At 70.1% G+C, this 41,383-nt stretch carries 38 protein-coding genes and 1 pseudogene; 19 read left to right on the top strand and 20 right to left on the bottom strand.

Annotated elements, in window-relative coordinates:
- Positions 1-394 precede the first annotated feature (394 nt).
- From AB0B82_RS26195 to AB0B82_RS26180, 4 genes are all read right to left on the bottom strand, one after another.
- A complete protein-coding gene (locus tag AB0B82_RS26195) occupies positions 395-3,298 on the bottom strand; it encodes a LuxR C-terminal-related transcriptional regulator (RefSeq protein ID WP_360173779.1) in 2,904 nt (967 codons plus the stop codon).
- Positions 3,299-3,520: 222 nt separating this feature from the next.
- A complete protein-coding gene (locus tag AB0B82_RS26190) occupies positions 3,521-6,106 on the bottom strand; it encodes a cation-transporting P-type ATPase (RefSeq protein ID WP_360173776.1) in 2,586 nt (861 codons plus the stop codon).
- Positions 6,107-6,142: 36 nt separating this feature from the next.
- Positions 6,143-6,925: a universal stress protein gene (locus AB0B82_RS26185; RefSeq protein ID WP_360173773.1), complete on the bottom strand. Its 783-nt coding sequence runs from the start codon at positions 6,923-6,925 to the stop codon at positions 6,143-6,145.
- On the bottom strand, positions 6,922-7,683 hold the full coding sequence (locus AB0B82_RS26180) for a 2-oxo acid dehydrogenase subunit E2 (protein ID WP_360173770.1): 762 nt from the start codon (positions 7,681-7,683) through the stop codon (positions 6,922-6,924). The genes AB0B82_RS26185 and AB0B82_RS26180 overlap by 4 nt, the downstream gene beginning before the upstream one ends.
- A 401-nt stretch (positions 7,684-8,084) precedes the next feature.
- On the opposite strand from AB0B82_RS26180, the gene AB0B82_RS26175 reads away from it, so the two are divergent.
- The 3 genes from AB0B82_RS26175 to AB0B82_RS26165 all read left to right on the top strand — a co-directional run bounded on the left by AB0B82_RS26175 (position 8,085) and on the right by AB0B82_RS26165 (position 11,367).
- Positions 8,085-8,690 carry a hypothetical protein gene (locus AB0B82_RS26175; RefSeq protein WP_360173767.1) on the top strand — a complete coding sequence of 202 codons (606 nt, stop codon included), beginning with the start codon at positions 8,085-8,087 and terminating at the stop codon, positions 8,688-8,690.
- A 139-nt stretch (positions 8,691-8,829) separates the two neighbouring features.
- Positions 8,830-10,374 carry a DUF4389 domain-containing protein gene (locus AB0B82_RS26170; protein WP_360173764.1) on the top strand — a complete coding sequence of 515 codons (1,545 nt, stop codon included), beginning with the start codon at positions 8,830-8,832 and terminating at the stop codon, positions 10,372-10,374.
- Positions 10,375-10,410: 36 nt separating this feature from the next.
- Entirely contained in the window at positions 10,411-11,367 is a 957-nt protein-coding gene (locus tag AB0B82_RS26165) for a PEP/pyruvate-binding domain-containing protein (RefSeq protein WP_360173761.1), read from the top strand.
- Here AB0B82_RS26165 and AB0B82_RS26160 read toward each other — a convergent pair.
- On the bottom strand, positions 11,360-12,148 hold the full coding sequence (locus AB0B82_RS26160) for a sigma 54 modulation/S30EA ribosomal C-terminal domain-containing protein (protein WP_360173758.1): 789 nt from the start codon (positions 12,146-12,148) through the stop codon (positions 11,360-11,362). The two genes, AB0B82_RS26165 and AB0B82_RS26160, sit on opposite strands and share 8 nt — an antisense overlap.
- A 222-nt stretch (positions 12,149-12,370) precedes the next feature.
- Between AB0B82_RS26160 and AB0B82_RS26155 the strand changes: the two genes are divergently transcribed.
- Positions 12,371-13,213 (top strand): universal stress protein, encoded by an 843-nt coding sequence (locus AB0B82_RS26155; protein ID WP_360173755.1) that lies wholly within the window; start codon positions 12,371-12,373, stop codon positions 13,211-13,213.
- Positions 13,214-13,232: 19 nt separating this feature from the next.
- Positions 13,233-14,081 carry a universal stress protein gene (locus tag AB0B82_RS26150; protein WP_360173752.1) on the top strand — a complete coding sequence of 283 codons (849 nt, stop codon included), beginning with the start codon at positions 13,233-13,235 and terminating at the stop codon, positions 14,079-14,081.
- Here the strand turns inward: AB0B82_RS26150 and AB0B82_RS26145 are convergent.
- Both AB0B82_RS26145 and AB0B82_RS26140 read right to left on the bottom strand, forming a co-directional pair.
- Entirely contained in the window at positions 14,076-14,414 is a 339-nt protein-coding gene (locus tag AB0B82_RS26145) for a hypothetical protein (protein WP_360173749.1), read from the bottom strand. The genes AB0B82_RS26150 and AB0B82_RS26145 overlap by 6 nt on opposite strands.
- 2 nt (positions 14,415-14,416) lie before the next feature.
- A complete protein-coding gene (locus AB0B82_RS26140; protein WP_360173746.1) occupies positions 14,417-15,265 on the bottom strand; it encodes a universal stress protein in 849 nt (282 codons plus the stop codon).
- 188 nt (positions 15,266-15,453) lie between these two features.
- Here AB0B82_RS26140 and AB0B82_RS26135 point away from each other — a divergent pair, with 188 nt between their 5' ends.
- Positions 15,454-16,503 (top strand): zinc-dependent alcohol dehydrogenase family protein, encoded by a 1,050-nt coding sequence (locus AB0B82_RS26135; protein WP_360173743.1) that lies wholly within the window; start codon positions 15,454-15,456, stop codon positions 16,501-16,503.
- A gap of 46 nt (positions 16,504-16,549) precedes the next feature.
- Here the strand turns inward: AB0B82_RS26135 and AB0B82_RS26130 are convergent, their stop codons facing one another.
- On the bottom strand, positions 16,550-17,425 hold the full coding sequence (locus tag AB0B82_RS26130) for a universal stress protein (protein ID WP_360173740.1): 876 nt from the start codon (positions 17,423-17,425) through the stop codon (positions 16,550-16,552).
- Positions 17,426-17,441: 16 nt separating this feature from the next.
- Positions 17,442-18,350, bottom strand: coding sequence for a nitroreductase family protein (locus tag AB0B82_RS26125; RefSeq protein ID WP_360173737.1), 909 nt, complete (start codon positions 18,348-18,350; stop codon positions 17,442-17,444).
- Positions 18,351-18,564: 214 nt separating this feature from the next.
- On the opposite strand from AB0B82_RS26125, the gene AB0B82_RS26120 reads away from it, so the two are divergent.
- From AB0B82_RS26120 to AB0B82_RS26105, 4 genes are read left to right on the top strand one after another with little or no spacing between them, the layout of a single operon-like run.
- A complete protein-coding gene (locus AB0B82_RS26120) occupies positions 18,565-19,125 on the top strand; it encodes a hypothetical protein (protein ID WP_360173734.1) in 561 nt (186 codons plus the stop codon).
- Positions 19,126-19,130: 5 nt separating this feature from the next.
- A complete protein-coding gene (locus AB0B82_RS26115) occupies positions 19,131-20,036 on the top strand; it encodes a universal stress protein (protein ID WP_360173731.1) in 906 nt (301 codons plus the stop codon).
- Positions 20,033-20,953 (top strand): universal stress protein, encoded by a 921-nt coding sequence (locus tag AB0B82_RS26110; RefSeq protein ID WP_360173728.1) that lies wholly within the window; start codon positions 20,033-20,035, stop codon positions 20,951-20,953. Before AB0B82_RS26115 ends, AB0B82_RS26110 begins: the two co-directional genes overlap by 4 nt.
- Positions 20,954-20,962: 9 nt before the next feature.
- Positions 20,963-21,595, top strand: coding sequence for a hypothetical protein (locus AB0B82_RS26105; protein ID WP_360173725.1), 633 nt, complete (start codon positions 20,963-20,965; stop codon positions 21,593-21,595).
- 736 nt (positions 21,596-22,331) lie between these two features.
- Here the strand turns inward: AB0B82_RS26105 and AB0B82_RS26100 are convergent.
- Positions 22,332-22,964, bottom strand: coding sequence for a pyridoxamine 5'-phosphate oxidase family protein (locus AB0B82_RS26100; protein ID WP_360173722.1), 633 nt, complete (start codon positions 22,962-22,964; stop codon positions 22,332-22,334).
- 218 nt (positions 22,965-23,182) lie between these two features.
- Here AB0B82_RS26100 and AB0B82_RS26095 point away from each other — a divergent pair, with 218 nt between their 5' ends.
- Positions 23,183-23,836 carry a response regulator transcription factor gene (locus tag AB0B82_RS26095; protein ID WP_360173719.1) on the top strand — a complete coding sequence of 218 codons (654 nt, stop codon included), beginning with the start codon at positions 23,183-23,185 and terminating at the stop codon, positions 23,834-23,836.
- A gap of 107 nt (positions 23,837-23,943) precedes the next feature.
- On the opposite strand, the gene AB0B82_RS26090 is transcribed toward AB0B82_RS26095, so the two are convergent.
- From AB0B82_RS26090 to AB0B82_RS26075, 4 genes are all read right to left on the bottom strand, one after another.
- Complete coding sequence (locus AB0B82_RS26090; protein WP_360173716.1) at positions 23,944-24,753, bottom strand: universal stress protein; 810 nt, start codon at positions 24,751-24,753, stop codon at positions 23,944-23,946.
- A 31-nt stretch (positions 24,754-24,784) separates the two neighbouring features.
- Positions 24,785-25,765, bottom strand: a complete 981-nt coding sequence (locus AB0B82_RS26085; protein ID WP_360173713.1) for a hypothetical protein — start codon at positions 25,763-25,765, stop codon at positions 24,785-24,787.
- A gap of 88 nt (positions 25,766-25,853) precedes the next feature.
- Positions 25,854-27,599 (bottom strand): GAF domain-containing protein, encoded by a 1,746-nt coding sequence (locus tag AB0B82_RS26080; protein WP_360173710.1) that lies wholly within the window; start codon positions 27,597-27,599, stop codon positions 25,854-25,856.
- A 107-nt stretch (positions 27,600-27,706) separates the two neighbouring features.
- A complete protein-coding gene (locus tag AB0B82_RS26075; RefSeq protein WP_360173707.1) occupies positions 27,707-28,213 on the bottom strand; it encodes a pyridoxamine 5'-phosphate oxidase family protein in 507 nt (168 codons plus the stop codon).
- Between the two features lie 163 nt (positions 28,214-28,376).
- Here AB0B82_RS26075 and AB0B82_RS26070 point away from each other — a divergent pair, with 163 nt between their 5' ends.
- Positions 28,377-28,952 (top strand): hypothetical protein, encoded by a 576-nt coding sequence (locus tag AB0B82_RS26070; protein WP_360173704.1) that lies wholly within the window; start codon positions 28,377-28,379, stop codon positions 28,950-28,952.
- On the opposite strand, the gene AB0B82_RS26065 is transcribed toward AB0B82_RS26070, so the two are convergent.
- Positions 28,941-29,231, bottom strand: coding sequence for a hypothetical protein (locus tag AB0B82_RS26065; RefSeq protein WP_360173701.1), 291 nt, complete (start codon positions 29,229-29,231; stop codon positions 28,941-28,943). The two genes, AB0B82_RS26070 and AB0B82_RS26065, sit on opposite strands and share 12 nt — an antisense overlap.
- 300 nt (positions 29,232-29,531) lie before the next feature.
- Here AB0B82_RS26065 and AB0B82_RS26060 point away from each other — a divergent pair, with 300 nt between their 5' ends.
- A complete protein-coding gene (locus AB0B82_RS26060; protein WP_360173698.1) occupies positions 29,532-29,750 on the top strand; it encodes a hypothetical protein in 219 nt (72 codons plus the stop codon).
- A gap of 448 nt (positions 29,751-30,198) precedes the next feature.
- Here AB0B82_RS26060 and AB0B82_RS26055 read toward each other — a convergent pair whose 3' ends face one another.
- From AB0B82_RS26055 to AB0B82_RS26045, 3 genes are all read right to left on the bottom strand, one after another.
- Positions 30,199-31,608 carry an MBL fold metallo-hydrolase gene (locus AB0B82_RS26055; RefSeq protein WP_360173695.1) on the bottom strand — a complete coding sequence of 470 codons (1,410 nt, stop codon included), beginning with the start codon at positions 31,606-31,608 and terminating at the stop codon, positions 30,199-30,201.
- Positions 31,609-31,717: 109 nt separating this feature from the next.
- Positions 31,718-32,281, bottom strand: a complete 564-nt coding sequence (locus tag AB0B82_RS26050; protein ID WP_360173692.1) for a sigma-70 family RNA polymerase sigma factor — start codon at positions 32,279-32,281, stop codon at positions 31,718-31,720.
- Between the two features lie 123 nt (positions 32,282-32,404).
- Positions 32,405-32,977, bottom strand: a complete 573-nt coding sequence (locus AB0B82_RS26045; protein WP_360173689.1) for a hypothetical protein — start codon at positions 32,975-32,977, stop codon at positions 32,405-32,407.
- A 117-nt stretch (positions 32,978-33,094) separates the two neighbouring features.
- Between AB0B82_RS26045 and AB0B82_RS26040 the strand changes: the two genes are divergently transcribed.
- The 4 genes from AB0B82_RS26040 (at position 33,095) to AB0B82_RS26025 (ending at position 37,789) form a co-directional block, all read left to right on the top strand.
- On the top strand, positions 33,095-34,501 hold the full coding sequence (locus AB0B82_RS26040; protein ID WP_360173686.1) for a PepSY domain-containing protein: 1,407 nt from the start codon (positions 33,095-33,097) through the stop codon (positions 34,499-34,501).
- 151 nt (positions 34,502-34,652) lie between these two features.
- Entirely contained in the window at positions 34,653-35,849 is a 1,197-nt protein-coding gene (gene lhgO, locus AB0B82_RS26035) for an L-2-hydroxyglutarate oxidase (protein ID WP_360173683.1), read from the top strand.
- Between the two features lie 102 nt (positions 35,850-35,951).
- The gene (locus AB0B82_RS26030) at positions 35,952-36,506 is read left to right on the top strand and encodes a CBS domain-containing protein (protein WP_360173680.1); all 555 of its coding nucleotides are present in this window, start codon (positions 35,952-35,954) and stop codon (positions 36,504-36,506) included.
- 2 nt (positions 36,507-36,508) lie between these two features.
- On the top strand, positions 36,509-37,789 hold the full coding sequence (locus tag AB0B82_RS26025) for an ArsB/NhaD family transporter (protein ID WP_360173678.1): 1,281 nt from the start codon (positions 36,509-36,511) through the stop codon (positions 37,787-37,789).
- On the opposite strand, the gene AB0B82_RS26020 is transcribed toward AB0B82_RS26025, so the two are convergent.
- Positions 37,777-38,298: an SPFH domain-containing protein gene (locus tag AB0B82_RS26020; protein ID WP_360173675.1), complete on the bottom strand. Its 522-nt coding sequence runs from the start codon at positions 38,296-38,298 to the stop codon at positions 37,777-37,779. The two genes, AB0B82_RS26025 and AB0B82_RS26020, sit on opposite strands and share 13 nt — an antisense overlap.
- Before the next feature lie 123 nt (positions 38,299-38,421).
- Here AB0B82_RS26020 and AB0B82_RS26015 point away from each other — a divergent pair, with 123 nt between their 5' ends.
- Both AB0B82_RS26015 and AB0B82_RS26010 read left to right on the top strand, forming a co-directional pair.
- Positions 38,422-39,381, top strand: a complete 960-nt coding sequence (locus tag AB0B82_RS26015) for a histidine kinase (protein WP_360173672.1) — start codon at positions 38,422-38,424, stop codon at positions 39,379-39,381.
- A complete protein-coding gene (locus tag AB0B82_RS26010; protein ID WP_360173669.1) occupies positions 39,378-40,022 on the top strand; it encodes a response regulator transcription factor in 645 nt (214 codons plus the stop codon). The genes AB0B82_RS26015 and AB0B82_RS26010 overlap by 4 nt, the downstream gene beginning before the upstream one ends.
- A gap of 839 nt (positions 40,023-40,861) precedes the next feature.
- Here the strand turns inward: AB0B82_RS26010 and AB0B82_RS26005 are convergent.
- Positions 40,862-41,383: pseudogene (locus AB0B82_RS26005) on the bottom strand (hypothetical protein); the annotation flags it as partial.

The raw sequence follows: 41,383 nt of genomic DNA, 5'->3' as shown, positions 1-41,383 counted from the left end.
AGGACAAGCGCTTCCTACCGGGAGTCCCGCTGCTTCACGTTCACCGACACACCGCTTGACACCAAACCGTACCCACTAACTAAGCGGCATTGGGGGCAACCCTCCAGTTGAGGGGGCAAGCTGCCCGCCCGTCCGGCGGCGGTCAGTTATCGGCGCACGGGACAGGAACTGGGGGCGTTGAACAGGGTATTTCGGGTTGGCTCGCCCCGGTAGCTGTTCACGCCCACCACGGCACAGGCCGTGGGGGGTGGGTGGTGCGGAGGCGGCGTCAGTTGGTGGGGGAGTGGACTGGTGCTGGGGGCGTTGAACAGGTTATTTCGGGTTGGCTCGGCCCGGTACCTGTTCACGCCCACCACGGCACAGGCCGTGGGGGGTGGGCTCGTGGGGCGGTGGGTTAGAGGAGGCCGATGGTGCGGGCGGTGCGTAGGGCGGCCGAGCGGCGGTCTACGCCTAGTTTGCGGTAGAGCGACATCAGGTGGGTTTTGACCGTGTTCTCGGTGATGTACAGCGTCTGCGCGATCTCGGCGTACGAGCTGCCGAGGGCCAGTTCGTCGAGGACCTGCGTTTCGCGGGCGGTGAAGCGAATCGTTGCCCCGTTGACGACGGCGTCCAGCGACCGGGCGGATGGCGTGTCGGGCGTACTGGGGCCGGAGTTGGGGTCGGGCGTACTGGGGCCGGAGTTGGGGCCGGAGTTGGGGATGGCTGGTACGTAGCCGGCCGGTATGCGGCAGCGGGCGTGGTAGCGGGTGAGTTTGTCGAGGGCGAACGAGGCGAACGGGTGCGCGTCGGGCGTACCGGCGTACCGGGTCATCAGGTCCATGAAGGCCGGGTCGGGGCCCGCTGCCGCCAGCGGATGCAGCAGTTGCTGAGGGGCGATGTCGTTGACGAGGTCGGCGAGCGCCTTCTCGGCTGCTGCGCGGTCGTCGATGCGCAGCAGGAGGAGTGTCCGGAACGCTTTGACCGAGGCAACGAGCGCCGGATGTCCGCCCGGCTGCGTCAACGATTCGTCGACGGCGCCGAGGGTGCGGTGTACGTCGCCGGCCACGATCGAGTCGACCGCCTTCGCGAGGGCGGCGTCGGCGGTGGATCCGGACGATTCGAGGACGCTGATCTGTTCGGCGACCGAGCCGCGGTCACCCACCAGTCCGGCGACCCACAGCCGGAGCAAGGCCAGGTCGCGGACCATGAACGACGGCATCGGACCGGAACTCGGCGGATCCGAGGCCAGCTCCAACCGGGCGTCGTCGAGCTGACCGTCCTCGATCACGGTGACCGTACGCAACGTCTCCCGGAGTGCGGCCACCACGAGGTCGGCATCCGCCGTGTCGGCGCCGGTGACGTCGATGCCGTTCGGGTCGATGCCGTTCGAGTCGAGGCCGGCGGCGAGGTCGTGCCAGCGCCGGGCCTCGTCCAGGTCGAGCTGGTTGAAGGCTGCGAGACCTAACACGAGCTGCGCCCGGACGACGTACTCGTCCGGCAGACCGTGCTCGTGGGCGGCGTCGAGGGCCGAGTGGGCGGAGCGTTCGGCGCTGCGAATTTGGGCGCGCGTCAGCTCGAGTACGGCCCGGTCGGCTAGCCCGGCTGCGACCAGTTGTGGATGGCGGGCCATGCGGGCGGTGACCAGTACGTCGTCGAGATGGCCGAGGGCTTCGTCGGAGTCGCCGACCAGGATCTCGGCTTCGGCGAGTTCCAGCAGGAGCCAGGCGAGCCGCTCGAGGCCGATGACCGCGCGGTCGTGGTTCGGGTGGGAGGCTCGCTCGCGCAGGGCTCTGGTCGCGTGGATGGCGTCGGCGATGTCGTACCAGCCGAAGCGGGATTGCCACAGACGCAGCAGCAGGACATCGGCTTCGAGGGCACTTTCCTCCGGGCACGGCGCGTCGGCGGTCAGCGCGGCGCCGGCCCGGCCCGCGTCCATGACAGCGCCGGTGAGATCACCGGTCAGGCGGCGAAGGAGGCCACGGACGCCGAGGAGACGCGGGTGTGTCTCCACATAGTCGTCGGGCAGTGCGTCGAACGCGGCTGTCACGAGGTCGACATCGCCGCCCATCAGGATCGCCGGGCCGTGCGCCAGGAGGATCCGGGCGACCGGCTCGGGTTCAGCGGCGGCCAGTGCGTGTTTGAGGGCCTGCGGCGGGTCGCCGTGGTGTTCGAAGTACACGGCCGCGCGGCGGTGGGCCTGTACGACGCGGTCGGCGTTGTCGGAGTTCATGGCGACGAGTCGCCTGAGCAACTCGACCAGGAGCGGGTGGTAGCGGTACGTCGTCGCGGGATCGGGCTCGTCACCGTACGCGGTGACGAGCAGTCCGCCCGCGGCCAGATCGGCGAGCAGTGCGCCGGCGTCCTTGTCACCGCTCAGCACGGTAGCGAGGCGGGACGTGACGTCGGGCTCGCCGAAGGTGCAGAGCAGGACCGTCTTCGTGCGCGGGTCGAGGGTGTCGAAGCTGTCGCCGAGGAGCAGGTCGAGCACCGGGCGTTCGGTCAGGATCGGGCCATCCCTGGATGTGGCGATCGCGTGCGCGCCGAGGACGAGCGCGGCGGCCCATCCGGCTGCCTTCTGCTGCAGCAGTTCGATGTCGGCTTCGGTCGCCCCGGCGGCGTGAGCCCGTACGAGCGCCGCTGCCTCGTCGTGGGTGAACTGCAGGTCGCGCGCCCGCAGCGTCGATCCCTGACTCCGCAACTCGAGCTCGACGATGGGCAGCGGCAGATCGTACCGGCTCGCGATCATCAACCGGACGTCCCGGGCACCGTCCGTCAGCAGCGCCGACAGCCGCTCAAAAGAACTCCGCGGCAGCAGGTGCGCATCGTCGATCACCACCAACTCCGGCTCAACAGCCGCCTCCACAGCTCGCTCAGCCGCCGCCACAGCCGCAGCCACAACCGCCGCCTCGGCCGCTGTTCTGCTGGTCGTGCCAACGGTCACGACGTCGGCACTCTCACCGGCCGGCTGATCAAGAGCTGCCGCGGTCGGTCGACCGGCCGGCTCGCGGGTCGGGCCAATGGCTTGGTCGAGTCTTGGTGGGGTGGGCTGGAAGAGCTGGTCGAGGATGTCGGCGTCACTCGTTGCGGTGATCCAGCGGACCGGAGTAGGTTGGCGGGTCGCCCAGTCCGCGAGCAGAACGGTCTTTCCGGTGCCGGCGGGGGCAACGACCATTGTCAATGGCAACCGAGAGCCGCGATCGAGCGCTTCAAGCAGCCGATCCCGGGGCACCAGCGCACGCGGGGGACGGGGGACTCGGCCTGCGGTGGCGCGTACCGATCGTCGGACCGACCGGTGCGCTGCCTCCCCCGGTTGCGGCATTGCCGTCCGCCTCTCGTGAGTCAGCGGCCACGGGCGATGGCTCTTTTGGTGCCTCCCATCCCTCGAACGAGACTAACGGTTCCTGATCGATTGCGGGAGGTATTGGGCCCGCCCGGCGGGTGCCGACCTGCCTGCAAACGCTTGCCAGGCGGGGCCGATGCGCTCGTTCGTTGCCATGGCGACTCGTTCGTAGTCGGTTCACCGCGAGACGGTGGGTCGCCGTCACTCACCAACCACTTGCCTGCTGCGTGCTACGCGCTCAGCCGGAGGCCCTGTGCGCCGGTGGCCGCCGCGGTCTCGTGTCACGGCGGTGAGTAGGGCTGGCACAGCGGCTAGGGCCAGTGCGTACGTCGCGTCGGTGGCGGTGATGGTTTCAAGGCCCAGAAGATCGCCCAACGGGGACAGCAGCAGGGGGAGGACCAGGGCTGCCAGCGCGCCTGCAACGGCGATGTCCAGGAAGCGGAGGCGGTGCGTGCGCTTCGGGCTGGGGCGGCGTAGCGCCAGGGCGAGGCCTAGTTGCGACAGGCCCAGGACCAGGTAGGTCATAGTCTGCCAGGGGGCACCGGTGGCGCGGGACCAGAGAGCCGCGGCGAGGGTGGCGGCGGCGATCAGGGTGCCGGTCCAGGCGATGCGTTGCCAGAGGCCCGCGCCGAGGATCTGCTCCTGCGGTGAACGCGGCGGTTGCCGCATCGCCTCCGGGTCGGCCGGTTCGGCGCCGATCGCCACGCCGGGGAGGCCGTGGGTGAGCATGTTGATCCACAGGATCTGCCCGGGCAGCAGCGGTACGGCGAGGCCGAACAGCGGGCCGATGAGCATCACGAGGATCTCGGCGAGACCGCCGCTCAGGGCGTACCGCAGGAAGGTGCGGATGTTGGTGTAGATCCGCCGGCCTTCCTCGATCGCGGCCCGGACGGTGCCGAGGTTGTCGTCGGTGAGAACGAGGTCGGCCGCCTGCCGCGCGACCTCGGTCCCGCCCTGGCCCATCGCGACGCCGATGTCTGCGCGGCGCAGGGCCGGTGCGTCGTTGACGCCGTCGCCGGTCATCGCGACGACGTGCCCCTTGGCCTGCCAGGCGCGCACGATGTCGAGCTTCTGCTCGGGGCGGATGCGCACGAAGACGTGCGCCGTTGTCGGGTCCTTGCCCTCGTCGATGTCGGCGCCGGTCACCGCGGTCCCGTCGTGGACGCCGATCCGGTCCGCGACCGCGAGCGCCGTACCGGGGGCGTCGCCGGTGATCATCAGCAGGTCCACCCCGGCCTGCCCGAACGACGCGACCACGTCGGCGGCGTTGTGCCGGACGGGATCGGTGATCGCGATCAGGCCCGCGAGCCGGAGGCCGTTCTCGGTACGGGGCGCGGTGGCCGGGCGGACGTCGTCGGCGACCGCGAGGACGCGGTACCCGGCCTGCGCCAGCTCGATGGCAACGACCTTCGCGCGATCGATGTCGCCGTACGGCGTCACGTCGGGGGTGAGCATGATCTCGGGCGCACCCTTGCCGATGACAACGATGTCGTCGCGGCCGGGTTGTTCGTGGAAGGTGGTCATGCGTTTCCGGGAGCTGTCGAACGGCACCTCGTGCACCCGCGGGTACGCGATCCGCACCTCGTCGGCATCCAGCCCTCCGCGGCGCGCCAGCGTCAGCAGCGCGGCCTCGGTCGGATCCCCGATCGGCTGCCACACACCACTTGGGTCACCGTTCCCGGCGCCGTCGCCGGCTGCTCCAGGCGGGCGGAGGGCCGCGTCGTTGCAGAGCGCAATATCGCGGAGGAGGCGCTGGACGGTGGTGTCGGGTGGCGGTTCGAGCTGGCCGGCGGGGTCGTAGCCGGAACCCGTTGCCGTTCCGGCGGACGACTCGGTCCAGACACGCTCCGCCTGCATGATGCCTTCGGTGAGGGTGCCGGTCTTGTCGGTGGCGACCACGGTGACCGCGCCGAGGGTCTCGACGGCCGGGAGCTTGCGGACCACGGCCGCGCGCTTCGCCATCCGGTGGGCGCCGATCGCGAGTGCCAGTGTGACGACCGCGGGCAGCGACTCGGGTACGGCGGCCACGGTGAGGCTGACCGCGGTCACGACCATGCTCGGCAGCGGCAACCCGCGCAGCAGCCCGGCCAGCGCGACGATCGCGGACAGCGCCACGACCACGATGCTGAGCGTCCTGCTCAGCCCGGCCAGCCGCTGTTGCAGCGGTGTCGGCCGGGGGCGCTGGTTCGACAGGAGTGCGGCGATCTGACCCAGCGCGCTGCTGAGGCCGGTCCGAGTGACGGTGCCGGCACCGCGACCACGTGTCACGACCGTGCCGGCGAACAATTCGTCGCCGACGCACTTCTCGACCGGGACGGACTCACCGGTCAGCGTGGACTCGTCGACCTGCACCCGGACGGCATCGGACAGCACGAGGTCGGCCGGTACGACGTCGCCCGCCTGGAGCAACGCCACGTCGTCAGGCACCACCTCGGCGGCGGGCACGACGGTCGGCCGCCCGCTCCGCCGTACCGTTGCGTGCGGCGCGGCCAGTTGACGCAACGCGGCCAGCGCGTGTTCGGCGCGGATCTCCTGGATGACGCCGACGGTCGTGTTCAGGACGACCACGATCATGATGATCGCCAGGTCGGTGAAATCGCGCAGGGTCGCGGTGAGAACGGCGGCCGCCAGCAGCAGCAGGATCATCGGATCGCGCAGCTGCATCAGCACGCGGCGCCAGGTGGACGGTGGTCGCGGCGCCGGGATCGTGTTCGGACCGTGCTCGTGAAGCCTCCGCTCGGCCTGTTCAGCGGTGAGACCGCGAGCCGACAGCTGCTGCAGTGTCATCAGTGGATTTCACGACCTTTCACACGGGGCGTCATGTCAGCCTCCGATCGCGGCGGCGGGGATGATCGCCACCGGGCAGTCGGCGTGGTGGAGGACGGTCTGGCTCACGGAGCCGATGAGCATGCCCGCGAAGCCACCCCGGCCACGCGCGCCGAGCACGATGAGCGCAGCGTCGGACGCGAGCCGCAGCAAGTGCTCGGCGGGATGCCCGGTGATGTACACGAGCTCGGCGTCCTGGCCGTCGCGCGAGTGCACGGCCTCCCGGAGTTCGTCCTCGGTGATCTGGTGCAGGCTGGTCCCGCTGGGATGCGCGGCGACGACGCGAACGGCCAGGTCGTGGCGGCGCGCATAGTCCAGCCCGAAGTCCAGCGCGGTGTCGCTCGCCGGTGATCCGTCGTACCCGATGACGACACGGACGCCGGTCGTGGAGCCGAGATCGGGGCGTACGACGACCACGGGGCAGCGCGCGTTGGCGGCCAGGTCGAGGCCGGTGGAGCCGACCAGCGCGCCGATCATCACCCCGAGGCCGCGACTGCCGATCACCACCTCTCCGGCGGTGCCGGACGCCTTCACCAGCGCAGCCGACGGCGAGCCGCTCTCGATGTGCGTGTCGATGGGCGTCCCCGGCGCCACCGAACGCGCCTGGGCGACGGCCTTGTAGACGATCTCGCCGGCCTGCGACGGTGCACTTCCGCGCTCGACGGCGTGCACGAGGTGCAGGGGGCTCCGCAGTGAGGCTGCTTCCTGCGCGCCCCACATGATCGCGACGTCCGCTGCGGGCGAGCCGTCGATGCCGACGACGACAGGCGGGTGTTTCATGCTGGTCTCCTGGTGGACGTCGGCGACGCGATACCATCGCCGCTCTCGAGCAGTTCACGGAACCGGCCGACGAACCGCGCGGCCGGTGCGCCGTCGACCACGTCGTGATCGACGCTGACGGTCAGCTGCAGGAACTCGCGCTCGACCTGAACGCCTTGGAAGAGAATCGGCCGCTTGGCGAGCCCGCCGATCACGACGCTGAGCGTGTGCAGCTGGAAGCCGATGCCCCAGCCCGGGCCGGCGCCGAACATGCCGACGGCGGTCACGCCGACAGTCCCTGCCAGTGCCTGCTGCCACCGGGGAAACCGGTGCAGCGACCCGAGCAGCGCGCCGCGCGCGACTCCCGGCAGCAAGAGGTAGACATGCACCCACGGCGCTTTGCGCGCCGACGGACTCAGCTGCGGATCCTCCTTGACCGCGTGGATCTCCTGATGCAGGTCCTCGACCGTACGGCGGCCCGCGTTGCGGAGCACGTGCGTGAACGCGAACGGCTGCCCGTCGACCTCGATCTCGATCGGCAGGCCGACGTCCACCTCGTCGAAGACGACCTCACGCCCGCGCAGGTCCCGGTACGCCTGAACCTCGGGATGCGCCGCGACGGCCGCAGCGACGCAGTGGATCACGAAAGCGGTGAACCACTGCGGCTGCTGAGCCCTGCGCAGCGCACCACGGGCCGAAGTCACGTCGGTCTCGAAGAGGCCGTGGATCAGGTGCCGTCGGTGCGCTGCGCGCCCACTGTCGATGACCAACTGCCGCACCCACGGCACCGCTCTGGCCTGTGCGCCCACGGCCCACCTCCCGACGACTCGTCCTCGATTCGAGCTTGGCGCGGCCGGCGGCCGTGGACATCAGCCGATTGGTCCCTCCGAAATAGCCGTTCGGCCCTAAAAGCCGACCGATCGTCCAGTAACTGTGGACGACACGCCCACGGACACAACGCCGGGTGACCTGGGTCCGGGCAGATCGGGACCTTGGGCCCTGCCCGCGGGTTGGCAGACGAGCAATTCTGATCGTGCAGGGGAGGTAACCGGCTCACCGGAACCGGATGGCATGAGGTGGCCACAGCGGCCACGAGACCCGCCGTCGTCAAGACGGTGAGGGTCCGGTGGGCCGATTCCCGCGCGACACGAGGACGCGAAGGAGCGGCAAGGAGGTCGTTATGGGCGCCGGAAAGCAACGGTCTGGGGAGTTGTGGGCGCTCATGCAGTTGCGTCGGCTGGGAATCGGCCCCAACGCGCTGCGCCGCCGGTCGGACCGGATCGAAGCCACAGTGCTCTGGTGCGCGCTGGTCGTTGCGCTGCTCATGATTCCGATCGGGGCGGCCACCGGCAACGCCGTACAGAACTCGCTCGAGGCGTCGTCGGCGCGACAGCGGGCCGAACTGCACCAGGTCCAGGCGCGAACCCTCGAAGGTGCGGAGCACGAAGTCCCGAGTGTGCCCGGCGACGTGCTGACAGTGCTCAAGGTCGAGTACGTCGATCCGCAAGGTGCGCTGCGGCAGGGGTATGCGAGCTTCGTACACGGTACCAAGGCCGGTGCCGAGCTCACCATCTGGCTCGATCGCAGCGGCGCCATCGTCCCGGCTCCGCGCTCCGACAATGCCGCGTACGGCGCGGCGGCGGGCATCTCCACCGTGCTGGGCTCGTGGCTGCTGCTCTGGGGCCTGGCCCGCCTGGCCCGCGTCCCACTCGACCGCGGCCGGTTCCGCGCCTGGGACGCCGAGTGGTGCCGGATCGCGCCCCGTCGGCACCCCGACCAGAAATAGCGCTCCGACGCACCGGAGCCGGTACCGGGCGTCGCGTCAGCGGAGCAAGTGGTGCCTTGCGGGGGACCTTCGGCCCTGCTCAGCCCGCCGGTCGGCGCTCAACGCTGGGGGAGGGAGGACGAACGACGGGAGGGGTCCGATGAGTACGACGACGTACCCGGTCCGGGTGGACGGGGCACTCGACGACCGGCTGAATCGCTGGTTGTGGCTGGTGAAATGGGTGCTGGTCATTCCGCACCTGTTCGTGCTCGCGGTGTTGTGGATCGCGTTCGGGGTGCTGAGTTTGGTGGCGTTCTTCGCGATCCTGTTCACGCGGCGGTATCCGCGGGCGATCTTCGACTTCAACGTCGGTGTGCTGCGCTGGACGTGGCGCGTCGAGTTCTATGCGTACGGCGCTTTGGGCACGGACAGGTATCCGCCGTTCACGCTCCAGGACGTACCGAGTTACCCGGCGCACTTCGACGTGGAGTACCCGCAGCACCTGTCCCGCGGGCTGGTGCTGGTGAAGTGGTGGTTGCTGGCGATCCCGCACTACATCGTGGTCGGCATCTTCCTCGGAACCGGGACCTGGTTCGCGTCGACGGCCGATGATCGCGCGTGGATCTGGGCCGGCGGCCTGGTCGGTCTGCTGGTGCTCGTGGCGGCGGTCGTGCTGCTGTTCACCGGACGGTATCCGCGGTCGGTGTTCGACCTCATCCTGGGCATGCAGCGATGGGCGTTGCGCGTGGCGGCGTACGCGGGCCTGATGGTCGACCAGTACCCGCCGTTCCGGCTCGACATGGGTGGTGACGACCCGAGTACGACGCGATTGCACCAGTCACCGCCGACGGGCCCACCGGTCGGCGGCCCACCGCCGTCACCTATCGACGGACCGCGCCAGGACCCCGGTAACCCGGGCACGCCACCGCGCAACCCAGGCAACCCGCCCCCGCCCAGCGCCTATGGCCAACAGCCCAACTCAGGAGGATCCGCCCCGCGGATGACCGGCGGCCGGATCGTGGCGCTGATCGTCGGTGTACTCGTCACGCTGGCGTCGCTGGCCGGCTTGGCTGTCGGCGGAACGTTGCTGTGGCTCGACCAGGGCCGCCGGGACTCGTCCGGTTTCATCACCTCGGGCGAGGTTCGGATGAGTACCACGAGCTACGCGCTGACGAGTGAGAACTTCACGATCGACATCGGCGCCGCGACCTTGCCGCGGGACTGGGTCGGTGACATCCGCCTGCAGGTGGCCTCCACGAACGACGTCCCGGTGTTCGTCGGTCTGGGTCCGTCCGCGGACGTGCAGAACTACCTGGACGGCGTCGCGTACGCGACGGTCGATTCGCTCGGTGCGGACCGGACGACGTACGTCGACCACTCGGGCGGCGCGCCGTCGACGCCGCCGGGCGAGCTCGATTTCTGGCGGGTGCAGGCGTCCGGGCCGGGTGCGCAGACGATCGTCTGGCCGATCGAGGACGGCGACTGGACGCTGGTCGTGATGGCCGCGGACGGCAGCGCGGACATCGCGGTCCGCGGCGATGTCGGTGCGACCGCGCCGGCGTTGGACTGGGCCTGGATCGTGGTGCTGGCGAGTGCGGGTCTGATGTTCGTGCTGGGACTGGTGCTGGTGGTGCTGGCGGTCGTCCGGCGACCCCAGCCGGGACCTTCGACTCTGCAGCCACCACCGCTGTCCCGGGTGGAATGAAAGGGAAGGAACCAACACCTCGGTGGTGGAGGAAAGATGAACAGCGAGTACGTCGTTCGGCTCGACGACTGCGGCGCGCACCCGGCCGACCTGGTCGGCCGGAAGGCATCGCGTCTCAGCGGTCTGATCGGTGCGGGTGTGCCGGTGCCGGAGGGGTTCGTGGTCACGGCCGCGGCGTACCGTCTGTTCGTTCAGGAGAACCGGCTCGGCCCGGTGATCGCGCAGGCGATCCGCCGCTTCCGGGCCGGGCGTGACCTCGGTGTGGCGACGGCGGAGATCCGGACGGCGTTCCGCGACGCACCGGTACCGCCGGCGCTCACCGAGGCGATCCTGACCGCGTACGACGAGCTCGGCGGCGAAGGTACCGATGTCGCGGTGCGGTGCAGCCCGGTGGAGTCGGCGGACGGCGAGGTGTTCCTCAACCTGCGGACGGGTGCCGACGTGGTCGCTGCCTGCCGGCGGTGCTTCGCGTCCCTGTTCAGTGCCGTTGCCGTAGGCAACCGAGAGGCGTTGGGCGAGGATCACCTCAAGGCCGTGATGCCGGTGATCGTGCAGCCGATGGTGCGTGCGGACGTCGGTGCGTCCGGCACCGCGCGCGGTGAGAGCACGTTCGTGCGCGTCCACGCCGGTTGGGGCCTGGGGGAGCAGCCCGCCGGCGCCGACCAGTACTCGGTGCACCCCGGCCACCGGCCGCTGATCGTGCGCCACCACGGCACGAAACCGGCCAAGGTCGTGTACGCCGGCCCACGCGGAACGCGCACCGTCCCGACCACACCCGAGGAACAGGCCGCCGACGTCCTCACCGACGAGGATCTGCGGCAACTCGCCAACTGGTCCGCAACGGCCGATGAACTGTTCCAGCGCCCGATGACCCTGCACTGGTCGAAGGACGGGGTCACCAGCCACCTGTACATTCTGGAAAGCCGGCCGGTCCAAACACCCCTGCGTACCACCCTCACGCACCAGACCAGCGTCGTACCGCAATTCACCTGAGCGGGTGCGAAGTCTCGGCGCCGAGGAGGGTGTAGTGGCCGTCGTAGCGGGCGTAGAGGGCGTGCAGATGGCCGGAGAACTTCTCGGTGAAGATGTCGACCGGGGCGCCGGTGAGATCGAGGCGGGCGACGGCCTGGGCGACGGTACGGCGTTCTGCTTCGGCCAGGATGATCGGTGGTGAGGAGACCTCGAGGCCGATCGGGTTCGGGCGCGGCTGGAGGATCCGGTAGCGTCCGGCGCCGAGCCGGGTGACGATGCTTTCCTGGCGGCTGAACTTCTCGCGGAACAGGTGGAAGCGGTAGTCCATCGCCTCCAGCACCATGATCGCCTCGGACGCTGTCATCGCCACCGGGTGGCAGCGTTTGCGGCGGCTGACCCGGCGCCGGGACGGCGGCAGCAGCTCGGGCGGCGACGGCGGCAGGATCGTCGCGGCCCGTTGCCGGAGGCAATCGGCGAGCGCGGCCGGGTAGAGCCGAAGCTGCTCGATCGTGCGCGTGGTCAGCAGCCCGACCAGATCGGACATCGTGGCGGCGGCGACCTGGGCCCGGATCCGGCGGCCGGCGGTCAGCTGGACGTCCACCTGTGCGACCAGCGGCCGTTGCAGGCCGGGCTCCGGTAGGCGGGTCAGCCGGACCCGGCTGTGGGCCGCCCAGGGCCCGAGGATCGGTGCGAGGTGCTCGCGGATCACCGCGGCGGCATCGGTCGGCACGATCCCCGACGTACGGACCGGAATGGCGGTGATCCCGTGCAGCGGCACCGCGCCGTGACTCTCTGTGCTCATCGTCCCCCCAGACGTGCGCGTCAGCTCAACTGGTCGCTCTGCACCACCAGCCGGTTACCTACTGTTGTTTCATGCACTGTCCCTTACCTTCGGTCCCTCCACAGTCGCACAAGAAGCGCAGGACAGGGAGGTCCGTTGGGCCCCCAAACAGGGTCGTTGGTCCCTGGCCGCGCGCGGACGGTGACCGAAAGGATCGTGGCTCCGGAGGCGAGAGGAGCACGGGTGGACGGGGGCAGCAGGGTACGGCGGCCGGTCGCGCGGCCGATCGTGGTGGGGTACGACGGATCGAGGGCGAGCAACGCGGCCGCGCGCTGGGCTGCGCGTACGGCGCAACGCCTCGGGCGGATGGTCCGCGTGCTGCACGTCGTCCCCTGGCCCGCGATCAGCGGCGGTGGTAGCTCGGCCATCGAACTCGGCACCGACACCCTCGGACGGACGGCCGAGCGGCTGCTGGACAGGTCCTGCGAGGACGTTCGGCGGGACCATCCCGACGTGGCGATCGACGCCGAGGTCGTGATCGGCCACCCGGTGCCGGTGCTGCTGCGCGAGGCGGCCGGCGGCTCGCTCGTGGTGCTCGGCGCCAACGAACGGCGTGAGCTTCCGCCGGGATCGCTGCTCGAGCATCTCGCCACGCATTCGTCCATACCGGTGGTCGCCGTACCCGCGGGCTGGCGGTCGAACCGTGGTGACCAGGTCGTCGTCGGTGTGGACGGATCCGCGGAGAGCGGCAACGCACTCGCGTTCGGCTTGGAGTTCGCCGAGCAGACCGACGCGGAGGTGACCGCGGTGCTCGCGTACCGGGATCCGAGGCTGCTCGTCGGCGAGGACGCGTCGGTGCTGCTGCGCGACGCGACTGCGGCCGAGGCCGGCGGGCACCCCGAGGTGGAACTGACCGAGAAGCTGGTGCAGGGCAATCCGTCGAACGTCCTGGCCGAGGAGTCCCGGGACGCTGCGCTGCTGGTGGTCGGATCGCGCGGCCGGAGCCGGATCCGCGGTTCGCTGCTCGGCGGAGTCAGTCGCGCCGTCCTACGCCGCCCGCCTTGTCCAGTCGCAGTAGTCCGCTGACCTGAAAGGAATCCCGGACATGACCAAGCACATCCTCGTCGGTGTGGATGATTCGCCCGAGGCGCAGGTCGCGCTGCACTGGGCTGTGGAAGCGGCCGAGGAGCGCGGCCTTCCGGTCCGGGTGGTCCGCGCGTACCTGGACGAGGCGACCCGATGGCCCACGTACGGCCTCGAGGGCTACGTCCCGCCTCCGATGCCGCTCGACCGGTTCCAGCAGGAGCTCGACGCGGCCGTGCAGTACGCCCGGGACCGGCTCGGCTACGACGGGGGCTCCGGGTGGCTGGCGAACGCCGACGCCGCCAGCGCGCTGCTGACCGAAGCAGACCGAGCGGAGATGCTCGTCATCGGGACGCGCGCGCGGAGCAAGCTGTCCGCCGCGGTGCTGGGGTCGGTCGCCACGTCGGTCGCGGCGAAGGCTCCGTGCCCGGTCGTCGTCGTACGCGGCGAACGCCGTACCGGACCGGTGGTCGTTGGGAACGACGGTTCGCCCGACTCCGAGCTGGCCGTGGCGTTCGCCTTCGATGAGGCGGCCCGTACCGGCGAAGCGCTCGAGGTCATTTACTGCTGGCAGCCACCGGCGGAGCACGCCGCACCGATCGAGAGCACCGGGGCGCTGCTGAAGAACTGGCTCGCCGAGAGCCTCGAGCCGTACCGGGCCAAGTACCCGTCGGTGAGCGCCCGCGCCCTGGTCGTGGAGGGCCGCGCCCGGACCCGGCTGATCGAGAAGTCGGAGGCGGCGTCGCTGGTCGTCGTCGGCTCGCGTGGGCGGGGCGGCGTCACGGGCCTGCTGCTGGGGTCGGTCAGCCAGAGCCTGCTGACCAACGCGGCCTCACCGGTCGCGGTCGTCCGGCAGCGCAAGGGGTCATGATGCGGGCTCGGGCGTCCGGAACGTGAGGTGCCCGGTCAGGTTGACCGCCCAGAGCACGAGGACGCTGCCGATCGAGATCGTCGAGAGCAGCGTCGACGGATGCGAGATCGCGATCGTGCCGGTGGTCGCGGACACGGCGCCCAGACCGGCGGTCAGCCAGCCGCCGAGGTCGGGACCCTGAACGCCGGCCAGCACCACCAGCACGCCGCCGATCGCCAGCAAGGACAGACAGGCCATCGCACGGTTGCCCAGCGCAACGAACGGCAGCTGGATCGCGAGCAGTACGCCGACCAGCAGTGAAGCGACCACGTCCCGGCGCAGGAACTTCGGCACGGTCAGTACTCCTGGTGGTGGACGACCGCGACCGGGCACTGCGAGTGGAACAGCAACCCGCGCGCCACCGACCCGAGCCGGAGCTCGGAGAAGGCCGTCTGGCCGACGCCGCCGACCACCATCAGGTCCGCGTCCGCGGACTCGCGGGCGAGCACCGGAACGGCATGGTCGATCACGGTACGGGTTTCGACCGGCACGTCGGGGTACTTCGCGGCCCAGCCCGCGAGCGCCTGCGTCACCAGATCGTCGCAGGTGTTGTTCGGTGGTGCCTGGGTGTGGTCGTCGTCCCGAAAGCCGCACGCGTGGACGCCCAGGATGCCCGAGTGCGTCGCGGCGGCGAGTTCGAACGCGAACTGCAGCGCGTCCTGCCCGTCGATCGATCCGTCGATGCCGACCACGATGCGTCCGTGCGCCGGCGCGGACGGGTCCCACGTGTCCGGTACGACGATCAACGGGACGTCGGTGCTCAGCGCCGTACACACCTGTGAGGTGGAGCCGAGGACGAGCTCGGCGAAGCCGCCCATGCCGCGCCGCCCGACGACCAGCGCGGCGGATCGTTCGGCCAGGTCGAGGAGCACCTGTGCCGGCCGGCCGTGGTGCACGTCGAGCGTCGCGTCCGGGAAGCCGATCCGGTCCAGCTCCTGGGCGGTCCGGTCGAGCACCTCGGCGCCATCATCAGGGCGGCTGTCATGGCCGCTCTCGGACGCACCCGGGCCCGGCTCGTCGTCGTCGATGACGTAGACGGCGTGCAGCGGGGCGTCCTGCAGAGTGGCGTACGACGCGGCCCAGGTGAGGGCGATCTCCCCGTCGCGGGTGCCGTCGATACCGACCAGGACAGGCGCGTGAGTCATCAGGTCTCCTTCCGGGCGGGCGTACTTCACCACTTCCAGTGAACCGTCGGGCGGCGTGCCGGGGGAGGGCGGAAGGTCCTGTTCGGCGGGCATCGAAGGTCCCGCCGGAGTGGAGTTGTTCGGCCGCTGCCCGGATCGGGCGGCGGGGCCAGAGTCGGGGGTGAGAAGTCTCGTTCAGGGAGGTTGTGATGAAGGCGTTGGTGTACAACGGTCCGGGGCAGCGGAGCTGGCACGAGGTGCCGGACCCGGTGATCTCCGATCCCGAGGACGCGATCGTCCGCGTGGACGCGGTGACCATCTGCGGTACCGATCTGCACATTCTGAAGGGTGACGTGCCGACCGTGGAGCCCGGGCGGATCCTCGGTCACGAGGCCGTCGGCACGATCACCGCGACCGGTGCCGGGGTTCGCGGGGTGGCGGTCGGGGACCGGGTGCTGATCTCGTGCATCACGGCGTGCGGGCGGTGCGAGTACTGCCGGCAAGGTCACTACGGGCAGTGCCTGGGCGGTGGCGGCTGGATTCTCGGCCACCTGATCGACGGTACGCAGGCCGAGCAGGTCCGGGTCCCGTTCGCCGACCGTTCGGTGTACAAGCTGCCGGACAACGTCGGCAACGAGGAGGCCGTACTGCTCGCCGACATCCTGCCGACGTCGTACGAGGTCGGCGTACTGAACGGCCAGGTCGCGCCCGGCGACACTGTTGTCATCGTCGGTGCGGGCCCGATCGGACTGGCGGCGATCGCGACCAGCAAGTTGTTCACCCCGTCGCGCGTGGTGGTGGTGGACGCGGCCGACTCGCGCCGCAAGGCCGCACTCGACCGCGGCGCCGACCTGGCGCTGGGGCCGGACGAGGACGTCGAGGCGAAGATCCGCGACCTGACCGGTGGGCTCGGCGCGGACGTGGTGATCGAGGCGGTCGGCGTACCGGCGACGTTCGAGTTGTGCGCACGGCTGGTCCGGCCGGGCGGCACGGTCGCGAACGTCGGCGTACACGGTGCGCCCGTGACGCTGCACCTGGAAGACCTGTGGATCAAGAACGTGACCATCACGACCGGTCTGGTCGATACGTACTCGACACCGCGGCTGCTGTCGATGCTCGCCGCGGGCCGGCTGCAGCTGCCCGGGCTGATCACGCACCGGTTCGGGCTCGACGAAATGCAGGACGCGTACGACGTGTTCGGCACGCCGGCCACGTCGGGCGCGCTCAAGGTCGCACTGTTCGGCGAGAAGGGATTCTGAGCGACGCACGAGGGCCCGCGACTGCAGGTCGCGGGCCTAGCATCGCTCAATGTACGACGGCGATCGGGCAGTGCGCATGGTGAAGAACGGACTGACCGACGGATCCGAGCAGCAGACCGGTGAACCCACCGCGTCCGCGCGAACCGACGACGACGAGGTCCGCGGACTCGGTCCGCTGCAGCAGTGCGCGCGCCGCCGAACCGGACGCCAGTTCGGTCGTCCAGCGAACGTCCGGATGGTCGGCCGCCGCGCCCGCCACGGACTCGGCGACGAGCAGCCGCGCCTCGTCCTTGATCTTCTGCTCGTCGAACTGCAGCATCGACGCGCCGTCGGCGTACGTCAGGTACGGACTCGTCCACGCGTGCACCGCGACGACCTCGGCGTGCAATGCCTCGGCCTGGTCGAAGGCGAAGTCGATCGCCCGCGCGGACGCCTTGGAGCCGTCGACACCGACGACGACCGTCGGAGTCGGCCGGGCGGCGCGGCGGTAGTCGTGCGGGACGACGACGACCGGGCACTGGGCGTGCGTGGTCACCTGGACGGCGACCGAGCCGACCAGCAGACCGCTCCACCCGCCGAGGCCGCGGGACCCCAGGACGATCATCCGGGCGTCCTCCGCCGCCTCGAGCAGCGCCCGCGCCGCGGGCCCGCCGACCAGCTTCGTCTCGACGGTGAGCTCGGGATGGTGCAGGCGCACACTCTCGGCCACGGCGTTCAGGCCGTTCTGACGTGCCATCCGGAGTGCCTCGAGCGGTACGACGTGGCCGGGCGTGGGGCGCGTGGTGATGACGAGTTCGAACGCCTCGACGATCAGCAACGGTGCCATCGCCCGAACCGCGGCCGCGGTCGCCCACTGCAGGGCGTCCTGGCTGCCGGTCGAGCCGTCGTACCCGGCGATGATCGGGGCGGGCCGTGTGGTCATGGGAAAGTCTCCTTGTCTAGAACCACCGGTCGACGGGTTCGTGCCAGTCCCGGCGACCGGTGTGGCCGTTGGACTGCGCGGGGTAGCCGATCCGCAGCACCATCTGCGGCCAGTGGCCGGCGACGAGCCGGCGGACCTGAGCGCGGGTCTCGGTGCGCTCGGTCAGTTGGTCGAGGTACGTCGCCGCGAGGCCGTGCGACGTGGCGACGAGCAGGACGCGCTGCAGCGCCATCCCGGCCCGGATCCAGGCGTCCTCGTCCTCGTCGCGGGTGATCAGGACGGCAACCGCGGCGCCGGTCAGGTCCTCTGTCGTCCGATCGAGCAGGTCGCCGGTGCGGTACGGATAGCCGTAGCCCGCGAACGCCCTGCGCTGCGGTCCTCGCGTGCTGAAGGAGTGGAAACCGCCTGCGTCAGCATCCGTGGTCTGGCGCAGCAACGCGTCCAGGCGGGACCTCGCCGGCGTCTCGAGCCAGTGGAGTTTCGCCTCCTCGGCCCGGGCGGCTCGGTCCAGTACACGCCGGATCCGCGGTTGGATCGGGCGGTCGACGAGCTGCTCGCGGATCAGGTGCCGTCGGGTGGTCTCGCCGTACAGGTGGCTGAGCTCCGCGACCGGGCTGCCGCGGCCGGCCAGGAAGATTCGCGCCTTGATCTCGGGCCGGGCGGGATCGGGCAGCGTCGCGAAGTGGGTCTGGTGACCGAGCATCGCGGCCGCCACCCGGAGGTTGAGGACCGCGGCGCCGACGCCGAGGTGGGTCGCGCGAACGGACGACCCGGCGAGCGTCTCGTCGGGTACCGGATCGACCAGTGCGTCGATCACCGGTCCGTGGACCTCGAAGCGGCAGGGGCGGGCGTTGTGCATCGCCGGTACGTGGGCGGCCGTACTGAGCAGGATGCCGATCTCGTCGTCGGTCAGTTCGATGATCATGATCCGTTCCGTTCCGACCCGCTCACCCAAGCGGATCTGCTCTTCCAGCCTCAGGCCCCGGCCGCGCGGCGGGCAGCGGCATACGTCCCGGGTCGAAAGGGCCCTTCGGCACCGACGACTGAGGTGAGAAGGGCTCTGAAGATCGCGTCCGCCGCAGCGCACGATCGAGGTGTCGAGATCGATCGACCGAAGGACCGAGTGAAAGGACGAGATCATGACCACCACGCCGGATCGTCGGCACTTCCCAGCTCCCACCATGGAGCCTGACGGTGATCGCCACCCGATCATCACCACAGCCGCCGGTCGTGCTCTCGCGGTACTGCGGATCGCGTTCGGTCTGACCTTCCTCTGGGCGTTCGTCGACAAGCTGTTCGGCCTCGGCTACGCCACTCCGGCCGGCAAGGGCTGGATCGACGGCGGCGACCCGACCGCCGGATTCCTCGGCAAGGGAACCTCCGGCCCGTTCGCGGACTTCTACCAGTCGCTGGTCGGTGACTGGTGGGTCACCCCGCTGTTCATGGTCGGTCTGGCCGGCATCGGTCTGGCGCTGACCCTCGGGATCGGAATGCGGATCGCGGCCGTGGCCGGGTCGCTGCTCTACGTGCTGATGTGGTCCGCGAACCTGCCGCCGGAGAACAACCCGGTGCTGGACGACCACATCATCGGCGCCATCACCCTCGTCGTCCTCGCCCTCGTTGCCGCTGGCAACTTCTGGGGCCTGGGGAAGTGGTGGAGCAGCCTGGACATGGTGCAGAAGAACCCGTGGCTGCGGTGACCGGAATGACAGCCGAACCGGTCATCTACGTGGGAGTCGACGGCTCCTGGCGTGACACCGGTGCACTGGAGTGGGCCCTGCAGGAGTCGATGCTCCGGCAGGAGCCCCTTCAGGCGGTGCACGTGATCGACGAAGACGTCCGGCACGCGCCCGGGTGGGAGCCTGCCGCGGTCGACGACGCGTCGATGGAGCTGATCAACGACGTCCAGAAGTACCTGGACGAGAGCCCGGGCGACCTCGACCACGAGGTCGACCTGATGGTCGGGCCGCCCGCCCGGAAACTGATCGACGCGGCGGCGGGCAGCCGGATGCTCGTCGTCGGGCGGCGCGGACTGGGCACGTTCAAGCGCTTGCTGATCGGCTCCACCTCGGAGGCGGCCGTCAGCTACGCGGCGGACGCGCTGGTGCCCGTCGTGGTCGTGCCGTCGCACTGGCGGCCGTCCGATCATGCCGGCCCGGTGGTTGCCGCAGTCGACGAGACCGACGACAACACCGACGTGATCGAGTTCGCGATCGCCGAGGCCGCCGTACACGGGCTTCCGGTGCGGCTGCTGCACGTCTGGGATCTGCCGTCGATGTACAGCTGGGACGCGATGAACGTCGCCGGTCTCAGCGAGCAGTGGTTCGACAGCGTCCGGCAGGAGGTCGAGAACATCGCGGCCGAGTGGCAGAACAAGTACCCGGACACTCCGATCGAGGTCGACGTACGGCGCGGTCACGAGGTGGACGGCGTGGTCACCGGGGCCGAGGAGAGCGATGCGCAGCTGCTCGTTGTCGGCAGCAAACAACGTCCACGGCTGATGTCGATGCTGCTCGGGTCGGTGACCCGCGGCGCGTTGCACCACGCGACCTGCCCGCTGGCCGTCGTACCCGTTCGTGTGCCCGTTGGTGTGCGAGGTGAGAAGAAGTGACAGCCTGGAACCGGAAGGGTCCGGTCGTGGTCTGCGTCGACGGTACGGCGGAGAACCTGCGAATCGTGGACTACGCCGCCACCGAGGCGCTGCGCAGCGGCGCAGAGCTCGTCCTCGTAGCGCCGTACCCGGCCCACGGATCGGCGAACCCGATGACCGGCTACACGTCGAAGCCGCCGGCCGAGGTCGCCGATGCGACGTTGCGTACCGCGGTGGCGCATGTGCGGCATCGCCACGGGTACGGGCTCGAGTTGGCAGCAGTCGCGGGGGAGGGGGCGCGGTCGCGCGTGCTCGCGCATGCGGCCCGCGCGGCGCGGATGCTGGTGGTCGCCCGGTCGAGAAGCCGGGGGCCGCAGCGTCTCGTACACACCCAGGCGAACCTGGTGCTGGCCGGGCGGGCCGGTTGCCCCGTGGTCGTCGTACCGCTGTCCTGGCGGCCGTCGCTGCTCGACCGTCGGGTTGCCGTCGGCATCGACGGTACGGCGTTGTCGTCCGAGGCACTGGAGTTCGCCTTCGGTGAGGCCGCGGCGCGGGAAGGCGAGCTGGTGGTCGTCCACGCCGGCCTGCCGGCGGAGCGTCCCTTTGCCGACGAGGACCCTGAGGCGTCATGGATCAGCCGGGCGGAGCAGGTGCTGTCGGAGACGCTCCGACCGTGGACGCGCCGCTTCCCGAGCGTCAAGGTGACGCGCTTCCTGAGCAGCCGCCCACCGGCCGCCGCACTCGTCCACGAAAGCGCCGAGGTCGGCCTGGTCGTCGTCGGCGCCCACAGCGGCTCGCTGCCGGTCGATCCGGTGGCCCGCCGCTCCACAGCCGCCATGACCTGCCCGGTCGCGATCGTCCCGCATCAGCCGGCCGAAACGGAGCGGGAGCGGGCACCGGAGGTACGGCGTGGTGGCGCCGCGGTAACCACCTCTTGAGGGGGAGTCATGTCCGCTCGAGCACTCGTCGTCTACGAGTCGATGTTCGGAAACACCGAACGGGTCGCGCTGGCGATCCGCGACGGTCTGAGGGTTCACGTACCGGCCGAGGCGGTCGCGGTGAACGAGGCACCGACTGTTGTGCCTGACGATGTCGCTCTGGTGGTTGTCGGCGGACCGACCCACGCGTTCTCGATGAGCCGTCCGTCGACACGCGCGGACGCCTCGAAGCAGAGCGAGCTGGTGATGCCGACCGAGCTCGGCATCCGCGAATGGCTGGACGCGCTCGGGCGTGCTGCAGCTGGTGGTGCTGGTGGTGCTGGTGGTGCTGGTGGTGGTGCTGGTGGTGGTGCTGGTGGTGCTGGTGGTGCTGGTGGTGCTGCTGGTGGTGCTGCTGGGCGTACTACGCGGGCGGCGACGTTCGACACCCGGGTGACGAAAGTACGGCACCTGCCCGGCTCCGCAGCGCGCGCAGCCGAACGCCACTTGCGCAAGCTCGGCTACAAGATCCTCAGCCCTGCCGAAAGCTTCTACGTCGACGACCTCACCGGCCCACTCCACCAAGCCGAACAAACCCGAGCCGAACAGTGGGGACAACACCTCGCCCAACTCCTGACCACCATCCGCTCGGCCACCCGCTGACCCCATCTCCTGCTCCGTGGGCCAGTTGTGGGTGGTGTGAACAGGTTGCGGTGGGCGTGGACCGGTTATTGCCTGTTCACACCCCCTGGAAGGCGTCGCACGTCCCGGCAAGGTGTCTCATCTCCCGGCGAGGTGTCGTATCTCCCGGCGAGGTGTCGTCCTGCTCGTCGGCCGGCTGCTGGCCCCAGCCCACCGGTCCGCTCCTGGGATCGGCCCGCGGGGCAGTTGTGGGTGGTGTGAACAGGTTGCGGTGGGCGTGGACCGGTTATTGCCTGTTCACACCCCCTGGAAGGCGTCGCACGTCCCGGCGAGGTGTCTTATCTCCCGGTGAGGTGTCTCATCTCCCGGTGAGGTGTCGTCCCGCTCGTCGGCTGGCTGCTGGCCCCGGCCCACCGGTCCGCTCCTGGGATCGGCCCGCGGGGCAGTTGTGGGTGGTGTGAACAGGTTGCGGTGGGCGTGGACCGGTTATTGCCTGTTCACACCCCCGGGAAGGTGTCGCACCTCCCGGCATTGGTGTCGTACCCCCCCGCGAGGTGTCGTACCCCCGCGAGGTGTCGTAGCGCTCGTCAGCCGGCTGCTCGCCCAGCCCACCGGTCCGCTCCGGGTCGGCCCGCGGGGTAGTTGTGGGTGGTGTGGACAGGTTGCGGTGGGCGGGCACTGGTTATTGCCTGTTCACACCCCCTGCAAGGTGTCGCACCTCCCGCTAGGTGTCGCGCGCTGGGCAACGGGCGCCGGGTTACCACGTTTGGATTCGGCGGCCGGTGATTTGGTGGGGCTCTATGGTCATGTGGGTGTCGCGGGTGCCGCCTGCCCAGGGGGTTACTTGGGCGGCGGTGGCTTCTTCGGGGGTGGCGGGGCGGAGGGTGCCGTTGACGAGGACGCTCCAGCCTTCCTGCATGCCTTCGTCGATGTGGTCGAGTTCGAAGGCTACGGGTTCCAGGTCGTACTGCGCGACGGTGCTGTCGGCCGCCGTACGGAACACGATCAGGTCGTTGTGGTAGCGGTAGTTGACGGGGAACACGACGATCTCGTCCACTCCGTTGAACGCGATCCGGCCGACCGTGCCGGCGCTGAGGAGGACGACGCACTCCTCGCGGCGCATCGGTTCGAGGCTGGGGGCGAGGGGCGGTTGGTGGGGTACGACGCGGCGCGGGCCGGTGAGGTCTTCGACGGTGGCGTCGAGGGCGTTCGCCAGGCGGAGCAGCTCGGCGCCGGTGAGCGCGAACGGGCGGGTCTCGATGTGTTCGACGCGGTCGGCCGTCAGTCCGGCGCGGTCGGCGATCTCGGCGGTGGTGAGGCCGAGCGCCCGCCGGCGGTGCCGGATCCGGGTGCCGAGGTTGCTCGAGTCGCCTGCGATCTGTGCGTCCATCACCCTCTGCCTTCCTGTCGGTTGCTTCCACCCAACCAGCCGTACGCCGCCCAAAGCAGAGTCCGAGGTCACCCCGGACCAGGCCGAACGGTCCGCTCCAGCCGCGGGCCGCCGAAGGTCCCTGGGGGTCGGGACCGAGGTCCCTGGCCGTCTGGGCGTGCTGGGGGCATGCTGGAGGGAGTGCCCGGCTGGGGTGGGCTGATTCCGAGGAGATGGTGATGACGATCAAGGTGTTCCTGCTCGACGACCACGAGGTGGTACGGCTGGGACTGCACCAGCTCCTCGACGCGGAACCCGATATCGAGGTCGTCGGCGACGCCGCCACTGCCGCGGAGGCGGTCGCCCGGATCCCCGCCGTACGGCCGGATGTGGCGGTGCTCGACGTACGGCTGCCGGACGGTGACGGGATCAGCGTCTGCCGGGAGGTGCGGTCGCAGATGGACGAGCCGCCGGCGTGTTTGATGCTGACGTCGTTCTCGGACGACGAGGCGCTGTTCACCGCGATCATGGCGGGCGCGGCCGGGTATCTGCTCAAGCAGATCAACGGGCAGGCGCTGGTGGACGCGGTACGGCGGCTCGCGGCCGGCGAATCGTTGCTCGATCCCTCGATGACGGTCAAGGTGCTGGAACGGCTGCGGCACCCGGCCGAGGTGGAGGATCCGCGGTATGCGTCGTTGACGGAGCAGGAGCGTCGCATTCTCGCCGAGATCGCCGAGGGCAAGACGAACCGGCAGATCGCGCAATCGCTGTACCTGGCGGAGAAGACGGTCAAGAATTACGTCTCGTCCCTGCTCCGCAAACTCGACCTCGAACGGCGCACCGAAGCCGCCGTCTACGCCGTCGAACACGCCAAACACCAAAGCCGCCGCTGACCGCCGCCGCGCGCTGGGGGGCTTGGACGGCGGCGTTCACGTCAGCCGCCCAGTCCATCGTTGCCGTAGGCACGGAGTTCGGCGCCGATTTCTTCGAAGCAGAAACCTCATCGCACCTCGGCCGCCGCGCGCGGGATGACCGCGACGGGGCAGGGCGACTGGTGCAGCATCGTCTGACTCACTGAGCCGAGTACGAGCCCGGTGAACCCGCCGCGACCGCGGGAGCCGACGACCAAGAGCTGTGCGTCGGTGGACCATTCGAGCAGCAGCTCGGACGGGTGGCCGGTCACCTCGACGACCTCGATGTCCGCGGCGCGGGCGTGTTGCCGGATCCGCAGCAAATGATCACGATTCTCGTCCTCGGCCAGTACCGCGACGATCCGGGCGGGCAGGCGGTGCCGCCGCGCGTACGCGAGGCCGAACTCCACCGCGGCGTCCGCGGGCCGCGAACCGTCGTACCCGATGACGACCCGGCTCCCGGTGAGGGCATCGTCGGTCGGCCGTACGACGACCACCGGGCACTGTGCGTTCGCGGACAACTCGGTCCCGGCGGAGCTGACGACGAGGCCGAGCAGACGGCCCGCGACGCGGCTGCCGAGCACGATCACGTCGGCCTGCTGCGACTCCGCGAGCAGGACCGGCGCCGGGAACCCGTCGACGCTGCGGCCGGTGATCGGGATACCCGGTTCGAACTTCCGCGCCAGGTCCACGGCGTCCGCGACAATGGTCTCGGCCTGGGCGCGGAGCCCCGGAGCGACCTCGCTCGGCCCGAGCGGGACCCGGAACTCGGCCCAGACGAACGCGTGCACCAGGTGCAGCTCGGCGCCGCGGGCCGCGGCCTCGGCGGCGCCCCAGCGGATCGCGTTCTCACAGTCCTGACGACCGTCGATGCCGACCACAACCCGTTGCGTCCTCATACCTCAAGCTCCTCCGTTTCAACACCGTTGATCATGACGACCCCTTCGGAAGGAATTCGGTCACCGGCCGGCGCCCGGTCCGCGTCTGCGACGGGCGCCGCGACCGGCCGAAGCGGATGATCATGTGGGCGTGGCCCGGCCGCCCGGTCAGGCGCTGCACACGCTGGCGCAGGTCGTCGTACTCGAGCGGCTGGTTCAGGAACGACGCACTGACCCCGTCCCGCGTCGCGACCAGCAGGATCCGCTCAAGCGCGGCACCGGCGGCGACGTGGTCAGCGGGGTCGTCGCAGGCGGTGGACAAGACGGCGAGATCCGGGTGCTGCTCGAAACTCTGCTCGGGGCGGATCCGGTCGGCCGGATGGGTCGCGAGGTCGCGGACGGCCGCCGGGTACCGAGCGGAACGCGGCCCGAGCGCCGTGCTCGGCACACCGTCGGCGGTGCGGACACCGCCCACCCAGCGGGCGCGTTCGGCGCGCCGCCGCCAGTCGCGGATCTCGCGCAGATCGGTGTCGAGAATCAGGTCGAGGACGGCGCGGACCTGGTCCTGGCCGAGCCACGTGAGCTCGGCGCCCTCGGCGTACGCCGCTTGCAGGAGCCGGACCCGAACCTCTTCCGCGAGCGGGGTGTCGTCGGACGGCTGCCGGTCGGTGTGCCGGTAGGGGATCTGAACGGCGAGATCACGCAGCTCCTCGTCCCGCGACGCGGTGGGCTCGAGCACGATCCGGGCGAGCAGGTCCGGCTCCTCGCGCGGGTACGGCGCGAGACCGAACCAGGTGCCGTACCCGAGGCTCTCGGCCGCGCACCGCAGGTTGAACGTGGCGGCACCGGCGGCGATCCGCATCGCCCGGCCGGTCGGGTCCTCGGCTGGCAGGGTGCGCGATCCGTCCAGGTAGACGTCGATCACGTGACCGTCGATCTCGAACCGCCACGGCTGGGTGTTGTGCATGCTCGGCGCCGCGACGGCCGCTTCGAGCAGGGCGTCGACGTGCTGCGCCGGCAACTGGTCGTTCACCGCAGGCTCCTCCCACTGGTTCTCCTTCTCAGGTTCGCCGGTGGGAGCGGGTCGGCACTGCGGGCAAGAGTCCCGACCTGACGGGCCGTTAGTCGGTCGGTGCGGTGAACTCCACCACGGTCCCGTGCGGATCGTTGTCGCTGATCAGGACCGTGCCGCCGAGGGACTCGGCCCGCTCGGTGAGGTTGCGCAGGCCGCTGCGCCGGGTGCTGGTGCCGATGCCGATGCCGTCGTCGGACACCCGGGCGAGCACCTCGCCGTCGCCGACCGTCACCTCGACGACGGCGGTCGAGGCCTGCGCGTGCCGGACAACGTTGGACAGCGATTCGCGCACGACCGCGAGGATCTGCGGCCGGACCGACGCCGGTACGCCGGTGTCGAGCGGGCCGCTGATGATCAACCGGGGACGGAAACCGAGCCCGTCGGCGTACTCCGAGACCAGCGCCTGGAGATCGCTGCGCAACGAGCTGGAGTTCGGCGCCTGCTGGAGCTCGAAGATCGCGGCGCGCAGGTCGTGAATGGTGGTGTCGATGTCCTCGACCGCGCGGGCCAGGCGCTCGCGGTGCTCGGGACGGACCATCCGGTGCATGCCCTGCAGCTGCAGTCCGGTCGCGAACAGGCGCTGGATGACCAGGTCGTGCAGATCGCGGGCGATCCGGTCCCGGTCCTCGAGGACGGCGAGCATGTCCCGGTCGCGTTGTGCCTGGGCGCGTTCGAGCGCCAGCGTGGCCTGTCCGGCGAACAGCCGGACCAGCTCGGCGCCTTCGGTGAACTGGTCGTGCGCCCCCCGATCCATCGCGGCGACCAGGAGACCGCCGGTGTCCGCGCCGCCGGCCGGCAGGGTGGCGATGATCGTCCGGCCGAGTCCGGCCCCCTCGGGAAAGGCGAGCGCGCCGCCGGCGTCCTTGAGGATCTTCGAGAAGTCCTCCAGGACGACGACCTGCCCCTCGTCGGAGGCGATCCGGCGCAGCACGGGCAGGTCGGTCCGGATCCGACGGCCGACATGCTGTGCGAATTCCTCCGGCCCGTCGATTGAGCGGATGACGAGCTCGTCACCGTCGGCGATCAGGACGCCGGACACACGAGCGCCGGCGATCTCACGGCACCGCTTGACGATCAGCTGCAGCGCCTGGTCCGCGTCGAACTCCCCCAGCATCAGCTGGGTGATCTCGGCGTTCACCTCGTGCCAGCGCCTGCGCTGCTCGGTGTCGGCGTACAGACGCGCGTTGTCGATCACCACGCCGGCGGCCGCGGCCAGCGCCATCACGGTGCGCTCGTCGTCCTCGGTGAAGTCCGCACCACCGGTCTTCTCGGTCAGGTACAAGTTGCCGTAGACGTGGTCGCGGGTCCGGATCGGGACACCGAGGAAGCTTTTCATCGGCGGGTGATTGGCGGGAAAACCGTACGAGCGGGGATGCTCGGCGATGTCGTGCATCCGGATCGGCTCCGGGTGCTCGATCAGCAGGCCGAGGATTCCGTGCCCCTCCGGGAACGGGCCGATCGCGGAGATCTCGTCGTCGGTCACGCCGTGGGTGATGAAGCGGACCAGCCGCCGGCCGTCCGGCCCCACCACACCGAGGGCGCCGTACCGCGCACCGGCCAGTTCACAGGCGGCGCTGACGATCCGGTCGAGCGTGCTGTTCAGGTCGAGATCGGCACCGATCCCCACGACCGCGTCGAGCAGGGCGCGCAGGCGCTCCTGGTACTCCATGATCTCGTCGACCCGGCCGAGCAGTTCCTGTAAGAGCGCATCGAGACGCACCCGGGACAACCCGGCGTACTCCAATGCCCCCTCGTCCCAGGTCCCTCGACCAGCATGCGAGTCGCCCGCCACCCGTTCAGACTAGGGGACCGACTCCGGCGATGGAAGCAATTCCGGTCCAGACGGCGGTTCCGGCCTCGGCTGGGAGCGCCGGTCCAGTAGCCGCTTCAATCACCTGATCAGGCACCGGCGCGGGGGCGTTTGCCCCAGGGCACCAGGCGCCTGCCGTGCACGGTTTCGACGCCCAGCCGCACCAGCCGCGGGTTGTCCATCGGCAGCCAGGAACGGATCGGCAGCGTACGGCGCAACTCGGCCGCTTCGTCGTCGCTCACGACGGACAGATGGCCGATTGCGGTGACCGTCCACCCGGTGTGCCGCTCCAGGTCCACGTCATCCACCTCGAACGCCACCACGTCACCGCGCTCGGCGGCCAGGAACTTGTCGCCCGGGCCGGAGCTGAACACGATCGTGGCGGTGTCGAGGATGAAGTTGACCAGGCGGACGGCCGGCAGGCCGTTCCTGGTGTAGACCAGGCGGCCGATGGCGACGGATCCGAGCAGGCGCAGGCACTCGGCCTCGCTGACGATTTCGAGGCGTGAGTGATCGAACCGCGTCGTTGCGGTGTTCCCCGGGTCGACCTGGCCAGGCTCCAGTTGGTCTGGCTCGACGTGCTCTGACGTAGTCATCGGACGGCCTTTCCTACGGCGTGCTGCCATGGTTGCCGGACCCGCGCGGGGCGGAGTAGGGCCGAAGGTCCCGGACAAGAGGGCAACCGGCCGGTAAGTTACCTGGCCGCTCGGTGACCTTCGGCCTCTGGGGTCGCACCTCGGGACGCCCCACGCTGGACTCATGAGCACTTCAGCAGATCGTCCGCGGGACCCCTGGTTCCGGCGTCACCCGGTGGCCGTCCTGGCCGTCGCGGCGGTGTTGTTCGCCTCGGTCCTGGTGGTTCGCCTGATCGACGGCGAAGCGGCGGACGCGTCGACGCTGCTGTTCACGTTCCCGGTGGCCTTGATCGCGGTGGCCTTCGGACTGCGCGCCGGGCTGGCCGCAGGCGGGTTCGCGGTGCTCCTCGTCATCGCGTGGGTGACCCTCACCGGTACCGACCTGACGCTGGTGGGATGGCTGGCGCGCTGTCTACCCGTGTTGGTGCTCGGCGCCTTGCTCGGCGACGCTTCGGATCGGCTCCGGCGCGCGGAGGCGGAGCGGCGCAAGCTCGAGTCCGGCGCCCTGCTCTACCGCGAGGCGATCGAGATCAACGACTCGCTGGTGCAGGGCATGGCGGCGGCCCGGTGGGCGCTCGAGGCCGGCCGGACCGAGGACGGCCTGAAAACGCTCGAGTCGACAATCGGGCAGGCCCAGGACCTCGTCTCGGACCTGATTCGCCAAGCTGATCTGAGCAGCTCCGGCAGTTCAGGACCGTGACGCGCGGGTGCCGACCGGCGAACGGCTCGGGTACGGGCCGGTGGCGTACCGGTTGACCTCGGCAATGGTGCCGTCGATATCACGGATGATGTGGCACAGCCCGTTCCAGCGGGCCACCTCGACCCCGATCGCGATCAGCCGCACCCGGCTCGGTCCGGAAGCGAACGGATCCGGACAGTCGCAGCGGCGCGTGTGCCAGGCGCCGTTCTGGTAATAGGTTTCCACGTCCGCGTGCAGTTCGTTGCCGTCCTCGGACGCGGCGGCTTCGTACGTCGTCATGCGTTTGTCCTCGGGTCGAAAGTCCTGGCGCCACCCCAGACCTGGCCAGCAAGGAAATCGATGGGTCTGGCCAACACTGTGCCGGACGGCCGCGGATCGATGGACGGGCCGAAGGTCCCGAGTCGGAAGGGCATCGGCCCTGCGTGGGCAGGCGATCACCGAAGATCGGACGCTCTGTGATCGAACGCCGTGCGGTGGTAGCGTGAAGATTGTCCTGGCAGCCCTGGACCCCGGCGCCCGCATCAGAGGGGGTCCTGTGCGAAAGAGTGTTGTTCGATTCCGTCGGCTGGTGCAGCGGCGATGAGGTCCACCGATCTGCGCCGCTTGGCGCACGAGACGCGTTTCGACGCCTGGCGGACCGATGAGCTGAGAGCTGCTCTGGCTTCGGTCGACGACGAGCTCGGTCTGCCCAGGCAACGGCCTGACGACCGGCCGAGGACACTCAACATCCGCCTGCAGATCTATCGCCAGCGCATGCAACGGGAGCTGACCCGCCGCGCCGCGGGAGGAGGTTCGTAAGTCGTCTACGGCCGGACCGTCCGCAGCTGTGAACGACCGCTCGGCCGTGCCAACGTCGGGGTGCCGGATGGGGCTCGCCACGTCGTCCGGCAGGGGAGGGGAGCCCGGCGAGCCGGCTTCCGCCTGCCACACCTAACCAGTGTTCCTGCGGCAGGCGGGAGCCGGGCTGACGGCCGAGGTCCTGGGCGAGTCGGGACCTTCGGCCCTTCGAGAGGTCCCGGTGCGTGAGGTGCACTGGGATCAGCGAGGAAGCTCCGACAGGGTCGTGGTTCCCGCGGCATGGGTGACCATCACGGGCGCCGACCGGGACCGCGAGGAGTTTCCTCGTGAATGGTTCGACTCCTCTGGGCGGGGTCGAACGATCGTTGGAGAGCGTGTTGAGGGGCGCGTCGCTCCAACGCCCGGGTGCCGTGCGACCGTGACCTCACCGGCCGCACGGCACCCCCGGTCAGGCGTCCGGGCCGACGACCGGCAGATCCGTCTTCGCGGCGTTGCCGAACGTGTCGTCGACGAGCACCGGACGCCGGCCCGCCGCGGCCAGCAACGAGGCGGCGATGGCGGCGCGGTACCCGGCCGCGCAGTGCACCCACACTTCTCCGGGCGGGATCTCGTCGAGGCGGCGTACGACGTCGTGGATCGGGATGTTGATCGCGTCCTGAATCCGGGCGGACCGATGTTCCTCGGCCCGCCGTACATCCAGAACCACGACGTCGCGATGGTGCCGGACCTGCGCGAGTTCGGCGAAGGTGGTGGCGGGGTAGGACGCGGTCGCGCTCACGCTCCAATCCCGCGGACCGCCGGTGGCGTGCGCGGCGGGACGGTCGATGCCGATCCGTGCGAGCTCTCGCTGTGCCATGGTGATATCGGCCGCGGTTTCGCCGAGCAGCGTGACGGGTGTGCCCCACTTGATCAGCCAGCCGAGGTACGTGGCGAACGAGCCGTCGAGTCCGAAGTTCAGCGTTCCGGGTGCGTGTCCGGCGGCGAAGGCCCTCCGGGTCCGGAGGTCGACCACCCATTCACCGGCCTCGATCCGGCGCCGCAGCTCGGCGGCGTCCGCCTGCTCGGGCAGCGACAGATCGGGCCGGCTCGGTCCGGCGGCGTTGGCGGGCGCCATGTGCACGTAGTACGCCGGCCACGCGCCGAGACCGGCCAGGAGCTCCCGGACGTAGGCCTCCTCGTCCTGGGTGAGCACCGGATTCGAGCGCCTCTCGCGGCCAATCGTCGATTCGGTCGCCGCCGACTGCGTCGCGGCACAGAACGAACCGAAGCCGTGTGTCGGGTACACCTGCGCCGCGTCAGGCAGATCCGCGGCCAGTTTGTGCGCCGACGAGTGCTGGTGCCTGGCCAGCACCTCGGCGTGTTCCGCACCCAGCAGATCAGGCCGTCCCGTCGCGCCGTACAGCAATGAACCGCCGGTGAAGACCGCGAGCGGTTCGCCGGCGTGGGTCAGCGCGTACGACAGGTGCGTGAAGGTATGGCCTGGCGTATGGATCGCCCGCACGCGCAGCGCGTCGCCGACGTCGACGGTCTCGCCGTCGCGGATCGGCGTACGGTCGAAGCTCACGTTGTCATCGGCGTTGATCAGATACGCCGCCCCGGTCTCGCGCGCGAGCGCGAACCCGCCGGTGACGTAGTCGTTGTGCAGGTGCGTCTCGAAGACGTGGGTCAGCCGTACGCCGTCCGCGTCGAGCATGTCGAGAACGCGGTCGATGTCGCGCTGCGGATCGACCACGAACGCGACCGAACCGTCGTGCACGAGATAACTGCGGTCGCCCAGCGCCGGTGTCTCGATCGTTCGGACCGTCACGCCGGACCTGTGGTGGCCGGCCCTGTGCTGATCGGTGTCTGTGGTGCGCATCGCGATCCTTTCCCGGCCCGCGGGCCGGCGGGCCGCATCCCCCTCGAGGATCTTGCCGTCACCGTAACGCCGATCAACCCTGACCGGCCACCTTCCCGCCCACGGCGCGTCAGGCGCTGAGCAAGGTGGCGAGGGTGGTGCGGGCCCGGGAGACTCGGGAGCGGACGGTGCCGACCGGGCAGCCCAGCCGGGCCGCGGTCTGGGCGTACGGAACGCCGGCCAACTGGGTGAGCACGAAGACCTCGCGACGGTCCCCGGGGATGCTGTCCAGCAGCTCGGTCAGCGCGATGCCGTCGTCGAAGCCGGGGAGGTCCCGCGGCTGGGTCTGTTCGGCGGCGAGCTGCCAGTCGTACTGCGAGATCCGCGGCCGGGCCGCCTTGCGGCGGAGGTCGTCGGCGACTGTACGACGGGCGATGGACAGCAACCAGGCGCGGGCCGACGAGCGTCCCTCGAAGCGGTGCAGACTCTGCAGCGCGCGCAGGAACGTCTCCTGCGTGAGGTCGTCGGCCGCGTGCGGATCGGCGCTCAGGTGCGTGACGTAGCGGCGTACGTCGCGATGCACCGCGCGGACGAAGTCGTCCAGGGCAACGAGATCTCCGTCGCGGGCGGCGAGCGCCAGCCGGGTGGAGGTCTCGTCGAGCGCCGAGGTTTCGTCGAGCAAGGCAGATGCCATGACGTGAATCCTTCGGAAGTCCAGATCCGGCGGCGCGCGGGAACGCACGGCGCCGGTGAGCGGAGCGGCCTGCCGGACGGCAGGCCGGACCCCGGGCAGCGGGTGCCCGGGTGGATCGTGCTGTCAGACAGCAGCGATCCCGCGCGGTGGACCTCGCGAGGTGATGGCGTGGCCGAGCAGCAGGTCGGCGTACGGCGTGGGGGAGTGGACCGCCCGCAGCCGCGGCCGATGCGCCGTGAGCTGCACCGTCACGGGCAGTCGCAGTACCAGCAGGATCAGGTGGGCGAGGGCGCGCAGTACGGCGAACGCGGCGCGCTCGCCGTACGCGAGCCAGAGTCCGCACAGCAGCGCCGCGCCCAGGTGCGCCAGCAACATCCCGACCGACGACGTCCCGGTCATGTGCATCTCATGCATCCCATGCCCAGGCATCGGCTCAGGTGTCAGGGACTGGGCGAGGGTGAAGACGGTGTGCAGCGCCGCCTGCGCGATGAGCGTCGAGAGCACGACGAACGGTACGTCGCGCTCGCCGTCCGCGACGATCCACGCCGCGACCCCGATCGAGACCGCTCCGAAGGCGAGCGCCCATCCCGGCACCGGCGTGCCGGACATCAGCACGTGACCGAGGGCCGCGAGCAGCACGCAGGTGACCGCGAACATCGCGGCCCGTGCGGCGCGGAATCCCCAGCTGTCTTGCATGGCGGGGTCCATCGTCGCATCTCACCCCGCGTGTGTCGCACACCACATGGTGTGTACGGGAACTGAATACGCCGCGCGGACGACTCCTGTTCCGGATCGTGGCGAGAAGGAGCGGACGTGAGCGCAGTACTGGATCGGGTGAGTCCGGCCAAGGGGGAGCGGAGTGGGCGGAGCCGCGGCTCCGGGCTGTTCCGCGCGTTCTGGCGGTGGCACTTCTACGCGAGCTTCCTGGTCATTCCGATCCTGCTCGTGCTCGCGGCGACCGGGCTGATCTACCTGTTCCGGTTCCAGATCGAGCCGGTGCTGCACGCCGACCTGATGAAGGTCGACCAGCCGGCCGGCCTGGTCGCGCAGCCGTACGAGACCCAGCTCGGCGAGGTACGGCGTACCTTCCCGGACGCGACCGTGGTGTCGATGACCGAGCCGTCCGCGCCCGACCGGTCGACGGTCTTCTCCGTCGACACCGCCGACGGCCCGCGGGACGTGTTCGTCGACCCCTACGAAGGCAAGGTGCTCGGATCCCTCGACCCGGACCGGACCCTGTCCGGCGCAGCGATCGTGCTGCACGGTGACTTGATGGCCGGCCGGCTCGGGGAGTACGTGATCGAGATCGCCGCCTGCTGGGCGATCGTGATGGCGCTGACCGGCTACTACCTGTTCGTGCGCGGGCGGGTCGCGCGAGCGCGTCGCCGGGCCGCCGGTGCGGCAGGCGCCGTACTGCGTTCGCGGCACGGACGGACCGGTGCGATTCTCGGACTCGGTCTGTTGTTCCTGATCGTGTCCGGGTTGCCGTGGACCGGGTTCTGGGGTGCAAAGACGCAGGAGTTCGCGACCCAGCAGGGGACGTCGTTCTGGGCGGAGGATCCGGGGGCGCTGTCGAACCCGACCTCCACCCTCGACGAGTCGCTGCCGCACAGTCACGCGGTGCCGTGGGCCCTCGGCAAGACCGAGGTGCCACGCTCGAATCCGGCCGACGCGAAGCGGTCGGTCGCCACCGTCGACACTGCGGTCGCGGCCGGGGAACGCAACGGACTGCGCCGCCCGATGACCATTGCCCTACCGACGAGCGACGAGGGCGTGTACTCGGCGATCGGCTACGCGTTCAGCGACCCCGGTCAGGAGCGCACCCTGCACGTGGACCGGTACGGCGGCCGCGTGGTGTCGACGTACGGGTACGACGACTACCCGGCGCTCGCGAAGGTGGTTGCCCAGGGCATCGCCCTGCACGAGGGCCGGCGGCTCGGCGACCTGAACTTCTGGCTGACCACGGTGTTCTGCCTCGGTGTGCTGTTCATGTGCGTCACCGGACCGCTGATGTGGTGGCGCCGCCGTCCGAAAGCCAAGGCCATCGGCGCCCCTCGCGGCCGCCTCCCGCTCCGCGCGACCCCGGCACTCGCGGTCCTCGTGATCGCACTGGCCCTCTTCCTCCCCCTGTTCGGCCTCTCCCTGCTGGCTGTCCTCACCCTCGACCAACTCATTCTCCGCCGCGTGCCCCGCCTGCGAACCTGGTTCAACGTCACCTAACCACTGGCGACCCCGTCAATGGTTAAGATGACGTATGGATGCCGAGGTGCCTGCCGCCGGGCACCTGATGCAGTACGACGCTCCCGTCGCGCTGGCGACCGCGTTGCGTGAGTGGCTGTATTTCTGACGTCGTTCGTGGCTCTCTTGGAACGTGACAAGAACTGCGGTGGTGGTTGGCGGCGGGATCGTGGGGCTGGCTGTGGCGCGGAGTCTGCAGCGGCGCGACCCCGGTACGCCGGTGCTCGTGCTGGAGAAGGAACCGTCGGTCGGTGCACATCAGACCGGGCACAACTCGGGCGTGGTGCATTCCGGCCTGTACTACCGGCCGGGCTCGCTCAAGGCACGGTTCGCGGTGGCGGGCGGTACGGCGCTGCGCGACTACTGCGCGGAGAAAGGCATCCCGCTCGACGTACCGGGCAAACTCGTCGTCGCGACGACCGAGACCGAGCTGCCGCAGCTCGACCGCCTGCACGGGATCGGCCGCGAGAACGGGGTGCCGGTCCGCCGGCTCACCCTGGCCGAGGTCGCCGAACGCGAACCCCATCTGCAGGTCAAAGGCGCGCTGGCGGTCGACTCCACCGGTCGCGTCGACTTCAAACTCGTGGCCGCTGCACTCGCGGACGACGTCCGGGCGGCCGGTGGCGAGATCCGGACCGGGGTCTGCGTCACCTCGGTCGAGAACGCGGGACCGGTGGCGCGCGTCCGGACGACCGACGACGTGATCGAGGCCGACCGCGTGGCGGTGTGCGCCGGGTTGCACAGCGACCGGCTCGCGCGGGCGTCGGGTCTCGAACCCGGCGTGCGGATCCTCCCGTTCCGCGGCGAGTTCAGTGAGCTGGTGCCGGAGCGCGAGTTCCTGGTGAAGGGCCTCGTGTACCCGGTGCCGGACCCCGACCTGCCGTTCCTCGGCGTGCACCTGACCCGCGGGATCGACGGCAGCGTCCACATCGGCCCGAACGCCGTGCCCGCCCTGGCCCGCGAGGGGTACTCGTGGTCGCGGATCCGGCTGCGTGACGTCTGGGAGTCGGCGACGTACCGCGGCTCGTGGCGACTCGCCCGCCGCTACGCGCGGACCGGCGCGAAGGAGATCGTCCGCTCGCTCACCGGCCGTGCGCTCGTCCGCGAGGCCCGGCGGATGCTGCCCGAGCTCGAGGTGGCCGACGTACGCCGATCGGGGGCCGGCGTCCGTGCACAGGCTGTGACGCGGGACGGGAAGCTCGTCGACGACTTCCTGTTCCTTCGCGACGGCCGCGCGCTGCACGTCCTGAACGCTCCTTCGCCTGCCGCGACAGCCTGTCTGGTGATCGGCGACCGGATCGCCGAGGAGCTGTCTGCCGACCGAGCCTGACTCTGCAAGTTGGGGTGCGGACCCCATTGGGCGCCGCTGACCGCGCCAGAAGACTGGATCCCGAGTAAGACCGCCGGTCCCGAGGTGGTCAGGGAGGTCAGGGTGAGCAGTGTCGAGGCGGTCGAGGCAATCGGTGGACCCAAGCCGGTCCGCAGGTCCGGCGGACCACAGGGGCTGGGAGCGGCGATGCGTGCCGGCGATATAGCGATCGGGGTGCCGACGGTCACGGCGCAGGACTCCGTCGTCAAGGCGGTGCAGCTGATGGCGGTCGGCCGGTTGCCCGGTCTCGTGGTCGTGGACGATCAGGGCAGGCCGATCGCGGTGCTGCCTGGTTCGCAGGTGCTCAAGCTGAGCATCCCGATCGCGTACCAGGAGGACCCGATGCTGGTCCGGGCCGTTGACGAGACCTCGGCCGACGCCTTCTGGCGGGAGCTCGGCGGACTCGTGGTCGGCGACTGCCTGCCGCGTCCGGCCACCCGGCCGTTGACCGTGACCGACGACGCGACGCTGCTCGAGATCGCGGCGTTGATGGGGCGCGGCCGCAGCCCGCTGGTCGCCGTGGTCGACGACGACGGTGTCCTGATCGGCGTGATCACCTTGGACCGTTTGCTCACGAGCCTGGCCATCGCCGGGCTGGACGACCAGCCGCCGGGGTGAGCGTGAGGCCCCTCGTCGCGTTGGTGATCTTCGGCTTGGCGTTCTTCTACATCGCGACCGAGAAGGCCGACAAGGTCAAGGTCGCCCTCATCGGTGCCGCGGTAATGCTCGTGCTCGGGCTCGCGCCAGGTTCCGAGGTGTTCTTCTCCGAGCACGAAGGCATCGACTGGAACGTCATCTTCCTGCTGCTCGGCATGATGATCGTGATCGGGATCATCAAGCAGACCGGGGTGTTCGACTACCTCGGTATCTGGGCGGCCAAACGGTCCCGCGGTGAGCCGTACCGGCTGATGGTGATGCTGATGGTCATCACCGCGGTCGCTTCACCGTTCCTGGACAACGTCACCACGATCATGCTGGTCGCGCCGGTGACGATCGTGGTCTGCGAACGGCTGCGGATCGCGCCGCAGCCGTACCTGATCGCGGAGGTGCTGGCGTCGAACATCGGCGGTGCCGCCACCTTGATCGGCGACCCGCCGAACATCATCATCGGCAGCCGGGCCGGGCTGACCTTCAACGACTTCCTGGTCCACATGGCGCCGATCGTGGTGATCATCTTCGCGCTGTTCGTCGTACTGACCCGGTTCCTGTTCCGCAAGGACTTCCGGTACAACCCGGAGCAGATCGCCGCGGTGATGGCGCTGCAGGAGAAGCGGGCGATCAAGGACCCGAAGCTGCTGGTGCGCTGCCTGGTCGTGCTGTTGCTGATGATCGTCGCGTTCTCGCTGCATTCGGTGCTGCACCTGGAACCGTCGCTGGTCGCGCTGATCGGCGCCGGCGTGATGATCCTGGTCGCGAAGTCCGACGTGAACGAGGTCCTGCGCGAGGTCGAGTGGCCGACGCTGGTCTTCTTCATGGGCTTGTTCGTGATGGTGGCCGGCCTGGTGCACACCGGGGTCATCAACACCATCGGCGACTGGGCGGTCGGCGCGATCGGCGACCGGTACCTGCTGGCCGCGACCGCGCTGCTGTTCGGCTCCGGCATCCTGGGCGCGTTCTTCGACAACATCCCGTACGTCGCGACGATGACGCCGGTGGTGGAAGGCGTGGTCGCCCAGGCGCCGGAGACCGGGAACGCGCTGTGGTGGGCGTTCGCGCTCGGCGCCGACTTCGGCGGCAACGGTACGGCGGTCGCGGCGAGTGCGAATGTGGTTGCCCTCGGCATCGCGTCGCGGAGCGGGCACCACATCACGTTCTGGCAGTTCACCCGGTACGGCATCGTGGTGACGGCGCTCAGTATGGGACTCGCCTGGGTGTACGTGTGGCTGCGCTACTTCGTCTGATGGGCGACGTGGCGCAGCGCCACCTCGATGTCCTCGACCGCGACGGAGGTCGCCTCGACGCCGGGGACGTCGATCGCGAGGTCCAGGAAGCCCGGGAGTTTGGTGAGGTGCTCGACGTCGTACCGGGCGACGGTCTCGGCGAGGGCCCGTTCAGCCTCGTCGAGGGCGGCGTCCATGGGGGAGTCCGTGTGCGCCGCGGCGCGGGCCGGCTCGACGATCCGGAGGCCGATCTCGGCGCCGATCCGGACGTCGCGGCCGTCGTTGGTGAGGGCGCTCACGACGAACTGCCGGCGGGCGTAGGCGCGCGGGAGCCAGACGTACTGCTCCACCAGCGGGATGCGAGCCACGAGGCCGGCCGCGTGCACACGGTGAACGCGGCCGGCCCGGACCACGACGAGCCACTGGCCTCGGGGGACGACCCGGGGCTCGATCGCGGTGATCAGCGCGAGGACGACCAGCACGGCCAGAATCACCGTGGGGTGCGCGGCGGACGTGATTGCGAGCTGCATGCTGCCTCCCTGGGCTCTGACGCTTCCAGTCTCCCCGTGGCGACGGCGGCAGAGTATGAGTGCTGACACCCACTTTTGGCGCGCTGATTGGATTCCCTCGAGCCGGTGGTGGATGGTGGAAACGTGAAGTCCGGAGCCGGAATGCCCCTGTACTGGCGGGTCTGCCTGATCAACGGACTCGTGTTCGTCGTCGGCACCGCCGCGCTGGCGCTGGCGCCGGTCACGGTGTCCGCCACCGTGCTGGTGTCGGAGGCCGTCGTGCTCGTCGTCGGCCTGGTCGGCATCGTCGTACTGAACTCGGTGCTGCTGCGGGCGAGCCTGGCGCCGCTGGACCGGTTGATCCGGCTGATGGCGACGGTCGACCTGCAGCGACCCGGTCCCCGGCTGCCCGAGTCGAGCAAAGGTGCGGTCGAACCGCTGGTCCGCGGCTTCAACGCGATGCTGGAACGCCTGGAGACCGAGCGCAGCCGCAGCAACGCGAAAGCCCTGGCCGCGCAGGAAGCCGAGCGGCAGCGGATCGCCCGCGAGTTGCACGACGAGATCGGCCAGGGCCTCACCGCCGTGCTGCTCGGGCTGAAGCAGGTCGCGTCCGCGGTGCCCGAAGACGTCCGCAAGGACCTTCTGGAAGTCCAGGAGACCGCTCGCGCGACGCTCGACGAGGTGCGCGGGGTGGCACGGCGGCTGCGGCCGGGCGTCCTCGAGGACCTCGGGTTGCAGGCCGCGCTGACCGCCCTCGTGACCGAGTTCTCGTCGCACGGCCTGCACGTACGGCGGGTGACGACGCCGGGGCTGCCGGACCTCGGCGCCGAGAAGGAGCTGGTCATCTACCGGGTCGCCCAGGAGGCCCTCACGAACGCGGCGCGTCACGCGCAGGCGCGCAGCGTGCAGCTGTCCCTGCAGCGTCAGGGATCGAGCGTGGTCCTGACGGTCGAGGACGACGGGATTGGGCTGCGCGGCGCGCAGGAAGGCACCGGGATCCGAGGAATGCGGGAGCGCGCGTTGCTGATCGGGGCCGAGTTGACCGTCGGCCGGGGCGAGCGGGGAACGTTGGTGCGCCTGACGGTTCCATTGGAGCAGCCATGATCCGGATTCTGCTGGCCGACGACCATGCGCTGGTACGCCGCGGCGTACGGCTGATTCTGGACGCCGAACCGGACCTGCAGGTGGTCGCCGAAGCCGGGGACGGTGCGGAGGCGCTGCAGGCTGCGCGGGAGACCGAGATCGACCTGGCAGTGCTGGACGTCGCGATGCCGCGGATGACCGGGCTGCAGGCAGCGCGGGAACTGTCCCGCCGGCGCGAGCCGCCGAAGATGCTGATGCTGTCGATGTACGACAACGAGCAGTACTTCTTCGCCGCGCTGAAGGCCGGCGCCAGCGGATACGTACTGAAGTCGGTCGCCGACCGCGACCTGGTCGACGCCTGCCGGGCCGCCGGGCGCGGGGAATCGTTCCTGTACCCGGGCGTGATGAGCACGCTGGTCCGCGACTACCTGGAGCGGGTACGGCGTGGTGAGCGGGTGCCCGGCCAGGTGCTGAGCCCGCGCGAGGACGAGGTGGTGAAGCTGATCGCCGAGGGCCACTCGTCGAAGGAGATCGCGCGGATCCTGACGATCAGCCACAAGACGGTCGAGCGGCACCGGGCGAACATCCTGCAGAAGCTCGGCATGCGCGACCGCACCGAGTTGACCCGCTACGCCATCCGCGCCGGGCTCATCGAGCCCTGACCGCGCGCCTGGCAGGTGGCGGACCCTGCTCGAGTTCTGCCGCAGGTGCCGGGGCAAGTCCGCGTGCACGGTAGTGCCGGGACGCGGGGTAGCCGTGCCGGGCGCCGGGGTAGTCGTGCCGGGCGGGGCAGTGGTGCCGGGCGGCGGGGCCCGGGTGCGGGGTGCAGACCAGGCCGGGGGACTTGTTCGGTTCGCCGCTGGCAGACCGAGTCCGGGTTCTGGGGGCGTGCATGAGCGGTGGGTGTGAACAGGGTCTGGTGGGTGTGGAGTGGTTATTGCCTGTTCAAGGTCACCGGCGCGCGGGCGCGGCCCCGGTTTGTGGGCGGTGGGTACGGGTGTGACGTGGGCGGTTGGGGTGGGGTCGGTTCGCGGCCGGCAGGGCCGTCTTCGCTCTCGGTTCACAGGTTCCGGCGGTGCCGGGTGTGCCCGGTTCGGGTTCGCGTGCTCGGTGGAGGCGGTGCTGTCGGGCGGTGGTGTCGGGCGGTGGTGTCGGGCGGTGGTGTCGGGCGGTGGTGTCGGGCGGTGGTGCCAGGCGGTGGCCGAGCTCGGGTTCGGTCCGCGGGTAGCAGACCTGTTTCTAGCGCTCGGCTCGCCGGCGGGGAGCCCGGTCACACACGTACGTGGTGAAAGACCCGGCCGCTCGCGCGCGACCAGCAACCAACGGCCGGCGCGCCAGCGAATAGCTGGCGTACCGGCGAACCGACGCGCCGCCCAACATCGCCGCGGCCGGCGCGCCGCCGAGCACCGCGGCCTTCTGGACGTGGACGTGCCTGATCGCCCGGCGACGACCTTGGTTGGTTGGTTGGTCGGTCGTCCGGGCGATGTGGTGGGCACTACTCCTAGGGACCGCGGGTTCGGTTGCGGGGGAGTTGGTGTGTGCCGGTGTGGTCGACGATGAACCGGAACCCGTGGGGGCTGACCCAGGCGACGGCGCCGCTGGGAAGGCGTCGGTTGTGCCATCCGCCGAAGGTTTTGGCGCGGTGGTGGAGTCGGCCTTGCGGTATCAGGTTGTCGACACTCGTCTGGCCGGGCTGGGTCCCTTGCCCTCCCCGGTCACCCCGGTCACCCCGGTCGGCCTGGGCAGCCTGGGCAGCCCGGTCGGCCCGGTCGGCCTGGTCATTCTGGTCGGCTTGGTTGCCTGGTGGTTCTGGATCGGCGCCGCGGTCGCGGTTGCGGGTGTGGTCGTAGGGGGTGATGTGGTCTTGGTCCATGCGTACGGTGGCTTCCGCGCCGCTGAACGGGAACATGTCCACCGGATGCCGTAGGCGGACGCGTTCGCGGATGCGGTCGGGGATTTCGTAGCTGTGGACGCTGACTTGGTCGTGCAGGTCGATGACTGGTTTGACCACGAAGTGGTCGTG

Source organism: Kribbella sp. NPDC048915 (assembly GCF_040649595.1).
Lineage (GTDB): Bacteria > Actinomycetota > Actinomycetes > Propionibacteriales > Kribbellaceae > Kribbella.
The sequence above is the reverse complement of the archived record's forward strand: the minus strand, read 5'-3'. Positions and strand labels throughout refer to the sequence as shown.

Excerpts from the sequence above, each read along its gene's own strand:
- AB0B82_RS26170 (WP_360173764.1), top strand. The coding sequence starts at position 8,830 with ATGAGTACGACGACGTACCCGGTCCGGGTGGACGGGGCACTCGACGAC.
- AB0B82_RS26090 (WP_360173716.1), bottom strand. The coding sequence starts at position 24,753 with ATGAGGACGCAACGGGTTGTGGTCGGCATCGACGGTCGTCAGGACTGT.
- AB0B82_RS26185 (WP_360173773.1), bottom strand. The coding sequence starts at position 6,925 with ATGAAACACCCGCCTGTCGTCGTCGGCATCGACGGCTCGCCCGCAGCG.
- AB0B82_RS26115 (WP_360173731.1), top strand. The coding sequence starts at position 19,131 with ATGACAGCCGAACCGGTCATCTACGTGGGAGTCGACGGCTCCTGGCGT.
- AB0B82_RS26120 (WP_360173734.1), top strand. The coding sequence starts at position 18,565 with ATGACCACCACGCCGGATCGTCGGCACTTCCCAGCTCCCACCATGGAG.
- AB0B82_RS26105 (WP_360173725.1), top strand. The coding sequence starts at position 20,963 with ATGTCCGCTCGAGCACTCGTCGTCTACGAGTCGATGTTCGGAAACACC.
- AB0B82_RS26125 (WP_360173737.1), bottom strand. The coding sequence starts at position 18,350 with ATGATCATCGAACTGACCGACGACGAGATCGGCATCCTGCTCAGTACG.
- AB0B82_RS26160 (WP_360173758.1), bottom strand. The coding sequence starts at position 12,148 with ATGAGCACAGAGAGTCACGGCGCGGTGCCGCTGCACGGGATCACCGCC.
- AB0B82_RS26060 (WP_360173698.1), top strand. The coding sequence starts at position 29,532 with ATGAGGTCCACCGATCTGCGCCGCTTGGCGCACGAGACGCGTTTCGAC.
- AB0B82_RS26070 (WP_360173704.1), top strand. The coding sequence starts at position 28,377 with ATGAGCACTTCAGCAGATCGTCCGCGGGACCCCTGGTTCCGGCGTCAC.
- AB0B82_RS26150 (WP_360173752.1), top strand. The coding sequence starts at position 13,233 with ATGACCAAGCACATCCTCGTCGGTGTGGATGATTCGCCCGAGGCGCAG.
- AB0B82_RS26045 (WP_360173689.1), bottom strand. The coding sequence starts at position 32,977 with ATGCAAGACAGCTGGGGATTCCGCGCCGCACGGGCCGCGATGTTCGCG.
- AB0B82_RS26075 (WP_360173707.1), bottom strand. The coding sequence starts at position 28,213 with ATGACTACGTCAGAGCACGTCGAGCCAGACCAACTGGAGCCTGGCCAG.
- AB0B82_RS26175 (WP_360173767.1), top strand. The coding sequence starts at position 8,085 with ATGGGCGCCGGAAAGCAACGGTCTGGGGAGTTGTGGGCGCTCATGCAG.
- AB0B82_RS26065 (WP_360173701.1), bottom strand. The coding sequence starts at position 29,231 with ATGACGACGTACGAAGCCGCCGCGTCCGAGGACGGCAACGAACTGCAC.
- AB0B82_RS26190 (WP_360173776.1), bottom strand. The coding sequence starts at position 6,106 with ATGACACTGCAGCAGCTGTCGGCTCGCGGTCTCACCGCTGAACAGGCC.
- AB0B82_RS26135 (WP_360173743.1), top strand. The coding sequence starts at position 15,454 with ATGAAGGCGTTGGTGTACAACGGTCCGGGGCAGCGGAGCTGGCACGAG.
- AB0B82_RS26050 (WP_360173692.1), bottom strand. The coding sequence starts at position 32,281 with ATGGCATCTGCCTTGCTCGACGAAACCTCGGCGCTCGACGAGACCTCC.
- AB0B82_RS26165 (WP_360173761.1), top strand. The coding sequence starts at position 10,411 with ATGAACAGCGAGTACGTCGTTCGGCTCGACGACTGCGGCGCGCACCCG.
- AB0B82_RS26010 (WP_360173669.1), top strand. The coding sequence starts at position 39,378 with ATGATCCGGATTCTGCTGGCCGACGACCATGCGCTGGTACGCCGCGGC.
- AB0B82_RS26140 (WP_360173746.1), bottom strand. The coding sequence starts at position 15,265 with ATGACTCACGCGCCTGTCCTGGTCGGTATCGACGGCACCCGCGACGGG.
- AB0B82_RS26055 (WP_360173695.1), bottom strand. The coding sequence starts at position 31,608 with ATGCGCACCACAGACACCGATCAGCACAGGGCCGGCCACCACAGGTCC.
- AB0B82_RS26020 (WP_360173675.1), bottom strand. The coding sequence starts at position 38,298 with ATGCAGCTCGCAATCACGTCCGCCGCGCACCCCACGGTGATTCTGGCC.
- AB0B82_RS26095 (WP_360173719.1), top strand. The coding sequence starts at position 23,183 with ATGACGATCAAGGTGTTCCTGCTCGACGACCACGAGGTGGTACGGCTG.
- AB0B82_RS26130 (WP_360173740.1), bottom strand. The coding sequence starts at position 17,425 with ATGACCACACGGCCCGCCCCGATCATCGCCGGGTACGACGGCTCGACC.
- AB0B82_RS26195 (WP_360173779.1), bottom strand. The coding sequence starts at position 3,298 with ATGCCGCAACCGGGGGAGGCAGCGCACCGGTCGGTCCGACGATCGGTA.
- AB0B82_RS26100 (WP_360173722.1), bottom strand. The coding sequence starts at position 22,964 with ATGGACGCACAGATCGCAGGCGACTCGAGCAACCTCGGCACCCGGATC.